This window comes from Dehalococcoidales bacterium, assembly GCA_035529395.1.
Lineage (GTDB): Bacteria > Chloroflexota > Dehalococcoidia > Dehalococcoidales > Fen-1064 > DUES01.
This window is the reverse complement of record DATKWT010000091.1, coordinates 1-57671: the sequence shown is the minus strand read 5'-3', so window position 1 is coordinate 57671 and position 57671 is coordinate 1. Positions and strand designations below refer to the sequence as shown.

The 57671-nt window shown below is 54.7% G+C and carries 62 protein-coding genes, 1 tRNA gene and 1 pseudogene (1 of these 64 running past the window's edge); 34 read left to right on the top strand and 30 right to left on the bottom strand.

The annotated features are described in order from the left end of the window. Nucleotides 1-200 carry the beginning of a 16S rRNA (cytosine(1402)-N(4))-methyltransferase RsmH gene (gene rsmH / locus VMW13_06185; protein ID HUV44401.1) on the bottom strand. 790 nt of this gene lie to the left of the window's left edge, so 200 of the gene's 990 nt are visible here — the first part of the coding sequence; its start codon is at nt 198-200; the stop codon falls past the left edge of the window. 14 nt (nt 201-214) lie between these two features. Next, a complete protein-coding gene (gene mraZ / locus VMW13_06180) occupies nt 215-640 on the bottom strand; it encodes a division/cell wall cluster transcriptional repressor MraZ (GenBank protein ID HUV44400.1) in 426 nt (141 codons plus the stop codon). Nucleotides 641-1309: 669 nt separating this feature from the next. On the opposite strand from mraZ, the gene VMW13_06175 reads away from it, so the two are divergent. From VMW13_06175 to VMW13_06060, 24 genes are all read left to right on the top strand, one after another. Further along, nucleotides 1310-2101, top strand: coding sequence for a carbon monoxide dehydrogenase accessory protein CooC (locus tag VMW13_06175; GenBank protein ID HUV44399.1), 792 nt, complete (start codon nt 1310-1312; stop codon nt 2099-2101). Between the two features lie 76 nt (nt 2102-2177). After that, nucleotides 2178-3941, top strand: a complete 1764-nt coding sequence (locus VMW13_06170) for a formate--tetrahydrofolate ligase (GenBank protein HUV44398.1) — start codon at nt 2178-2180, stop codon at nt 3939-3941. A 34-nt stretch (nt 3942-3975) separates the two neighbouring features. After that, the gene (locus VMW13_06165) at nt 3976-4752 is read left to right on the top strand and encodes an AAA family ATPase (protein ID HUV44397.1); all 777 of its coding nucleotides are present in this window, start codon (nt 3976-3978) and stop codon (nt 4750-4752) included. A gap of 111 nt (nt 4753-4863) precedes the next feature. Next, complete coding sequence (folD, locus tag VMW13_06160; protein HUV44396.1) at nt 4864-5751, top strand: bifunctional methylenetetrahydrofolate dehydrogenase/methenyltetrahydrofolate cyclohydrolase FolD; 888 nt, start codon at nt 4864-4866, stop codon at nt 5749-5751. 18 nt (nt 5752-5769) lie between these two features. Next, entirely contained in the window at nt 5770-5988 is a 219-nt protein-coding gene (locus VMW13_06155) for a hypothetical protein (GenBank protein HUV44395.1), read from the top strand. 14 nt (nt 5989-6002) lie between these two features. Further along, the gene (locus VMW13_06150; protein ID HUV44394.1) at nt 6003-6947 is read left to right on the top strand and encodes an acetyl-CoA decarbonylase/synthase complex subunit delta; all 945 of its coding nucleotides are present in this window, start codon (nt 6003-6005) and stop codon (nt 6945-6947) included. Nucleotides 6948-6993: 46 nt separating this feature from the next. After that, a complete protein-coding gene (gene cooS / locus VMW13_06145; protein ID HUV44393.1) occupies nt 6994-8955 on the top strand; it encodes an anaerobic carbon-monoxide dehydrogenase catalytic subunit in 1962 nt (653 codons plus the stop codon). Nucleotides 8956-8989: 34 nt separating this feature from the next. Then, nucleotides 8990-11197, top strand: coding sequence for an acetyl-CoA decarbonylase/synthase complex subunit alpha/beta (gene acsB, locus VMW13_06140; protein ID HUV44392.1), 2208 nt, complete (start codon nt 8990-8992; stop codon nt 11195-11197). Nucleotides 11198-11213: 16 nt separating this feature from the next. Continuing rightward, on the top strand, nt 11214-12560 hold the full coding sequence (gene acsC, locus VMW13_06135) for an acetyl-CoA decarbonylase/synthase complex subunit gamma (protein ID HUV44391.1): 1347 nt from the start codon (nt 11214-11216) through the stop codon (nt 12558-12560). 9 nt (nt 12561-12569) lie between these two features. Further along, entirely contained in the window at nt 12570-13445 is an 876-nt protein-coding gene (locus tag VMW13_06130; protein HUV44390.1) for a dihydropteroate synthase, read from the top strand. A 137-nt stretch (nt 13446-13582) separates the two neighbouring features. Continuing rightward, nucleotides 13583-14218, top strand: coding sequence for a DUF3786 domain-containing protein (locus tag VMW13_06125; GenBank protein ID HUV44389.1), 636 nt, complete (start codon nt 13583-13585; stop codon nt 14216-14218). 55 nt (nt 14219-14273) lie between these two features. After that, nucleotides 14274-14540, top strand: coding sequence for a TIGR04076 family protein (locus tag VMW13_06120; protein HUV44388.1), 267 nt, complete (start codon nt 14274-14276; stop codon nt 14538-14540). Nucleotides 14541-14676: 136 nt separating this feature from the next. After that, complete coding sequence (locus VMW13_06115) at nt 14677-15357, top strand: cytochrome c biogenesis protein CcdA (GenBank protein ID HUV44387.1); 681 nt, start codon at nt 14677-14679, stop codon at nt 15355-15357. A gap of 94 nt (nt 15358-15451) precedes the next feature. Further along, complete coding sequence (locus VMW13_06110) at nt 15452-15784, top strand: hypothetical protein (protein HUV44386.1); 333 nt, start codon at nt 15452-15454, stop codon at nt 15782-15784. After that, complete coding sequence (locus tag VMW13_06105) at nt 15759-17081, top strand: acetyl-CoA C-acyltransferase (GenBank protein HUV44385.1); 1323 nt, start codon at nt 15759-15761, stop codon at nt 17079-17081. The genes VMW13_06110 and VMW13_06105 overlap by 26 nt, the downstream gene beginning before the upstream one ends. A gap of 75 nt (nt 17082-17156) precedes the next feature. After that, nucleotides 17157-18725 carry an acyl-CoA carboxylase subunit beta gene (locus tag VMW13_06100; GenBank protein ID HUV44384.1) on the top strand — a complete coding sequence of 523 codons (1569 nt, stop codon included), beginning with the start codon at nt 17157-17159 and terminating at the stop codon, nt 18723-18725. 33 nt (nt 18726-18758) lie between these two features. Beyond that, nucleotides 18759-19787 carry a DNA polymerase III subunit delta gene (holA, locus tag VMW13_06095; GenBank protein HUV44383.1) on the top strand — a complete coding sequence of 343 codons (1029 nt, stop codon included), beginning with the start codon at nt 18759-18761 and terminating at the stop codon, nt 19785-19787. Beyond that, the gene (locus tag VMW13_06090; protein ID HUV44382.1) at nt 19774-20490 is read left to right on the top strand and encodes a class I SAM-dependent methyltransferase; all 717 of its coding nucleotides are present in this window, start codon (nt 19774-19776) and stop codon (nt 20488-20490) included. The genes holA and VMW13_06090 overlap by 14 nt, the downstream gene beginning before the upstream one ends. Nucleotides 20491-20553: 63 nt before the next feature. Continuing rightward, on the top strand, nt 20554-20988 hold the full coding sequence (locus tag VMW13_06085) for a Fur family transcriptional regulator (protein ID HUV44381.1): 435 nt from the start codon (nt 20554-20556) through the stop codon (nt 20986-20988). 3 nt (nt 20989-20991) lie between these two features. Continuing rightward, nucleotides 20992-21147, top strand: a complete 156-nt coding sequence (locus tag VMW13_06080) for a hypothetical protein (protein HUV44380.1) — start codon at nt 20992-20994, stop codon at nt 21145-21147. Then, nucleotides 21140-21352 carry a 4Fe-4S binding protein gene (locus VMW13_06075; protein HUV44379.1) on the top strand — a complete coding sequence of 71 codons (213 nt, stop codon included), beginning with the start codon at nt 21140-21142 and terminating at the stop codon, nt 21350-21352. Before VMW13_06080 ends, VMW13_06075 begins: the two co-directional genes overlap by 8 nt. 11 nt (nt 21353-21363) lie before the next feature. Then, on the top strand, nt 21364-21918 hold the full coding sequence (locus VMW13_06070) for an NAD(P)H-dependent oxidoreductase subunit E (protein ID HUV44378.1): 555 nt from the start codon (nt 21364-21366) through the stop codon (nt 21916-21918). After that, complete coding sequence (locus tag VMW13_06065) at nt 21915-23831, top strand: NADH-quinone oxidoreductase subunit NuoF (GenBank protein HUV44377.1); 1917 nt, start codon at nt 21915-21917, stop codon at nt 23829-23831. Before VMW13_06070 ends, VMW13_06065 begins: the two co-directional genes overlap by 4 nt. Before the next feature lie 4 nt (nt 23832-23835). Continuing rightward, nucleotides 23836-24507: a 2Fe-2S iron-sulfur cluster-binding protein gene (locus tag VMW13_06060; protein ID HUV44376.1), complete on the top strand. Its 672-nt coding sequence runs from the start codon at nt 23836-23838 to the stop codon at nt 24505-24507. Between the two features lie 93 nt (nt 24508-24600). On the opposite strand, the gene VMW13_06055 is transcribed toward VMW13_06060, so the two are convergent. The 4 genes and pseudogenes from VMW13_06055 to VMW13_06040 all read right to left on the bottom strand — a co-directional run bounded on the left by VMW13_06055 (nt 24601) and on the right by VMW13_06040 (nt 27472). Further along, entirely contained in the window at nt 24601-24741 is a 141-nt protein-coding gene (locus VMW13_06055) for a DUF5679 domain-containing protein (protein ID HUV44375.1), read from the bottom strand. A gap of 239 nt (nt 24742-24980) precedes the next feature. Further along, nucleotides 24981-25538 (bottom strand): annotated as a pseudogene (locus VMW13_06050) (DsbA family protein). Between the two features lie 69 nt (nt 25539-25607). Continuing rightward, complete coding sequence (locus VMW13_06045) at nt 25608-26600, bottom strand: radical SAM protein (GenBank protein HUV44374.1); 993 nt, start codon at nt 26598-26600, stop codon at nt 25608-25610. A 572-nt stretch (nt 26601-27172) separates the two neighbouring features. After that, a complete protein-coding gene (locus tag VMW13_06040; GenBank protein HUV44373.1) occupies nt 27173-27472 on the bottom strand; it encodes a hypothetical protein in 300 nt (99 codons plus the stop codon). A gap of 311 nt (nt 27473-27783) precedes the next feature. Here VMW13_06040 and VMW13_06035 point away from each other — a divergent pair, with 311 nt between their 5' ends. The 4 genes from VMW13_06035 to fabD all read left to right on the top strand — a co-directional run bounded on the left by VMW13_06035 (nt 27784) and on the right by fabD (nt 30472). Further along, nucleotides 27784-28305 carry a DUF177 domain-containing protein gene (locus VMW13_06035; protein ID HUV44372.1) on the top strand — a complete coding sequence of 174 codons (522 nt, stop codon included), beginning with the start codon at nt 27784-27786 and terminating at the stop codon, nt 28303-28305. Nucleotides 28306-28369: 64 nt separating this feature from the next. Further along, nucleotides 28370-28570: a 50S ribosomal protein L32 gene (rpmF, locus tag VMW13_06030; GenBank protein ID HUV44371.1), complete on the top strand. Its 201-nt coding sequence runs from the start codon at nt 28370-28372 to the stop codon at nt 28568-28570. Nucleotides 28571-28583: 13 nt separating this feature from the next. Beyond that, the gene (locus tag VMW13_06025; GenBank protein HUV44370.1) at nt 28584-29534 is read left to right on the top strand and encodes a DUF561 domain-containing protein; all 951 of its coding nucleotides are present in this window, start codon (nt 28584-28586) and stop codon (nt 29532-29534) included. Between the two features lie 2 nt (nt 29535-29536). After that, nucleotides 29537-30472, top strand: a complete 936-nt coding sequence (fabD, locus tag VMW13_06020; GenBank protein HUV44369.1) for an ACP S-malonyltransferase — start codon at nt 29537-29539, stop codon at nt 30470-30472. Between the two features lie 139 nt (nt 30473-30611). On the opposite strand, the gene VMW13_06015 is transcribed toward fabD, so the two are convergent. Next, nucleotides 30612-31844 carry a reductive dehalogenase gene (locus VMW13_06015; GenBank protein ID HUV44368.1) on the bottom strand — a complete coding sequence of 411 codons (1233 nt, stop codon included), beginning with the start codon at nt 31842-31844 and terminating at the stop codon, nt 30612-30614. Between the two features lie 290 nt (nt 31845-32134). Between VMW13_06015 and fabG the strand changes: the two genes are divergently transcribed. The 4 genes from fabG to VMW13_05995 all read left to right on the top strand — a co-directional run bounded on the left by fabG (nt 32135) and on the right by VMW13_05995 (nt 34422). Next, on the top strand, nt 32135-32887 hold the full coding sequence (gene fabG, locus VMW13_06010) for a 3-oxoacyl-[acyl-carrier-protein] reductase (GenBank protein ID HUV44367.1): 753 nt from the start codon (nt 32135-32137) through the stop codon (nt 32885-32887). A gap of 121 nt (nt 32888-33008) precedes the next feature. Continuing rightward, complete coding sequence (gene nusB / locus VMW13_06005) at nt 33009-33419, top strand: transcription antitermination factor NusB (GenBank protein HUV44366.1); 411 nt, start codon at nt 33009-33011, stop codon at nt 33417-33419. Nucleotides 33420-33443: 24 nt separating this feature from the next. After that, nucleotides 33444-33704 carry an acyl carrier protein gene (gene acpP, locus VMW13_06000; protein HUV44365.1) on the top strand — a complete coding sequence of 87 codons (261 nt, stop codon included), beginning with the start codon at nt 33444-33446 and terminating at the stop codon, nt 33702-33704. Between the two features lie 13 nt (nt 33705-33717). Beyond that, nucleotides 33718-34422: an HAD-IA family hydrolase gene (locus tag VMW13_05995; GenBank protein ID HUV44364.1), complete on the top strand. Its 705-nt coding sequence runs from the start codon at nt 33718-33720 to the stop codon at nt 34420-34422. Between the two features lie 113 nt (nt 34423-34535). On the opposite strand, the gene VMW13_05990 is transcribed toward VMW13_05995, so the two are convergent. The 3 genes from VMW13_05990 to VMW13_05980 form a co-directional block, all read right to left on the bottom strand. Beyond that, entirely contained in the window at nt 34536-35846 is a 1311-nt protein-coding gene (locus tag VMW13_05990) for a CoA transferase (protein HUV44363.1), read from the bottom strand. 284 nt (nt 35847-36130) lie between these two features. Further along, entirely contained in the window at nt 36131-37417 is a 1287-nt protein-coding gene (locus VMW13_05985) for a CoA transferase (protein ID HUV44362.1), read from the bottom strand. A 32-nt stretch (nt 37418-37449) separates the two neighbouring features. Then, entirely contained in the window at nt 37450-38646 is a 1197-nt protein-coding gene (locus VMW13_05980; protein ID HUV44361.1) for a CoA transferase, read from the bottom strand. 193 nt (nt 38647-38839) lie between these two features. Between VMW13_05980 and VMW13_05975 the strand changes: the two genes are divergently transcribed. Beyond that, nucleotides 38840-38915 (top strand) — tRNA-His (locus VMW13_05975). Nucleotides 38916-38986: 71 nt separating this feature from the next. On the opposite strand, the gene VMW13_05970 is transcribed toward VMW13_05975, so the two are convergent. The 18 genes from VMW13_05970 to VMW13_05885 form a co-directional block, all read right to left on the bottom strand. After that, nucleotides 38987-40318 carry an FAD-dependent oxidoreductase gene (locus tag VMW13_05970; GenBank protein HUV44360.1) on the bottom strand — a complete coding sequence of 444 codons (1332 nt, stop codon included), beginning with the start codon at nt 40316-40318 and terminating at the stop codon, nt 38987-38989. Between the two features lie 371 nt (nt 40319-40689). Next, on the bottom strand, nt 40690-42618 hold the full coding sequence (locus tag VMW13_05965; protein HUV44359.1) for an FAD-dependent oxidoreductase: 1929 nt from the start codon (nt 42616-42618) through the stop codon (nt 40690-40692). A gap of 87 nt (nt 42619-42705) precedes the next feature. Beyond that, nucleotides 42706-43740, bottom strand: a complete 1035-nt coding sequence (locus VMW13_05960; protein ID HUV44358.1) for a (Fe-S)-binding protein — start codon at nt 43738-43740, stop codon at nt 42706-42708. A 468-nt stretch (nt 43741-44208) separates the two neighbouring features. Then, complete coding sequence (locus VMW13_05955) at nt 44209-45969, bottom strand: ferrous iron transporter B (protein ID HUV44357.1); 1761 nt, start codon at nt 45967-45969, stop codon at nt 44209-44211. Next, the gene (locus tag VMW13_05950; GenBank protein ID HUV44356.1) at nt 45956-46279 is read right to left on the bottom strand and encodes a FeoA family protein; all 324 of its coding nucleotides are present in this window, start codon (nt 46277-46279) and stop codon (nt 45956-45958) included. The genes VMW13_05955 and VMW13_05950 overlap by 14 nt, the downstream gene beginning before the upstream one ends. 84 nt (nt 46280-46363) lie before the next feature. Further along, complete coding sequence (locus VMW13_05945) at nt 46364-46789, bottom strand: Fur family transcriptional regulator (protein HUV44355.1); 426 nt, start codon at nt 46787-46789, stop codon at nt 46364-46366. A gap of 283 nt (nt 46790-47072) precedes the next feature. Further along, nucleotides 47073-47522: an iron-sulfur cluster assembly scaffold protein gene (locus VMW13_05940; protein HUV44354.1), complete on the bottom strand. Its 450-nt coding sequence runs from the start codon at nt 47520-47522 to the stop codon at nt 47073-47075. 16 nt (nt 47523-47538) lie between these two features. Further along, on the bottom strand, nt 47539-48543 hold the full coding sequence (locus VMW13_05935) for an Mrp/NBP35 family ATP-binding protein (GenBank protein HUV44353.1): 1005 nt from the start codon (nt 48541-48543) through the stop codon (nt 47539-47541). A gap of 29 nt (nt 48544-48572) precedes the next feature. Beyond that, nucleotides 48573-48911, bottom strand: coding sequence for a NifB/NifX family molybdenum-iron cluster-binding protein (locus tag VMW13_05930; protein HUV44352.1), 339 nt, complete (start codon nt 48909-48911; stop codon nt 48573-48575). Nucleotides 48912-49341: 430 nt separating this feature from the next. Continuing rightward, the gene (locus VMW13_05925; protein ID HUV44351.1) at nt 49342-49524 is read right to left on the bottom strand and encodes a zinc ribbon domain-containing protein; all 183 of its coding nucleotides are present in this window, start codon (nt 49522-49524) and stop codon (nt 49342-49344) included. 16 nt (nt 49525-49540) lie between these two features. Next, nucleotides 49541-50401, bottom strand: a complete 861-nt coding sequence (locus VMW13_05920; GenBank protein ID HUV44350.1) for an ATP-binding protein — start codon at nt 50399-50401, stop codon at nt 49541-49543. After that, nucleotides 50373-51263: an ATP-binding protein gene (locus VMW13_05915; GenBank protein HUV44349.1), complete on the bottom strand. Its 891-nt coding sequence runs from the start codon at nt 51261-51263 to the stop codon at nt 50373-50375. Before VMW13_05915 ends, VMW13_05920 begins: the two co-directional genes overlap by 29 nt. Before the next feature lie 236 nt (nt 51264-51499). After that, nucleotides 51500-52096: a NifB/NifX family molybdenum-iron cluster-binding protein gene (locus VMW13_05910; protein HUV44348.1), complete on the bottom strand. Its 597-nt coding sequence runs from the start codon at nt 52094-52096 to the stop codon at nt 51500-51502. Between the two features lie 9 nt (nt 52097-52105). Continuing rightward, on the bottom strand, nt 52106-52402 hold the full coding sequence (locus tag VMW13_05905; protein ID HUV44347.1) for a DUF5320 domain-containing protein: 297 nt from the start codon (nt 52400-52402) through the stop codon (nt 52106-52108). Nucleotides 52403-52454: 52 nt separating this feature from the next. Continuing rightward, nucleotides 52455-52802 carry a hypothetical protein gene (locus tag VMW13_05900; protein ID HUV44346.1) on the bottom strand — a complete coding sequence of 116 codons (348 nt, stop codon included), beginning with the start codon at nt 52800-52802 and terminating at the stop codon, nt 52455-52457. Nucleotides 52803-52871: 69 nt separating this feature from the next. Further along, nucleotides 52872-53069, bottom strand: coding sequence for a hypothetical protein (locus VMW13_05895; protein ID HUV44345.1), 198 nt, complete (start codon nt 53067-53069; stop codon nt 52872-52874). A gap of 14 nt (nt 53070-53083) precedes the next feature. After that, complete coding sequence (locus VMW13_05890) at nt 53084-53554, bottom strand: Fur family transcriptional regulator (GenBank protein ID HUV44344.1); 471 nt, start codon at nt 53552-53554, stop codon at nt 53084-53086. 1 nt (nt 53555) lies between these two features. Then, a complete protein-coding gene (locus tag VMW13_05885) occupies nt 53556-54047 on the bottom strand; it encodes a DUF134 domain-containing protein (GenBank protein ID HUV44343.1) in 492 nt (163 codons plus the stop codon). A gap of 265 nt (nt 54048-54312) precedes the next feature. Here VMW13_05885 and VMW13_05880 point away from each other — a divergent pair, with 265 nt between their 5' ends. Further along, entirely contained in the window at nt 54313-55017 is a 705-nt protein-coding gene (locus tag VMW13_05880; protein HUV44342.1) for a hypothetical protein, read from the top strand. 311 nt (nt 55018-55328) lie between these two features. Here the strand turns inward: VMW13_05880 and VMW13_05875 are convergent, their stop codons facing one another. After that, on the bottom strand, nt 55329-56021 hold the full coding sequence (locus VMW13_05875; protein HUV44341.1) for an ABC transporter ATP-binding protein: 693 nt from the start codon (nt 56019-56021) through the stop codon (nt 55329-55331). Then, complete coding sequence (locus VMW13_05870; protein HUV44340.1) at nt 56014-57177, bottom strand: ABC transporter permease; 1164 nt, start codon at nt 57175-57177, stop codon at nt 56014-56016. Before VMW13_05870 ends, VMW13_05875 begins: the two co-directional genes overlap by 8 nt. Between the last annotated feature and the right edge of the window lie 494 nt (nt 57178-57671).

The window sequence follows — 57671 nt, the reverse complement described above, 5'->3', positions numbered from 1 at the left end:
TCCAGCCTGCCCCGGGCGATACTCACTGCCTCAGGGTCAGCATCGAGACCGAGGAGCTGTCCACCGGGCGAGCTGTGTTCCAGAATCGCGACGGCGTGTCCGCCACCACCAATGGTGCAGTCTACATAGCGCCCTCCGGGCCGGACTGCCAACCCCTGGATAGCTTCCTTCACCAGTACCGGCAGATGAGTCGATGCCATTACTTGCAGACTCCTCAATGTTCCTCCAGACCCTCCATTATCTGCCAGGATTGCTCCAGGCTGAGAGTCCTCTCTGCCTCCCATAGCTCCTTGTTCCAGAGTTCGAAGTGCGTATTGACTCCGATAACAATGAGTTCATCACCGACCTGAGCATACTGCCGCAGGGCAGGTGGCAGGGATATCCTGCCCTGTCCATCCAGAGTAAGGTTGTAGGCAGTGGCGAACATAGCCCGGCCCAGTCTTCTCCGCTTGCTGGCGGACATGGTAGCAGAGGCGATTCTCTCCGCCTCTTTCGCCCACTCTGCCAGTCCGTAACCAGCAATACACGTGTCGAGCCCGGGCTTCAGTACCACTCCCTCTACCAGGTCCTTACGGAACCTGGGTGGAATGGGCACCCTGCCCTTTTCGTCAATCCTGTATTCGAACTCACCAAGAAACATCAAGGTACCTCTATGGTTCAATCAGTGGCAACAGAACTTCTGTTCATACCGCCTGTTGTCCTGGTCAGTATCTACGATTCTTCCCACAATTCACCAATTCACGCCATTTTGCCACACTTTTCTCCATTTGTCAAGACCCTTTTCATAGAAATGTCGGTATTCAGGACATTGTGACACTCCAATACAGTCAATGCTGGCTGCCATAAAAGAAGAAATCTTCCCTTTTTCTGCAGGAATAGGCCGTTGGGTAGTGACCACAACACCTTACTCTGTTGTGTCACCTATCTGCCTGAACGAGAGCTCGAACCTCAACATGGAACGCCTGCCAACCGTTAAGCCATCCGGTGGATGAGCTAGTTCAGATACATTCCGTACACTACAATGCCAGTACAGTGGATTGACATCCTCGTTCAAAGATATTACAATCTATTCGGCCTGATATTGGTGAACCCGGTACCTTATATAAAGACAATAAGCACCCGGTTGCTCCAGGTACGTTTTCCGGTAGCCTGCAGGGTACGTACCAGCGTAGCCGGGTTCCCGTGGAGTTTGACTTGGTCTATCGCGTGGGCTATACTAAATGTGGAAGCTAGCTGATATGAGGCTTCGTCAGGGCTGAGTGCTTCCCCTGTGAAGGACTCAGCTTTGTTGTGCTAGTATACGATATAGATGAAGATTGCTATCAGTGGCAAAGGGGGAGTGGGGAAGACATTGCTAGCTTCCCTGCTTTCCAGAGCATTTACTGCGGCTGGCTACTCGGTGTTGGCGATAGATGCCGACCCTGATGCTAATCTGGCCGCGAACCTTGGCTTTCCACAACCAGAGGAGATAACGCCTGTCTCCAAGCTCGAGGACCTTATTGAAGAAAGGACCGGAGCACGACCCGGCCAGTCAGGCTTCTTCTTTAAGCTGAATCCCAGGGTTGATGATATTCCCGAGACCTATGCCGTCGAGCATGACGGGATAAGACTGATGGTGATGGGGCGGATAAAGCGGGGAGGTACCGGCTGCTACTGCGCCGAGGGCGTTCTGCTGCAAGCCCTGCTCAGCCACCTGCTGCTACAGAGAGACGAGGTGGTTATCGTTGACATGGAAGCCGGGATAGAGCACCTCTCCCGGGGAACCGCAAGAGCGGTCGACAGGCTGATTATCGTGGTTGAACTGGGCAGGCGAAGCATTGAAACAGCTCGCCGCATACGTGGGCTGGCCGAGGACATCGGGGTGAATAATATCGCCGTAGTCGGTAATAAAATCCACAATCAGTCGGACAGGGAGTTTATCACTTCCAGTTTACCCGATATGGCGTTTCTCGGTTTTATTCCTTATGACCAGGCATTGGTAGACGCAGACCTGGCTAACCGTCCCATTCACGAATCAAGCCCGCAGATTTCCGCCCGTATAGGTGAGATTTATCAGGCTTTGATATCTGGTGCTCAAGTATCAGGTACTGCCAGGCAGTAAAAGGGTTGCGAGAAAAAACGAGAGTTCAGGACCGGAGTTCTTTAAGGAAATAGACATATATAATAGGGAGGTTTCAATGGCTTACGACGCGGTAAAAATGGAGGACTGGCAAATAGCCGAAGCGGCCGAACAGAACATGCCCACCCCTGATGAGTGGCGCGACAAGCTTGGCCTGGAAAAGGAGGAGCTCCTCGCCTACGGAAGGATAGCCAAGCTCGACTTCCTCAAGATTATCGACCGTCTCAAGGACAAGCCTGATGGCAAGTACATCGAGGTAACCGCCATCACCCCCACACCGCTCGGAGAAGGCAAGAGCACCACTTCAGTCGGCCTGATGGAGGGCCTGGGCAAACGAGGCGTGAATGTCGGCGGGTGTCTCCGTCAGCCTTCCGGTGGCCCGACGATGAACGTCAAGGGTACTGCTGCCGGCGGTGGCAATTCCCTGCTTATCCCGATGACCGAGTTCTCCATGGGACTCACCGGCGACATCAATGACATCATGAACGCTCACAATCTGGCGATGGTAGCGCTGACCGCCAGAATGCAGCACGAGAGAAACTATAGCGATACCCAACTCGAAAAACTCACCGGGATGCCCCGCCTGAGTGTAGACCCCACCCGTGTGGAGATGGGCTGGATAATGGACTTCTGTGCCCAGAGTCTGCGCAACATTATCATCGGTATTGGCGGCCGAATGGACGGCTTCACCATGCAGTCCAAGTTCGGTATCGCCGTGGGCTCGGAACTCATGGCCATCCTTTCCATCGTGCGTGACCTCGCTGACCTACGCGAGAGACTGGACAATATCACCGTCGCCTTCGACAGGCGAGGCAAGCCGGTCACTACCAAGGACCTGGGAGTCGGTGGTGCAATGACGGCCTGGATGCGGAACACCATCAACCCCACCCTGTGCTCCACTGTCGAATATCAGCCACTGATGGTCCACGCCGGTCCGTTCGCCAACATCGCCGTGGGCCAGTCATCCATCATTGGTGACCGTGTCGGGCTGAAGCTGTTCGACTACCACGTCACCGAGAGCGGTTTTGCCGCCGATATCGGTTTTGAGAAGTTCTGGAACGTCAAGAGCCGCTACAGCGGTCTCAAACCCAATGTCTCGGTACTTACCACCACTATCCGCGCTCTGAAAATGCATGGCGGTGGACCCAGAGTGGTTGCCGGTCTCGCCCTGCCCGAAGAGTATACGAAAGAAAACGTGGAACTTGTTGAAAAGGGCATACCCAATATGCTGCATCACATCAATACCATCAGGACATCGGGCATAAACCCGGTGGTCTGCATCAACTCGTTCTACACCGACACCAAGGACGAGATCGCTGCGGTCAGGAAGGCCGCCGAGGCCGCCGGAGCACGCTGCGCTGTCTCCAGCCACTGGGCGGACGGTGGTGATGGTGCCCTGGAATTTGCCGATGCCGTTATTGACGCTTGCAAGGAAGAAACCAATTTCGACTTCCTCTACCCGATCGATATGAAGCTGCGGGACCGCGTCGAGAAAATTGCCAAGGTCGTCTATGGCGCCGACGGCGTTTCCTGGACTGCGGATGCCGAGGAAAAGGCCAAGAAGATGGAGGGGGACTCGCAGTACGATGACTATGCCACGATGATGGTTAAGACCCACCTCAGCCTGACCCATGACCCGACTCTGAAGGGTGTGCCAAAGGGGTGGACGCTGCCCATCCGCGATATTCTCATTTACTCCGGGGCCAAGTTCCTCTGCCCGTGCGCCGGCACCATCAGCCTGATGCCGGGTACTTCATCCAGCCCCGCCTTCCGGAAGGTAGATGTCGATGTGAATACCGGAAAGGTGTCCGGTCTGTTCTAGTCAATACCTGATAAGCATAGTGTAGGAGAACCATTTGAGCTTTAATATCGCGGTGGCAGGGAAGGGTGGCAGTGGTAAAACTTCGCTGGCAAGTCTCGTTATCCGCTACCTGAAGAATAGCGGCACAGGACCTATCCTGGCCGTGGATGCCGACGCCAATGCCAATCTCGGAGAAAGCCTGGGATTAACCGTCAGGCAGACTGTCGGTAAAATGCTGGACGAGTTTCAGGGGGACAAGATAAACATCCCTCCGGGGATGACGAAAGAACTTTACCTGGATTTCAAGCTGAACGAGATACTGGTGGAGAGTCCCCGGATTGACCTCCTGACCATGGGCCGGGGCGAGGGTCCGGAATGCTACTGCTACCCTAATGTCATCCTTAAGAAGTTCGCCGATACCCTGGCAGACAACTACGCTTACATGGTCATGGACAATGAGGCCGGGATGGAGCACCTGAGCCGCAGGACCACTCAGGACGTTGATGTTCTATTCCTGGTATCGAACCACTCCGTGAAGGGTGTCCGGACTATTGCCCGGATAATAGAGCTGGTGTCCAGCCTCAAGCTGACAGTAAAGAAACTGCTGCCCGTAATCAGCGCCGCTCCCGACGAGCTCGACCCACTGGTGAAGGAGGAACTGGAGCGCCAGGGAATAGAACTTGCTGCGATAATCCCGAAAGACGAAGAGGTTTACCGCTACGACCTGGAGCTCAGACCACTGCTCGAACTACCGGATACTTCGCCAGCGGTGCAGGTGGTCAGAGACCTCATGGAACAGGTCCTTGACCAGACGAAAATATCTACCCGTTAGCAGGAGGTACAGGATACACTCAAGCCAGTTAGAATACGTGCCGGGAACCCGGAAAAAGACCGGGGAACTGGTATTGCGTATGCTATAAATCCTATAATGATGGAGGGGGCAATGACAGCACAGATAATCAGAGGCGCCGATGTCGCCAAGCAGATTCGCGCCGAGTTGAAAGAAGAGATAGCCCAACTCAAAGAGAAACACAATGTGGTACCGGGACTGGTCACTGTTCTGGTGGGTGCAGACCCGGCATCACAGGTCTATGTCGGGCAGAAGGAAAAGACGGCCGGGAACCTGGGCGTCTATTCGGAGAGATATGACCTTCCCGAGGACACCAGTCAAGAGGACCTGATGACCCTGGTTGACCGGCTCAACAAAGACCCCAAAATCAACGGGATCCTGGTACAGCTCCCTCTGCCGAAGCACATCAACGAGAACGAGGTGCTTATCGCAATCGACCCCAAGAAGGACGTTGATGGATTCCACCCGGTTAACATCGGTAAGCTGATGATTGGGGAACCGGACTACCTGCCCTGTACGCCACACGGTATCCAGCAGCTTCTCATCAGGTCCGGCGTGCAGACCGAAGGGGCCGAGGTAGTCGTTGTCGGTAGAAGCAATATCGTCGGCAAGCCAATCGCAAACATGCTCCTTCAGAAGAAAGAGGGCGCCAACGCCACAGTCACGATATGCCACACCCGGACCAAAGACATGGCTTTCCACACCAGGCGAGCCGATATACTGATTGTGGCCGCGGGTAAAGCGAAGGCAATCACCGCAGACATGGTCAAGGAAGGCGTCGTGGTCATCGATGTCGGTGTTAACCAGATCGGTACGACTGCTGAAGGTAAGAGAATCCTCTGCGGAGACGTTGACTTCGATTCCGTCAAGGAAAAGGCCAGCGCCATAACGCCGGTACCCGGTGGTGTCGGCCCGATGACGATAACCATGTTAATGCTGAATACGGTCAGAGCAGCAAAGCTGGCTGCCGGTCTGGCCTAGTAAGGAGGGTACAGGAATATGGAATACCAGGTCGAAAAAGTGAAAGCCCCGGGTAGAGACGCAGTAGAGGTACTGGGTCCCACTTATGAAGATGGCCAGCCCGAGGGTGAAGAAGTCGGTAAATGGCGACAAAAGCTGTCCAGCCGTGAAGAAAAGCTGAAGTACCTGGAGACCGGTGAGCGGTACTGGTACTCAGATGACTGGTTCGGCAGCGAAAAAAGAAAGAATCCGGCCTAGAGAGGGGAACAGAGATGGCTTTTGATATTCCGAAAACATCCTACACCGGTAAGATAAAAGAAGTATCGCTCGGCAAGGGGGACAAGGCCGTAGTGGTCGGCGGCGAGACCGTCTACCCGTTCTACCTGTTCGAAGGTGAGATGCCACGCCAGCCAAGGATAGCTATGGAGGTGCTCGACTGTCCTCCACAGGAGTGGGCTGAGGCTGCGCTGGAACCCTTCGCCGGTGTGACCGACGACCCCGTTGCCTGGGCGAAGAAGTGCATCGATGACTACGGGGCAGAGATGATTGCCCTTTCGCTGGAAAGCACCGACCCCAACGGACTTGACCGCGGGGCTGAGGAAGCCGCCGCAGTGGTGAAGAAGGTGGCTGATGCCATTGATGTTCCTCTCCTCGTCTGGGGGACAGCCAATGTTGACAAGGATACCGAGGTACTCAGGGCAGTGGCCGAGGCCTGCCAGGACAAGAGCCTGATTATCGGGCCGGTACAGGAAGCGAACCACAAGCGTATTGGCGCCGCCGCCATAGCCTATAAACACACCGTGGTGGCCTCCACCCCGATAGACATTAACCTGGCCAAGCAGCTCAATATCCTGCTGGGTAACCTTGGCGTGCCTGATAAGCAGATTGTCATCGACCCCACCGTCAGCAGTATTGGTTACGGTATCGAATACGCCTATTCGGTGATGGAGAGAATGAGGATGGCCGGACTGACACAGCAGGACGACAAGCTCCAGTTCCCCATCGTCTGCAACCTGTCCAAAGAGGTCTGGAAGTCCAAGGAAGTCCACCTCCCGGATAACGAGATGAACATGGGAGACGCCAGGAAGCGCGGTATCCTGCTGGAAGCGATGTCCGCCATGACCCTGCTTCTGGCAGGTGGGGACCTGTTAGTAATGAGACACCCGGAAGCAATCAAGCTGGTCCGGGAAATGGTAGCTGAATTAACGGCTACATAAGTAGCTCACAGCCACCTGGAATATTGGAGAGGAGAGGAGTTGCACAATGTCAGAGGCAGAGAATAAAAGCATCGATCAGGCTACTATCGAGCTGATAAAGAAGGCAACCGCCGACGGAGTCAATACCGCTTTCGATAGAGCTGATGCCATGAAACCCTGTCCCATAGGTTCTGTCGGTAGTTGCTGCAAGAACTGTGCTATGGGACCCTGCCGGGTACCTTTGCCCAAAGGCAAAGAGGAAACACCCGAACAAAAACTGAAAAGAAGAGGCATATGCGGGGCTACCGCTGAGACCATCGCGGCCCGCAATTTCATCCGGATGATAGCCGGAGGAGCATCGGCCCACTCCGACCACGGCCGGGGAACAGCCGAGTTATTCCTGGCAACCGCCAGGGGAGAAGCCCCCGGATACGAGATAAAGGATGAGCAGAAACTGCTGCAGCTAGCTCTGGACTGGGGTATCGATATTGGCGACCGCAGCAATAGTGAAATAGCCGTTGATATCGGTGAAAAAGCCCTGGCCGAGTTCGGCCGGCAGGAGGGTGAGCTGATAACCCTGAGGAAAGCGCCACTGAAACGCCAGGAGCTATGGCGAAGCCAGGGCGTCGCCCCCCGGGGTATTGACAGGGAAATCGTCGAGATAATGCACCGGACCCACATCGGGGTTGACCAGGACTACAGGAACCTGCTCAAGCAGGGTGTCAGGGCAGCCATTGGCGATGGCTGGGGTGGCAGCATGATTGCTACCGAGCTCCAGGACATACTCTTTGGCACCCCGGCCCCTATTCTAGGCAAGGCAAACCTGGGCGTACTCAGAAAAGACGAGGTCAACATTATTATTCACGGCCACGAGCCACTGCTTTCCGAGATAATTGTAGCTGTTGCCCAGGAGCCGGAAATGGTGGAGTTGGCCAAATCGAAAGGTGCCAAGGGCATTAATCTGGCCGGTATGTGCTGTACTGCCAACGAGATACTGATGCGCCACGGAGTAGGCATAGCCGGCAACTTCCTGCAGCAGGAGCTGGCCATAGTAACCGGAGCCGTGGATGCTATGGTAGTGGATGTCCAGTGCATCTTCCAGTCCATAACCACGGTAGCGGAGTGCTACCATACCAAGATTATCACCACCTCACCCAAGGCCAAGATACCTGGAGCCATCCACATCGAGTTTGACGAGCATGATGCCCTGACATCGGCCCGGGAGATAGTCAAAACCGCTATTGAGAACTTCCCCAATCGCAAGGGGAATGTTGGCATTCCTGACAATGAGACTACTCAGATTGCCGGATTCAGCCACGAGACCATCAACTACCTGCTGGGCGGCATGTTCCGGGCCTCCTACCGGCCACTGAATGATAACATCATTAACGGCCGGATAAGGGGTCTCGCCGGCGTCGTTGGCTGCAATAACGCCCGCGTCAAGCACAATGAGGGTCACATTGCCATGGTGAAGGAACTGATAAAGAACGATGTGCTGGTGGTTACCACCGGCTGCAACGCTATTGCCTGCGCCGAGGCAGGACTCCTGGTGCCGGAAGCAGCTGCCGAGTTCGCCGGTGAGGGCCTGAGAGAGGTATGTGAGACGGTTGGTATCCCGCCTGTACTCCACATGGGTTCCTGCGTGGACAACAGCCGTATCCTGATAGCCGCCACCGCTATGGTCAAAGACGGCGGTTTAGGTGATGATATCAGTGACCTGCCGGTAGCCGGAGCAGCACCGGAGTGGATGAGCGAGAAGGCAATATCCATCGGACAGTACTTCGTCGCTTCGGGAGTGTATACCGTATTCGGCGTTAACTGGCCCACTCTGGGAAGCAAAGAAGTGACCGACTTCCTGTTCAAGGAAATGGAAGACATGTACGGTGGGATGTGGGGATTTGAAGAGGACCCAATCAAGGCAGCCCACCTGATGATTGACCACATCGACAAGAAACGTAAAGCCCTGGGCATTGATAAGGCCAGGGAACGCGTACTCTATGACATGGAGATGAGGCGCGAGCTGACCTAAATGCCTGTGTTGAGAGAGATAAGGGAGGTATAGAATGTCCAAGATAATTGCCTCGGCAGCTATCAGGGGTGCTCACAATATTGTCGGCAACGCCGAGAAGAAGTGGCAGGAGGCCATGGACAAGTGGAGCGCCAAAGAACCTGTGGGTTTCCCAAATACAGCCTACTTCTTACCCATAATCTACGGTATGCTTGGTGAAAAAGTAGAGAACCTGGGGGATATGGAGCCGATTCTGAAACGATGTCAGGCCATGCTGCCCCCAATGGTCAAAGAAGTACATCCGCTGCCCTACCTGGCTCCAGCCCTTGACGCAGGGATGTCAACGCTGTTTGCAGAAGAGATGGTAGAAGCTATCCGCTACCTGGAGAATCCCAATTTCTACGTTCAGGGTGAGGATGTCAACGATGACAACATCTGGCTTGGTGCCGCCGATGACGTTATCCTGAGAAAGCGCGGTGTTGAGTTCGTGGATGGCACGGCCCCGGGATTTGCTGCCATACTCGGTGCTGCTCCCACTACAGAAATCGCCGCAAACATTGCCCAGGAACTCCTGGAGAAGAACCTGTATGTCTTCATGGCCGGTGAATACAATGGCGTTAGTTTTTCCGAGCAACTCGTTGAGGCCGGAGTGCAAATTGGCTGGCCAACAAGGCTGGTCTCTTTCGGTCCCGACACGAGCGCTGCCGTATTCGCCATGGGTTTTGCCACCCGTGCTGCCATGTCCTTCGGTGGTATTGAACCCGGGGACTACCGCAAGATACTGATTTACAACAAAGATCGCGTCTTCGCTTTTGCACTGCCACTGGGCTACGTAACCGATGAGTGGTACGCCAATGCCGCTGGTGTCATCAACTGGGGCTTCCCCGTCATCGCGGATACCCCGATACCGGAAGTATTACCCACTGGTATCTGCACCTATGAGCACGTTGTCTCCAACATACCCCACAATGAAATCGTGGCCAAAGCAATTGAGGTACGGGGACTCAAGGTTACCGTCGCTGACGTACCGATTCCCGTAGCCTACGGCCCGGCCTTTGAAGGCGAACGCGTACGTGGCGAGGACATCTACCTGGAGTGCGGTGGTGGTCGTACTGCCATGGTAGAGTGGGTCACTTCCAAGAGAATGGACGAAGTCGAGGACGGTGCGGTTGAAATAATCGGTCCGAACATCACGGACATAGAGGCTGGCTCCAAACTGCCGCTGGCAATAGTAGTGGAGGTTGCCGGCAGAGAGTTCGAAGATGACTACGAGCCTATCCTGGAGCGCCAGGTCCACCACCTGATTAACTACGCCCAGGGTGCGATGCACATCGGACAGCGAGATATCGCCTGGATAAGGGTGGGCAAGGGTGCCGTGGAGAAGGGCTTCAAGCTGGAACACATCGGTGCGCTACTCCACGCCAAGCTCCACCAGGACTTCGGCCGGATATTCGATAAACTCCAGGTAAAGCTCTATACCGAAGAAGACAAGGTGAAGGAGATAGTAGAAAAGGCACGTACGGTCTATTCCGAGCGTGACGCCAGAATTGAAGGCATGACCGACGAGACCACCGAGACCTACTACTCCTGCACGCTGTGCCAGTCCTTCGCCCCCAGCCACGTCTGCGTGGTCAGCCCCGAGAGGACCGGACTCTGTGGTTCATATAACTGGATGGACTGCAAGGCATCCTTCGAGATAAACCCCACCGGCCCGAACCAACCCGTGGAGAAGGGTGAGACAATCGATGCCAAGCTCGGCCAGTGGAAGGGTGTCAATGACTTCGTCTTCCAGGCATCGCGTGGTAAGATTGACCACTACAACTTCTACAGCATTATCAACGACCCGATGACCACCTGCGGTTGCTGCGAGGCCATCGCGGCAGTCCTGCCGATGTGCAACGGCATCATGACCGTCAACCGCGAATACAGCGGTATGACCCCTTGTGGAATGAAATTCACCACGCTGGCCGGGACAATCGGCGGTGGCATCAGCAGCCCGGGATTTGTAGGCCACGGCAAGTACAATATCTGCCAGAGGAAATTCATCATTGGCGACGGTGGCCTGCTGCGTATAGTCTGGATGCCCAAGATGCTGAAGGAAGAGATAGCAGACAGGCTGAATGCCAGGGCTGAGGAGATGGGTGTACCCAACTTGATGGATATGATTGCCGATGAATCCGTGGGTGAGACCGAAGAGGAGATTCTACCCTTCCTCGAGGAGAAGGGACATCCCGCCCTCACCATGGACTCGATACTGGGCTAAGAAAGGAGTCACGACTATGGCACTTACCGGAATACAGATATTCAAACTGCTGCCAAAGACGAACTGCGGCGATTGTGGAGTGCCCACCTGCCTCGCCTTTGCCATGAACCTGGCATCGGGCAAGGCGGAGCTCTCTGCCTGTCCGCACGTCTCCGAAGAGGCAACGGAACAACTCGCTGAGGCCTCGGCACCTCCCATCAGGGCAGTTACCATCGGCACTGGTCCCGAGGCGGTGAAGGTCGGCGGCGAGACGGTTATGTTCCGCCACGAAAAACGCCTCGAGAACCCGACGGCAGTAGCCGTACTCGTCAGCGATGCTATGTCTGATGCGGATGTTGACGGCAGGCTTCAGAGATTCAAGGAACTCCAGTTTGAGAGAGTCGGCCTGCACCTCCGCCCCGAATTGGTGGCGATCAAGAGCGAATCAGGGGACGCCGCAAAGTTCGGAGCCCTGGTCAGCAAGGTGGCCCAGAACAGTGATGCTAACCTTATCCTTATGAGTGAAGACACAACTATTCTTGCTGCCGGTCTGAAGGAGTGCGCCGACCAGAAACCGCTGGTCTATGGTGCGACCAAAGATAACCTCGATGCCATGGCGGAGCTTGTCAAGGAGAACTCCTCCTCGATTGGTGTCAAGGCTGACGGACTCGAAGAGCTTTCCGAGCTCACCCAGAAGCTGATGGATGCCGGTGTTAATGATATTGTTATTGACTCCGGGGCCAGGACCGTTCGCCAGACCTTCGAGGACCAGGTTATCACCCGAAACGCGGCACTTGCCGGCAAGTTCCGTCCTCTGGGATTCCCCACGATTGCCTTCCCCTGTGAGATGACGGATAACCCGATGAAGGAAGGAATGATTTCCGCCATGCTCGTCGCTAAATACGGTGGAATCATCGTTCTCTCTGACCTCTATGGAGAGAGTCTGTTCCCGTTACTCGTCGAACGGCTGAACATCTTCACCGACCCTCAGCGGCCACTGGCAACGGAACAGGGCATCTACGATATCAACAATCCAAACGAGAACTCCCCGGTACTGGTTACCACCAACTTTGCATTAACCTACTTCATCGTCTCCGGCGAGATAGAAGGCAGCAAGGTACCCAGTCACCTCCTGATAATGGACACCGAAGGGCTTTCCGTAATGACCGCCTGGGCGGCAGGCAAGTTCGTGGCTGACCTTATCGGTCCGTTCGTTAAGAAGAGCGGCATCGAAGACAAGGTCAAGCACCGGAAGCTCATAATCCCCGGTTACGCCGCTGCGGAGAGTGGAGGCATTGAAGAGGAGCTACCCGGCTGGGAGATAATGGTTGGCCCCAGGGACGCAGCCCACATTCCAGCCTACCTGAAATCGTGGAAAGCTTAGGAGGGAGCAATGATTCTCATCGGAGAAAACATCAACATAATGTCTAAGACACTCGGCCCGGCTCTCAGGGAGAGAAATGCTGCTCCTATCCAGGAGATGGCCAGAGCCATGAAGGAAGCGGGAGTGGACTACCTCGATATCAACATCGGGCCTGGCCGTAGGGCTGGTGACGAGATGATGGAATGGGCAGTCAAGACAGTACAAGAGGTAGTTGACATGCCCCTGTCACTCGATTGTACCAATCCCGTGGCAATCGAGGCCGGCCTCAAAGTCCACAAGGGGCGTGCGCTAATAAACTCTATATCCCTGGCCAGGATGGAAGAGGAGCTGCCTCTGGCCACCAAGTATAATGCCGACTTCATCGGGCTGCTCTGGGGACGAGAGGGTATGCCGAGAGATGAGGACGAACGCAGCATGATTGCCATGGAGCTTATGATGGCAGCTGCCGAGTTGGGTATTACCAATGATACTATCTGGTTCGACCCTATCGTAACCCCGGCAAGCAACGTGGATACGAACCAGGTCAAGCCCTGCCTGGAGTTCATGAGTATGCTCCACGAGATTGCTCCTGGCGGCAAGTCAGCAGTGGGCCTGTCCAATGTCTCCAATGGTACACCAAACGAACTCCGCCCCTACCTCAACCGCACTTACCTGATGATGCTCATGAAATACAATATACATTCGGCGATAGTGGACGCATTCGACGCGGAGCTGATTAAGATAGCCCGTGGTGAAAGGTCGGAACGTGTCGCCATGATTCACCGCATAATGGATGGTGAAATGCCTGACCTCGCTTCCCTCGACTCTGAAGAGGCGAAGTACGCCAAGTCGGTGCGGGTGGTGACCGGACAGGTCCTTTACTCCCACTCCTGGCTGGACGTGTAGTACCGGCAACACTCCGATAGTATGGGTAATTCGTGGAGGCCGCAATCCCGGGATAACCGACCGGGGACGGCCTCCACAGGTTTACAGCGGGTGCCACCACTGCAGGGCTCCCAAAGAGAAGGAAGACAGTGCTGCCTGTGGACGAGAACCGGTCAGTATATAACCTGAATGTTGCTTTCGGGATTGTGCGTGACCGTCTGACCGCGGCAGACCTCGAAGAGCAGTCCCGCCTCAGCGACTCCCGGTACGAGAGTGCGGACTCCGCTATTACCGTCACTGTCGACTACCTGGGCAAACCTTATGTCATATCATTCCCGGACCTCACCGTCCTGCCGGAAGGGGATGCCGACGAGCTCCCGCTGCGAGAGAAAATCCTGGTGTTGCGCTATCTTGCCCAGGCCAGAGGCACCGCGGCAACAGGTAAGCTCATCACCTACCGTGACCTTCCCGGGGGTGTGGTCTACTTCCCTACCTTCTCCAAGAGGACCACTGACCAGCTCACCAGACGGTTCGGCAGAGAGCCGGACTTACTGGTGGAAGCCAGTAAAGTCGTGGGTGGTACAGAAATTGACCTGGGAGATACCGGCGTGGTCATCAACGGCTTTAATCGCGTCCCGATAGCGCTCGTTCTCTGGCATGGCGACGAGGAACTGGCACCACAGATGAACATGCTGTTTGATACTAACATTACAGACTACCTCGAATCCGAGGACGTAACCGTGCTCTGCGAAGTCCTCACCTGGAAACTGGTGCGGTATTCGCGGAAGTCGTAACCTGCGTGTCAAGGTTTGCCGGTAGCTCTTTTCGTTCGAACCAAGGAGGTATCCAATGGCAGAACTATTCAATGTGACAGGAAAAGTAATCAGCCAGAAGGGAACGTGTGAAGCCGGGATGTGTGTTGGCGACGAGTTCCCGGTGGGAGAACTCACCCCACCGAACGTATGTTCCTTCGCCTATAATGCCATCTTCCCTTTCGCGATGGCGTTACAGACCGGCGGTGCCTTTCCCTGGGAAAAAGACCCGGACAGGACTACGGTTGCCTGCCCCGATGCAGAGAACCCGGTGGTTATTGAACTGAGGCGTGTGCGGGACTAAATAACAGCACACGATGGCGTCCTGGCTGTTCGACCGGTAGCGCGAACTGCGAAGCATCGCCGCCAGCGTGGTCAGATTACACGTCTTTGACTATCTCAAGCGAAATCAGGTAGCATTAGTGCAGGTTACTTTGTAGATGGCGGACAACGTTTCACTTTTATTTGCTTTTGGCGCCGGGCTGTCCTCCTTTCTGTTGCCATGTGTCATACCTCTGGTCCCTGTGTATTTCGCCAGTCTCTATGGTCCGGAAATATTCGATGCCGGCACCAGAAAGCGTTTCCCGATATTCCTGCACTCCGTCTGCTTTGTCCTCGGCTTCACACTGATATTTAGCGGGGTGGGAGCCGGTGCCGGGCTGTTGGGAGTGGTGCTCAGCCCCAGTTCGTCACTGGTACGCTGGACTGCCGGTAGTCTGCTGATACTCTTCGGTATAATCATGCTGGCCGCGCTCAAGGTGCCCTGGCTGAACTTCGAAAAACGGCTGGCCCCTTCAAAGAGTATCGCCACCGGCTACCTGCGTTCCTTCCTGACCGGGGCAGTATTCAGCGTAGCATGGACACCATGTGTCGGACCGGTGCAGGGCACCGTTCTGACCGTCGCCTGGACTTCGCAGTCGGCCTGGGAAGGTGCATACCTGCTGGCCGTCTATTCCCTGGGCCTGGGGCTACCTTTCCTGGTGGTAGGAATCGCCTTTGATTTCGTCGCTCCACTGGTCAAGAAAATCAATCGCTATTCCAGGGTGATATACATGGTCAGTGGCAGCCTGCTGGTAATCATGGGAGTACTGGTGCTGGGCAACTGGCTGGTCTGGTATTAGGCCTGATACCAGGCCTAGCATTAGTCGCCTGTTGGAGTTACAATTATATATCACCAGATGGTGTACCAGTTATCCACCAAGAGGAGGCCAAGATATGAGTGACATTCTCGATGAAGCGCACGGCATTGCCCAGTGCAGGTCCTGTCCCTGGTATCGCTCCTGCGCGACGCCGATGAAGTTGACTGTAGAAGACATTCGCCGCCAACTCGAATCAACCACAGCCGGGATGGGTACCCAACCGTCAGAGGATATCGGTGGTATACAGAATCTCCTCGGCGGAATGGCAACCGCCGCCCAGAACTCGATACTTGAGGGCTGTCCGGTATTCATTCAACGCCTGCGCGCCAGCCCCGAACTTGCCCGACGCATTAAGGAGATGATGCAGAACTGGGCCCAGCAGGATGGGGAACAGCGAGACCAGGGATAACCCGGACTGGTTGAGTCAGGGTAGTAGGACGAATACGAAAGGAATAGTCCACATGGAAGAGATTGCCATCGTCAGTGCGGTACGAACACCAATCGGGCGGTACATGGGTGCCCTGAGAGATGTACCAGCCTATGACCTTGCTGCCCTGGTGCTCAACACCGCCATTGAGAAGGTTAGTATTACTCCCGCGGGCATCGACCAGGTCATTTTGGGACAGTGCTACCAGAACGGAGAGTACGTAAATATCGCCCGGATGTCCCTCCTGTGCGCCGGATGGCCGGTGGAGATTCCCGGCATAACGCTGGACCGGCGGTGTTGCTCCGGTTTGGATGCAATTTGCTTCGGCGGTATGCTCATCCAGACAGGACAGGCAGAAATCGTTGTTGCCGGTGGTGTCGAACATATGAGCAGTGCCGAGTTCTATATCCCCGGCTCGATAAAGTGGGGTGTCGGCGGAACGGGAGATATGCCCCGGGGACACGGTAGTCTCGCCACGTGGGGAATGCCCCTCTACGACCGTATACAGCGCGGCAGGGTAATGTCGCAACCAATAGACAGGTTCGGTGTGCTCCAGTCTATGATGGTCTGGGGAGATAAGGCCGCCGAGGAGGAAGCCATATCCCGCGAGGAATGTGACCTCTGGGCACTCAGGGCACACCAGAAAGCAATTGCCGCCATAGACTCGGGTATATTCGCCGAAGAGATTGCCCCGGTAGCGGTACCCCAGCCACGAGGAGAGCCAGTTATTGTCGATACTGACGAAACTCCCCGGCGTGATACCTCGGTGGAACGTCTGGCCAAACTCCGCTCCGTACTTGGCGGTGTTTCCACAGCGGGTAACTCGTCTTCGGAGAACGATGGTGCCGCCGCCGTGGTTCTGGTCTCAGGCAACCGGGCTAAGGAGTTGAATATAGAACCACTGGCCTACCTCAGGTCATTCGCTGTTGCCGGTACCGACCCGATACGTGCATGGCTGTCAGTACCCAAGGCAGTTGATAAAGCGCTGGAAAAGGCAGGTCTGGAAATAGGGCAGATAGAACTAATTGAGGTACAGGAGGCATTTGCCGGGCAGTTGCTGGCGGACCTCAAGGAAATGGGCCTGTCCGAAGCGGAGTGCGAGAGCAAGGTGAATGTTAACGGTTCCGGGATTAGCCTCGGGCACCCGGTTGGGGCTACGGGGGCTATAAGGTTGACCACGCTACTGCACGAGATGAAGCGACGTAATGTAAGATATGGTCTGGAGACAATTTGCGGAGGGGGCGGACTGGGTATCGCCGCCGTCTTCGAGAGGAAGTAAGACTCCTACTCCAGGAGCCGCCCGCGGCCCGTATATTATCGTATCACGAGTGACAATGGAGAAAGTGAGCACCTTATGACTGAAGACAAAAATCAGAAAGAAAAACAGCTAGCGGAGCTGGAACAGCGTCAGAGTAAGCTCAAGGAAATGGGAGGCGAAGACCGCGTTGCCGCTCAGGCGAAACGGGGCAAGCTCACCGCGCGGGAACGGATTGATATGCTTCTTGACAAGGGAACGTTCCGTGAGACCGGCATGTTCGCCAGGAGCCGTGGTGGTTCATACGGCGACGTACCCGCCGATGCTGTGGTAACCGGCTACGGTAAAGTCGACGGCCGCGGAGTGTACATCTATGCGCAGGACTTCACCAGCATGGGTGGCACGATGTCCGAGATGCAGGGACGCAAGATATGTGACCTGATGGACAGTGCCATGAAGACCGGCTACCCGGTGATAGCCCTCAACGATTCCGGTGGTGCTCGAATCCAGGACGGTGTCGATTCACTCTCTGCCTACGGTCAGCTTTTCCGCAGGAACACCATGGCCTCCGGCGTAGTTCCCCAGATATGCGCTATCCTCGGACCGACTGCTGGTGGCGGCGTCTATTCACCGGCACTGATGGACTTCATCTTCATGGTCAAAGGCATCAGCTATGCCTTTATTACCGGACCGAGGGTGGTCAAGGCGGCAATCGGTCAGGACATCGGTGAAGAGGAGCTCGGCGGTGCTATTGTCGCCCAGCAGAAATCCGGGGTTGTCTGCCGTTCGGAAGACAGTGAGGCCGACTGCTTCCAGAATATCAGGGAACTCCTCAGCTACCTCCCATCCAGTAACCGGGAACCGCCACCGTGGGTCGATTGGGGCGACAGTCCGGAACGTACCGACGATAAACTATTCGACATTGTTCCCGCCAATCTGCGGCGTCCCTACGACATGCACAAGCTGATTAAGAGTATCTTCGACCAGCGCCAGGACGGAAGGCCGAATTTCTTTGAGCTATTCCCCTTGTTCGCCACCAACATCATCACCTGCTTTTCCCGGCTCAATGGCTGCTCCGTGGGAATTATCGCCAACCAGCCGATGTCCAAGGCGGGAGCGCTCGATATCGACGCCTGCGACAAGGCGTCCCGCTTCATCCGTTTCTGCGACGCCTTCAACATCCCGGTTGTCAACCTGGTGGATGTGCCCGGATACATGCCCGGTACCGACCAGGAGTGGGGCGGCATCATCAGGCATGGGGCCAAGATGCTCTTTGCCTATTCTGAGGCCACCGTGCCCAAGCTGACCCTCACTATCCGAAAGGCATACGGCGGGTCCTACCTCGGGATGTGCGGTAAAGACCTCGGTACCGACGCTGTTTTCTGCTGGCCATCGACAGTGCTGGCTGTCATGGAGGCGGAAGGAGCCGCACCGATAATCTATCGCCGAGAGTTGCAAGCGGCCGAAAACCCCGACGAATTGCTCCAGACCAAGATACGGGAATACCGGGAGGAGTTCGCCAACCCCTACCGCGCCGCCGAGCACCTGCATATCGACGATGTTATTAACCCTGCCGAGACCCGTCCGACACTGATTGCTGCCCTGGAGATGGCTCTGGACAAAGTGGAAGAAGGACCCGCCAGGAAACACGGCATCATTCCCACCTAGACACTATTCCCGTACAAACCGGAAAGGTGAACCTTGCTGTATATACTCTCAGGACCGGATAGCTACTCCCGTACCCGGGCACTTGATAACATCAAGGGCGGTATCGGTGACCCGGAAACACTGGCAACGAATACCACCACACTCGAAGGCCAGCAGCTCACAGTCGACCAGTTGAGGCCGGTCTGTGAGGCAGCGCCGTTTCTGGCGGAAAAACGCCTGGTCGTCATCACGGGTCTGCTGCAACGTTTCGAGCCCAATCGAAGGCCCCGGCGCCAGGTCAGGGGTCGGCGCACGACCACCTCGTCAGAAGATTACAAGCTGCTGGGACAATACATCCCGACGATACCCGAAAGCACAATCGTGGTGCTTCTGGATGACGATATCAAGGCCAGTAATCCCCTGCTCAAAATACTCTCCGGCAAGGCACAGGCGCAGTCCTTTCCCCTACTGCGGCCAGCCGAACTGAGACCATGGGTGCAGGAACGTGTCAGGAAGAAAGACGGTAGCATATCTCCCCAGGCACTTAATCTGCTGGTGAGACTGGTGGGGAGCGACCTCTGGATTATGTCCAGTGAAGTTGAGAAGCTGCTCCTCTACAGCGCCGGGCGACGAATAGAGGAAGAGGACATCAACCTGGTGGTCGGCTACACCCAACAGGTCAACATTTTCGCCATGGTGGACGCTATCGTCGAGTTCCGCACGCAGACCGCGGAAAAGCTGCTCCAGCAGTTCCTTCAGCAGGGCTCCAGCCCATCCCATCTCCTGGCGATGCTTGCCCGCCAGATGCGACTCATTGTCAGAGCGAAGGATGTGGATAACCCGCGCATATCCGGCAGCGAGCTTCGCAACCGACTCGGTATCCCCAACGAGTACGCCGCACGCAAGACCCTGGAGCAAGCCAACCGATACTCCCTGCCGCGAATCAGGTACGTCTATCGCCAGTTACTGGAGACAGACCTGGCCATCAAGACGAGTAAATACGAACCCGAGCTGGCCCTCAGCATCCTCGTTACCGAACTGTGCCAGCAACGCCCGGTACAAACAGGCCATGCCTTACACTGAAGAGCCACCCCGACCGACAGAACACGGTAAGGGAACCGGGGTTCCCGGTATACCGGCATCCCCCTTCAATGAGTCCGTTGCGGACTATGACGCATGGTACGATGAAGCAGGCAGGCTCGTTTTTGAAACTGAATTACGGTCTTTACAGCAGGTACTGCCCTCACTTTCCGGGCCGTGGCTCGAAGTAGGTGTGGGGACGGGCAGATTCGCTCAAGCACTGGGGATAGGAACCGGGGTCGACATTGCAGTTAAAATGATTGAAGTCGCATCCCAACGGGACACAGCCGTGCTCCTGGCCCGCGGAGAGCAACTGCCGTTTGGTGACCGGTGTTTCGGTGCGGTGTTCCTGATAACCACCATGTGCTTTATAGAACAACCCTTGTCCGTCCTGCGCGAGGTGCACCGCGTTCTCGTACCCGGTGGAAAACTGGTACTGGCCGTAATGCCCGCTCACAGTGCCTGGACACAATTATACAAAGAGATGAAGCACCAGGGGCACCCACTTTATACCCATGCTATTTTTCGGAGCTATGATGAGTTGATAAACCTCATCGAGCGGGGTGACTTCTCCGTGCAGAATACTGTCTCAACCCTCTTTGAAGGGCCGGACGAAGTAACCCGTGCGGAATCGCCACAGACTGGTTTCCGCATCGGAGCCGGGTTCGTCGTCATCGTGGCCGGCAAACACCCAGGGCAGGACTGATACTGGGCCATACCGGAGGTCTATTGACACGCTAGCCGAGTCGCAGTACAATATCAGTTGAGAATGAGAAACATTCGCAATCTGGACAAGGCAATAGCAGGATACCCTCTCACCGCGCAGAGACGACTGCTCCTGGAGTTGATACGCAACGCCAGCGGGCATATTGACGCCAAGGAACTGTACCGTCGTGCCAGCAGCGCCGATACGTCTATCAGCCTGGCCACGGTGTACCGGAGCCTGCGCCTGTTCCAGGAGTTGGGCCTGGTTGATGAACAAAGACTGGGCTGGTCGAGCCACCACTATGAGATACGCAGTCATGCCGAACACCAGCATTTCGTTTGCCATGAATGTGGCAGAGTGATAGAGTTCCGGACCCCCCTTATCGGTAAGCTGGTCAGGAGCATACAGCAGGAGCAGGGATTCAACGTTACCAGGACCGAGTTCTATCTCGAAGGGCAGTGCCGGCAATGTTTTAAGGATAAGAGAGAGGATATCTGAACTGTGGTCCAGGACAGGATTAAGCAGCTTGAAGAGGAGATAGCCGACCTCAAGGCGAGGTGGCCGGCACACTCGGTGAAACCCTCTATGCTGCAACAACTGGAGGAACTGGAAGAAGCCCTGGAGAAAGCGAAGCAGGAGAAGGCCGCGAGTGCCTGAAAAGATGGCCCTGGTGGACTTCCCGAAGTGCCACCCGGAGTACTGCGAGGATGGAATCTGCCTCGCCGCCGAAGCGTGCCCCCGTAAGCTAATCAAACAGGAGCATTTTGGAGAGATACCGATGACCAATCCATCCCTCTGTCAGGCGTGTGGCGATTGCGTCCGTGCCTGTCCCATGCAGGCTATCCGGATAGTAACGATGTAAGCACCTTAGACATGACAGGAAAGATAGTAAAGAAAGCAACAAGCAGCGTGTCATACGACGGCACCACAGATGAACAGGCCTGGCACCGCCAGGAGACCCTGCGTGCCCTGAAGGGTTTCAGCCGTAAGAGACGTAACCTGATTCCCATTCTGCAGAAGGTCCAGGGAAGGCTCGGATACCTTCCTCTTGAGGCTATGAAAGAAATCGCCGGATTTCTCGGCATACCGGAGATAGACGTATACGGAGTGGTGACATTCTACAACCAGTTCCGCCTCAACCCGCCGGGAAAGCACGCTATCCGGGTGTGCCTCGGTACAGCCTGTCACATGAAGGGTGGCTACATCACGCTGGATGCCTGGAAACGGCGACTGGAGATAAACGAAGGCGAGACTACGACAGACCGCGAGTTTGACCTTGATACCGTGGCCTGCGTAGGCTGCTGCACCATGGCACCGGTGACCGTAGTTGACGATATTCCTGAAGCCAAAGTGGAGCCTACAAAAGTAGATGGGATACTGCTCAAGTTCAAGCTTGAGAGAGAATCCGAGGAACAGAAAGACCAGTGAAGGAAATCATATCATCCGCTATCGCCTCTTCTTTCCAGGAGATAAAGGCACGTGCCGAATCCCGCTGGACAGAGTTGTTTAACTCCGACAAACCCGTAATACTGGTCGGTACGGCTACCTGTGGTCGTGCTGCCGGTGCCCTGGAAATTCTCCATACACTCAGGGCAGAGTTGAAAAGACAGGGGCTGGACTGCCCCGTTATCGAGGTCGGCTGCATGGGCCACTGTTACGCCGAGCCACTGGTGGTGATTCACAAGCCAGGGTACCCGGCAATCTGCTACGGCTACGTCAACCCCGTTATTGCCGAGAGGCTGGTCAAAGAATTCATTGTGGGCGATAACGTCTGCCTGGAATTCGTTCTCGGCGCGATGGAAGAGAACGACTTCATTCCCAGTTTCGCCGATTTCCCCCGCGCCAGCTATGAGAAGAAGGTGGTCCTGAGGAACTGTGGACACATTGACCCCACCGATATTGACCACTATCTTGCCAACGGCGGCTACTCAGCACTGGACAAGGCACTCAAGATGTCTCCCGAGGATATCATCGACGAAGTGAAATTATCGGGGCTGAGGGGCAGGGGTGGGGGTGGTTTCGCCACTGGAATGAAATGGGAGATATGCCGTCAGGCACCGGGAAAGCCACGGTACGTAGTCTGTAACGCCGATGAGGGCGACCCGGGTGCTTTCATGGACCGGTCAATCCTTGAGAGCGACCCTCACTCCGTGATTGAAGGAATGGTCATCACCGCCCACGCTATCGGAGCGCAACACGGCTATATCTACGTCCGCGCCGAGTATCCGCTGGCGGTGGAGCGGGTGCGGATTGCCCTCCGCCAGGCTCGCAAAGCTGGCTTCCTCGGCAGGCACATTCTAGGGAGCGATTTTAACTTCGATATCCGCCTGTTTCAGGGTTCCGGTGCCTTTGTCTGCGGTGAGGAGACGGCGCTTATTGCCTCACTGGAAGGGAAAGCAGGAATACCCCACCACCGTCCGCCCTACCCGGCGACCAGCGGCCTCAACGGAAAGCCCACCATTATCAACAATGTCAAGACCCTGGCCGCGGTACCGCCCATTATTGAGAACGGGGCAGAATGGTTTACCGGCATCGGCACGGAGAAGAGCAAGGGTACCGCCGTCTTCGCCCTGGCCGGCAAGGTGGTCAACACCGGACTCGTGGAGGTCCCTATGGGCACCACACTGCGGCAGGTCATCTTCGACGCCGGCAGCGGCATCCCCGGCGGAAAGCAGTTCAAGGCAGTCCAGATTGGCGGGCCTTCCGGTGGCTGTCTGCCGGAATCGGCGCTGGACCTGCCTATCGACTTCGATTCGTTGACCGAAGCAGGTGCCATGATGGGCTCCGGGGGGATGGTAGTCCTCGATGAGGACGACTGCATGGTGGAAATTGCACGCTATTTCCTCGAATTCACCCAGCGTGAGTCCTGCGGCAAGTGCACCTTTTGCCGTCTCGGGACCAGGCAAATGCTGGCTATACTCGACGACATCACACGGGGACAGGGCAAGGAGGAAGATATTGACACATTGGTGATGCTGGCTGAGGCCATAAGAGCCGGCTCTCTCTGCGGTCTAGGGAAGACGGCACCCAATCCGGTGCTGACCACGCTACGTTATTTCGAGGACGAGTACCGGGCCCACATTAGAGAGGGGCGCTGCCCGGCGCTGATGTGTCGCGACCTTATAGCCTACTACATCCTGCCGGATAAGTGCGAGCGTTCCTGCGACGCCTGCGTGGGCACCTGTACCGTGGAAGCAATAACCCCCAACAAGAAGAGGATTAAGGTCATCGACCAGGACAAGTGCGTGAAATGTGATACCTGCCGGACCGCCTGCCCACCGCAGTACGATGCCATAGTGAAATTATCGCCGCCCAGCGAAGTACCTGCCGCGGCAAAGTAGACACATGAAGACAATATCTCTGACAATTGACGGCCGGAAGATAACCGCCAACGAGGGTGAAATCCTTCTCTGGGTTGCCCTCGATAACGGGTTCTATATCCCCAACCTGTGCGCCATGAGGGACAATCACGAGCCGATGGCTGCCTGTCGGTTGTGCTTTGTTGAGGTAGCGGACAGGGACAGACCGGTCACAGCGTGCACTGAGACGGTAACTGAAGGCATGACAGTCAATACCAGGGGAGATAACGCCCTCAGTCTGGCCCGGCAGGGCTTTGAGCTTCTCATGGCGTCTCACGCCCTGGACTGCGCTCACTGCCCCAGGAACGGTTCCTGCGAACTGCAGAAGATAGCCCGGCACCTCCATGTGAAACTGAAGTCAAAGCACCTCAGAAAGCTGGAACGCGACCTTCCCATCGACACAAGCCACCCGTTGTTCGTCTATGACGCCAACAAATGCGTGCTGTGCGGACGGTGTGTCCGGGTGTGCCGGGAGCACTCCGGTACCAGTGTACTCGGCTTTGCCCACCGGGGCTTCGATCGGCGGGTCACCACCTTTGCCGATGAACCGATGGACACTTCAGGATGCGACTACTGTGCCGAGTGCATAGTAGTCTGCCCGACCGGTGCTCTGGTACCCAGGGAAGAGCAACCACCGAAGGCCGGGGTAACGGTCTAATAAGCAGTTCTTCCGGTCAATATCAAGGGAGCGGATACCGTTATTTACAGTTACCCGCTCCCTAATATTTATCCTGAAACTCCCGGAGTAGCTCTAGCTCTTGCCTATTCGGAACATCTTGGTTCCGCAAGTGGGGCATACACCTTGAGTTGCTGGCTTGCCATTCTTCATGGTGATGGGCTTGGCGTCTTTCATTTCACGCTTGGCACGACATTTCACACAGTATGCTTCCATCAACCCGACCTCCTTTCCTTACTAGGTCTGCATGATAAACTATTTATCCCTTGTCTGTCAATACCTTCAGACGGCTTTTCTACCACAAATATCAGAATTTACGCTTAATTTGGGCACGATTCGTGCTGGCTTGCCCGATTGAGGAGGAGAACACTGCTTCGATAACAGTCTTTGAGAGCCTGAACTACTCCAGAACGCCCGGAACAGTGTACTTCTCCCGGGTGGAGCAGTCCGGAGACTCAGACTCGCTGCCTCGCCAGGCAGAGGTCTATCGCCCGACGGTACATCTCAATGGGGACCGCCCCAACGAGTGGAAACCGGCCGCCGATTATCGCCAGGGGAACCCCCCAACCCTCGTACTCACTCCGGCCTTCTTCGTATTCGGCCAGGACCTCGTTCTCTTGTGAGCCGCTACTGTAATCTGCCCGGAACCGCTCAACATCAAGTCCGACATCTGCGGCCAGGCTGGTCAGGACTTCCCCATCACTGATATCACGGCAGTCCCGGAAGAATGCTTTGAAGACAGCACCGTGGAAATGCCCAAACGCCTCTTTGCCCTGGAGTAAGGCGCACTTGCCCGCTATCTGGGCCGGCATGCTGGAGGAAGGATAGGGCAGATTCTCATCCCACTGCCGGAAGACCTCTTCTTCGTTGTTGGCGCGCTCACGGGCCTCGGTACTGTGTGGCGAAATCGGCCTCCCCGGTATATTCTCAATCAGCAGAGGGAAGCTCTTCAAGGTGATGTTGATACTATCACCGTACCGCTCTTTGACTCTCTGCAGCCGAACTGCCGCGACATAGCACCAGGGTCAGATGTAGTCTGAATAGACAGTTATCCCGACGGGTGCATTCATTACAATACAGCCTTAATTTAGCTCCAGGTTCAGGTTTCCCATGAACGGGTTTCGCCTGGGCTCCCCCTCCGCCTGCCAGTAGGCCAGCGCCCGGTCAATCTCCGCGAGTACCTTTTCCTTCTCCTCAGGGAGCTTACCATCAATCTCCCCCAGGTAGAAATTCCAGGCGAAATCGCTGGTAATCAACTCGGAGGTCACATCAAGGGCCTCCACAAACGTCCGTATCTCCTTCAGAACACCTTCGATAGACTGGACGTGGTATTCTTCGCGCCGGGCTTTCTCGTGTATCGGTGTCCCCGGAGCAGGATGAAAGGTGCGTAGCCTGATGAACCGGGGGTTGACCTCATTCAGCACCCGGGCCGAGTTCAGGGCATGCTGCTCCCAGCGCTCCCTACCTCCCAACCCCGGCATGACGTACTCCGAGACCTCAAAACCAGCCTCGACCGCCTTCTTGCCGGCCTGTATCTGCTCAGCAGCGGTGACGCCCTTCTGAATATAGGCCAGGAGGTCGTCATCACCGGTCTCCAGGCCAATATGAAGTCGGGAAAGCCCTGCATCTCGCAACCGCTTCAGCTCTTCGGGCTTCTTCCGGTAAACGGTCTTTGCCCGGGCGTAGGTACACACCTTTTCCAGCGTGGGAAACGTCCCGCAGAGAAACTCCAGTATCTCGGCAAGAGGCTCGGTCTTCATTATCATGCTGTCCGAGTCCTGGAGGAATGCGTTCCTGACACCGTCATCCTGGAGCCAGAGGATACCGTTGAGTTGGGCAACCTGGCCAACGGTATAACCACCGCGTTCCGACCACCGGTACGTGTCCTCTACCAGCCTCCGGACAGCCAGGATTCCCTCCTTAACCTCTTCGATGTGACGTATCCGGAACTTCTGATCCTTGAAGACAGAGCAAAACTCGCACCGGTTCCAGGGACAGTTCTCCGTGACCCTTACCAGCAGCGAGTACGCCTCCGATGGAGGCCTGATTGGACCGACCGTATACGGCATACTCATTTGTGGTTACCTGAAACTACCATGTTCCTCCGGTTCTGTATCCATAATACATCAAGGATTAACCTCAGACAATGACAAGCCTGCGACCAATGCCCCACTCACCTTCTCTCCACCAACATCATCAATATCTCTCGGTAATATTAAATCACTGCCTTAACCCATTTCTCAGCAGGAGGTTGCAAAGTTATCGCCTGAAAAACGTAAGGAAATAGCAAGGAAATCGTCGCTAACCAGGTGGGGGAAGTAATCTAGCTGTTCAGGATTCGGGATGTGGGGTTATGGTTACTATGGTAATGATAGCTACACGCTCACCATTTTTGTCTATCTCATCGGGATCATAATGCCAGAATATTCTATAAGCCCCTGGAGTTCTTTGTTGAATATAAGCCTCAAAAACCTTTTTCCCATAACGCGTTGTCAGTGACTCAAACTCATGGGTTTGTAGAGACTTAGCTCGAAGGTTTGTTTCTAGATATCCCAGTGTTTTTCTGACTTGCTTGAGGACACCTTTTAGCGAAGGGTCATTCTCTATTCTGTCAAGTTGCTCATCAGCAGTAGGGGTAAAACGTAGTTTACGGTGCATTTTTTATGTATTTTGCGAATGAACCCCGATTTATTACTTGTCCGTTAGCTGACTCAACCATACCCCTGTCAACCGTAGCTAGAGCACTCTTATCTTCAAATATCCATGCCTCAGATGCAGGTATAGTTACTTGTGGGTCTAAAACAATTTGCCCAAAGCTATTGGCATATATGTGGTAAATGATACCTTCTCTTACCAATCCTTGAGGTAAAATCACTCGCCTTTTAGCATCTGGCTTCACGTTCTTGGCTATCCCCGTGAAATCTGCATTCTTTATTATAGTCACCACATACCTACCCACCTGACTTACATACACATTCTATCACGGTGGGATTATTTGTCAAGTGGGTTTTTCCCACTACCTGTATTAATATTCAGAGCGAATGAGCATGAGGCGCTTCACGAGGTTGACCAATGCTTTCTCCAGGAAGATAGTGAACCTGGCACGTCGTAACCCATTCCCTTCCCGGTTGACGCAGACAAGCCCCACGGCCTATAATTAAGTCTGGTCACACAACTACTGCCGGATACCATGAGGCAGGTCCGCAGACCCACCAGAGGAAGTATCCCACACGTTCCCGGGAGGAGCGGCCAGGACAGATGCAGATAAACGTTTCCCAGCAGCTCAAGGAAGCCATCGGGTCAACACGAAGCTACGATGTAGACGAAACGGTTGATATTGCCAACCAGGAGAGTCATGTCGAGGGTAGATTCAATCTGGTCCGCACCGACCGGGGAATCCTGGCTCGTGGTACCCTGCGTACAGAGATTGCAGTCACCTGCAGCCGCTGCCTGCGCTCGTGCCCCCTGGCACTAACCCTGGATGTTGAGGAAGAGTACTATCCCACAACGGATGTGCTCACCGGAGCACCACTGTCCCTGCCGGACCGGTCCGGGTACTTTACCATCGATGAACACCATATCCTTGATCTTGCCGAGGCAATACGCCAGTATGCAGTACTGGCTATCCCGATGAAGCCGTTGTGCCAGGAGAATTGCACCGGTCTATGCCCCACGTGCGGTCACAACCTCAACCTGGGACCGTGTGACTGTCCACAGCAGGAAATCGACCCCCGATGGAGCGGACTGTGCAAACTGGCCGTGGCCGATAACAACGCCTGAAAATGCCTAACGATGCCTGACTATGCCCGAGGGGCATAGTCAGGGGAAAGAAAGCGAGTAGACTATGGGAGCCCTGCCAAAGAGAAAGATTACCAAGGCACGTAGGGGAAGAAGGCGCAGCCATGACCATCTGTCCGCCCCAGCCCTGGTAACCTGCCCACAGTGCCACAGCCCGAAACTGCCACACCATGTCTGTCACACGTGCGGCAGCTATGCAGGACGGGAAGTCGTCGAAATCAAGAGCCCGAAACCAAAGACCAGCTAGGGAAGGCCAGGCCGTGCTCAAGACCGTAATCTGTGACCTTATCGGCATAGAGCATCCCATCATCCAGGGAGGGATGGCTCACCTCGGTACTGCCGAGCTTGTCTCGGCGGTCTCCAATGCCGGAGGGCTGGGCATTATCGGTGCCGGCTACTACCAGCCTGACTGGGTCAGGCAGCAGATACACCTCACCCGGGAACTCACCGACAGGCCCTTTGGCATCAACCTCCCGCTGACATCGCCGTATACTGACGAGGTTATCGCCATAATCCTCCAAGAGAAGGTATCCGTGGTCACCACCGGCGTCGGTGACCCCACGGCATTTGTGCCCGCTCTCAGAGAGCTAGGGATGAAGGTAATGCCGGTCGTGGCCGGCGTCAGGCCGGCACAGCGACTAGAGGAAGCCGGTGTCGACGCCATTGTCGCCGAGGGCATGGAATCGGGAGGGCACATCGGGGAAACGACGACCATGGCACTGGTGCCCCAGGTGGTCGATAGTGTCAGCATACCGGTGATTGCCGCCGGAGGTATTGCCGATGGGCGTGGTCTGGCGGCAGCCCTGGCCCTCGGTGCCCAGGGTGTACAAATCGGGACGCGATTCGCCTGTAGCGAGGAATCCATTGCCCACCCCGGCTACAAGCAGAAGGTCCTCGAGGCTCACGACCGGTCAACGGTCATCACCGGCCGCACTACCAGCCTGCCTCTCCGTAGTCTGAAGAACAGTCTCACCGAGCAGTTTCTGGCACTGGAAGAGTCCGGGGTCTCGTCCGAGGAACTGAGTATGTTCGGCGAGGGCAGAATGCACCTCGGTCTGATTGACGGCGATGTCGACGATGGCTCGCTGCTGGCCGGGCAGATTGCCGGCATGATACATGAAATCAAGCCGGTCAGGATAATCATAGAAGAGATGGTGGCTGAAGCCGAGGCAGTGATAGCGCGCCTCAGAAGCCTGCAGACAGGTGGCTAATAATGGTCGATACAAAGAGAGTGGCTTATGTCTTTCCGGGGCAAGGTTCCCAGTCCGTCGGCATGGGACGTGACCTTTACGAGAGCTACCCCGTAGCGAGAACGGTTTTTGAACAGGCCGACGAAAGGCTGGGGTTCTCTCTCTCCGGGCTTTGCTTCGAAGGACCGGAGGACGAGCTCCGCAAGACAGTCAACGCGCAACCGGCGCTGGTCACGGTGAGCTTTGCCTGCCTGAAGGCGGCCCAGGAAACAGGCAAGGGTCTGCCGCCACCAACCTTCGTGGCCGGCCATAGCCTCGGGGAGTACACCGCGCTGGCTGCGGCAGCCGTGCTTGACTTCGCCGATACCGTTTACCTCGCCCGCGAGAGGGGCCGTTTGATGTACCAGGCCGGGTTGGAACGACCCGGCACGATGGCAGCAATCATCGGACTGGACGAGCCGGTACTGACCGGCATCTGCCAGGAAACAGACACCCGGTTAGCCAATATCAACTGCCCCGGACAACTGGTAATCAGCGGGGCCACTGACAATATTGACAGAGCGGTAGAGCTGGCCAAAGAGAAGGGTGCATCCCGCGCTATCCCCCTTCAGGTGAGTGGTGCTTTCCATACCCCGCTGATGCAGCCCGCCGTAGACGGAATGGCCGAGATTATTCCCACCCTGACCTTCCGTGAGCCCGCTGTACCCATAATCGCCAATACTTCCGCCCGACCGATGACCACTGCGGAGGCAGTCAAGTCAGAACTCCTGGAACAGCTATGCAACAGCGTTCAGTGGCAGGGTTCCATCGAGTACATGATTGAGAACGGTGTCACCAGCGTCATCGAAATCGGGCCCGGCAGGGTTCTTACCGGCCTGATGAGGCGCATAGACCGAAGCGTGGAGACGCTGAATATCGGGGACGCCGAAGCCGTCCAGGCCCTCGCAGAGCAGTCCTGACGCCTTCCCTGGTATCTAGTTGCACAAATCCGCACAACATTCAGATTCTGCGTCACTGAGGCTAGTGGCACGTCACCCTGAGTGTAGAGAAGGGTCTCACCCCACGGAACATACTACATGGTGTTTCTGCAACTGAGTACTAGTGCCGCCGGGGCTGCCACTCCTCCCAGAAGTCCGCTACCCGGGCCGGTCTGCCGTAACCGAGCAATTTGTCCATCCGGACACAGAGAGAATCCGTCCACCTCAGGTAGTCGGTAAGACGCAGGACCGCCCGGTGGAACAGGGTATCCGGCTTATTGTAGGGGCAGCAGGCAACGCAGATGGTGCATGACTTATCCGTACGCCCCCAGTGCATACGGCATTTGACAGGGTCAATCGACCACTTCATTTCACCAGTCACGTTGGACACGTTGTTTGGCTCGGAGGTCCTCTCCCCGGTGGAAATGGCCTGTGATGGACACATCTCGGCACACTTCATACAGGCTTTACAGAATTCGGTGACCCCGAAATCAACCGGCGTATCGACAATCAGCGGCAGGTCAGTAAACACCTTGCTCAACCTCAGGCGAGGCCCGAACTGTGGTGTAATCAGTATCCCGTTCCGTCCGATGTCACCCAGCCCTGCCTGCATTGCCAGTGGTACCGAAAGGGCAACATCATTGATGCTACAGTCAATGGTCTTGAACCCCAGCCCCCGAATGAAGGCGGACAGGTGGGCATTGGCAATGGCCATCCTGCTGTAACCCATTGCCGTAGTGGTTTCGGCAACATAGGTCGGGAAGTACTTCATGAGGTCGTAATCCATCTCGAATCCCATGACTATGGCGTACTGAAACTCACCGGGTATTTCCTGCGGCCGGGATCCGTCTGCGTCCACTTCAGACTCACGCGCACCCTCAAATGTGTTCCCTCCGTAGGTGTGTGAATACACGAACCGCCGGTCCAGCCGGCAGACACCCACCAGGTCGGCTCCAAAGTACCGGGCCACTTTCTTCACATTACGCGTCAGTACCTCCGAGTCACTGACATCAATCTTCATCCTCTCACGAGGTTTCTCCGGCATGGGTTGACGACGCGAGTATGCACCTGCCATCGCCGCCGTTATTGCCATTGTCACCGGGCTGGGGTTGGGCTTGTACATATTGAACACCGCTAGCTGTGTGATGCGTGAGCTCGCCCGTTTCAGTGCGTGGTCAAGCAAAGTATAGCCCGGTCTCTCCCTGGCTTCGCCACCGAATGACCAGTCCTCCAGCAACTCTTTCATCTCCGGGTCCCAGGCCGGCCTGTTGAACATCTGATACTTCTGGTCAAACCTCTCGACCGTACCGGCAATATACTTCTTCTCCCACTGGTCAAGGGTCAGTCTCTTCATATCGTCACTCCAACTCTACGCGTTCTTACAACTCATCCACAGGTCTCACAATGGTACCGCCTGAACTCGGAGACTGTCAATGCTCACTGAGCACATATAGGACCGGCCGAAATAATCTCACACTCCACCCCGGATTGCTTCGCTTCGCTCGCAGTGGCAGTCAGTATTGAAACCGGTTATCAACCAACGGGTGAATCCGAAGTCGCAATGTACTATACTAATAGTACGCAACGTCTCGGGCAACCCTCATAGCCGCCCCGAGCCAGGAAATAGAGTTCAAGGAGTAACAAATGGACCTTTCCGATAGGGTAGCTATAGTCACCGGCAGCGGCCGCGGCATCGGGGCAGCTATCGCCCTGAAACTGGCTGAAGTCGGTGCCACCGTCGTCATTAACGACGTCGGTGATATGGAACCGGCTGAAGCCGTGGCCGAAGAAATCAGGAAAATGGGACAGCAAAGCCTGGTTGTTCCCGCCGATATCAGCGATTCAAGTGAAGTCACCCGTATGGTAGAGACTGTCACCAGTAACTACGGAAAAGTCGATATCCTGATAAACAACGCCGGTATAACCAGGGACCAGCTCATAATGCGGATGTCGGATGACGACTGGGACCAAGTGCTCGGAGTGAATCTGAAGAGCGTATTCCTCTGCACCCGGGCGGTACTGAGACCCATGATGAAGCAGCGCTGGGGCAGAATCGTCAGTATCGCCAGCATTGTCGGTCTCATCGGCAACGCCGGACAGGCCAATTACGCCTCGGCGAAGGCAGGCATCATCGGCTTCACCCGCACCGTCGCCAAGGAAGTAGCCTCCCGCGGGATTACGGCCAACGCGGTAGCTCCCGGCTTCATAGACACTACGATGACCCAGCACTTACCCGAAGAGCGCAGGCAGGCCATGGCCGACCAGATACTGCTCGGCTACCTGGGCACTCCCCGAGATGTCGCCGAGGCGGTTGCGTTCCTCGCCTCAGAAGAAGCACACTATATCACAGGGCAGGTGCTCACGGTTGACGGGGGGATTTCCCTGGGGAAGATGTAGATAGAGGGGGCAGGGTTTGAATCCTGCCCCCTTTCTATTGGGTAGAGATATCAGAATTGACCTCGCACTGCGCTTCTGCTAAAGTCAGTTAGTAAGACAGACAGACGAGGGGACTACCGATATGCCGGGAGCACGGCGTAGAGCAAGAATGGCCGCCTTCCAGGCCCTGTGCGAAATCAGCTCCGCCGGGCATGATGCGGAAAAGGCCCTGGCCCATCTCCTGGCTGAAAGCGACCTCTCGGAGATGAACAAGGACTTTGCCCGGGAACTCGTCAATGGCATCACACGAAACCAGGAGAAAATTGACGAGCACATACGGCGTTTTGCCTCTGCCTGGCCACTGGAGCAACTCTCGGTAGTTGACAGAAGCATACTGAGACTGGCAATATATGAGATGCTACTGGAGAGTAAGGTCCCGGTCAAGGTAGCCATTAATGAGGCAGTTGAACTCGCCAAGACATTTGGCAGTGACAGTTCCTCAAGGTTCGTGAATGGGGTCCTGGGTGCAGTGAGCACTCTCGTCAGCAGATGACTAATTTCCGGAAGGAGGTAGAAAGTGGCAACTATACTAGAGCGCGTACGGAAGATAGTCGCGGAGCAACTCGGCGTTGGTGAGAGCGATGCGCTGCCTTCGTCCAGTTTCGTCGATGACCTGGGCGCCGATTCTCTGGACCTGGTAGAGCTGGTAATGTCTCTTGAGGAGGAGTTCAGCTCTCCGGACAAGAAGGTCGAGATACCTGACGAAGACGCCGAGAAGATTCTCACCGTTCAGAACGCCGTAGACTACGTTACTGACTTGGGTATTAAAGACGAATAGTCGAGGAGCCGTTGTGATAAAAGCGGTGTTCTTCGACTGGTTCGGTACACTGGCACAATACCATCCGCCCCGCGAGCAACTACTAAGCCAAGTTCTTGAGGAGCTTGGCTTAAACGTGTCACCTGATGATATCCGGCCCGCCCTGGTGGTCGCAGACAGGGAGTTCTACGAAGAGAACGCTGCTGTGTCATGGCAGGACATGACTGGCGAGGAACGGACGAACATGTTCATCCGCCAGCAGCAAAGGATGCTGGAGAGGGCCGGTGTCCAGGTCTCAGGAGATATGCCCTATAAAATCTTAGCCCGGACGCGCGAATTGTACGCCGGGCTGAAATTCGTCCTCTTCGATGACGTGCTGGACACCATGAAAGTCCTGAAGAAACGCGACCTCACCCTCGGTCTGCTGACCAACCTCAACCGGGATATAAACTCACTATGCCGTGAGCTGGGCATGGAGCCCTATCTTGATTTCACGGTAACTTCCGCTGAAGTGGGAGCAGAAAAGCCCCATCCCCCTGTGTTCCTTGCCGCCCTGGAGCACGCCTCCGTGACCGCTGAACAGGCACTGCATGTCGGTGACCAGTACAGTGTTGACGTCGTCGGTGCCAGGAACCTGGGTATCAACCCGGTACTCCTCGACCGTAACGATGCCTACCCGGAAGTGAACGACTGCCCTCGAATCCGCGCGCTAGCCGAAGTGACCGCCTTCCTCAACTAGCCACACCCACCCCGCCACGAATCATCCGGGTGCATTCCAGCCACACAATCACTGCTATTATTAGCCGCTTTTCCCGACTATGCTGCCCCAGGCAGGAACGACCCCGGTAACTTTCAGGCTATGGTCCCTTCTTCTTTGAGTCGCGCGATATCCTCCCAGCTATAGCCCAGTTCCAGGAGAATCTCCTCTGTATGCTGGCTGAACTCCGGAGACGGGAGTCGGTATGTGGCCGGGGTCTCACTGAGATTTACGGGATTGGCGATTACCTTCATCGGTCCGTATGTAGGGTGGTCAACGGGCAGGAACATGTTGTTTGCCTCTGCCTGGACATCATTGACAACATCCACGGTGTTTTGTATGGGAGCGTACGGCAACCCGACTAGGTGAGGTGTCCATTCATCGAGAGTCCTGGTGATAAAGGCGTCCCGCAGGATAGAGTATAGCTCACCTTTGTTCTCGGTCCTGGCCTCACTTGATATAAACCTCGGGTCTTCCTCAAGGTCAGGACGCTCGATTACGCGGCAGAACTCCGCCCAGAACCGGTCCGACTGCAGCGCATTGAAACCGATTACCTTGCCGTCTTTCGTGGTGTAACGATTCGCCAGGGGATTGGGTGAGTTCTCCCGGTAGAACTCGCCGAGACGTACTATTGCTTCCTGGGCCTCACCAATGAGCTCGTTCCGGCGCTTCATCAACTCTTCATCCAGCACCTCGGGGGGATTGAGCCTGTACTCCACGATATCCTGCCCGGTAGCCAGAGCAGCCGAAACGTCGAAGGTCAACTGGTAGATGCCGGTATGCAATAAGGAGGTGTCAATCTCCTGGCCTATCCCGGTCTTGTCACGGTGGTAGAGGGCCATCACAATGCCAAAGGCAAGCCCGAGACCGGCAACAACATCACCAAACGCCGGGCGTGGGGCCGGTCCCGAGAGTCCGGGGACGGTCAGAGTGCTGGTGACCCCCGACCTCCCCCAGTAGACGGTGGTATCATAGGCCGGGGTCTCACGGTTGGGCCCTTTTTTGCCATGCCCGGTCAGGCAAGCGTAGATAAGCTTCGGGTTGATACGGCGCAGGGCATCATAGCTCACCCCGTGTTTCTCCTTCTCTGGGAGACGCAGGTTGGTTACGAAAACGTCCGTCTCCTTGACCAGCTTGTATATTATGTCCCTGCCCGACTCATGGGAAATGTCCACCGCCAGACTGCGCTTGTTACGGTTGAAGGCTTCCCAGTTGTAGTTGATTTCAGAGGGCACACCGGCACCGCCACCATATCCCGCCTGAAGCACCCTCCATGAATCGCCCCTGGTGGCGTGCTCCACGTGAATCACATCCGCACCGAAGTCACCCAGATGCCGGGCACACATGGGCACAGCGGCCACCTGGGAAACGTCCAGAACCTTGATACCTTCCAGTACAGCCTTCATCTGGATTTCTCCAATCTTCTTTTTAATGCATTGGTTATTCTACACTATGGTTCCGCACCCACGTGAATTATATACCATCTCCAGTACCTGGTTGCACAAATCCGCGCAACATTCAGATTCTGCGCCACTGAGGCGAGTGGCGTGCCACTGAAGCCAACGGCGTGTTGCTCAAGAATGACATGCCAACGGCGTGTCACCCTGAACTTACCTGCTGGCTTTGCCAGCAGGCCGAAGCCGAAGGGTCTCACCCCGCGGAACATACTAGGTATTTCTGCAACCAGGTACTAAAACATGCCCCCCTGTTGCTCCGGCAGGGCTTCGGTGCCGATTATACCGAGCTCTTCCAGCTCCGAAATCCCCTCCTCAGACATGCCGAGTATTTCCCCGAAAACATAGCGGTTGTGCTCACCGAGGCACGGAGCGGGCATCCTTATACTCCCCGGTGTCTTTGAGAACCGGGCGTACATGCCGATATAGGGATGCGTGCCCGCTTCGGGGTGGGTGACTGTTTCAAAGATGCCCCGTTCGTTTAGATGCGGCTCCTCGGTCAGTTCCCTGGCGTTGAGCACCGGCCCAGCGGGGACGTCTGCCCGCTGCAGGATGCGCATTACATCGTAGTGGTCATGCTGCACAGTCCAGACCTCTATCAGCCTGTCCAGCTCATCCTGGTGGCGGTACCTGCCCGGCAGGTTTGAGAACCGGGTATCCTCTGTCCAGGGCGGCTGCTCCAGCGCCTGACAGAACCGCTCCCAGACTGCGTCTGAAGAGACGGCAATCACCACCCAGTTATCTTCACCCCGGCAGCGATAGCAGCCGTGGGGCGCCATCGAGGGATGGCGGTTTCCCATTCGCTCACGTACCCGTCCGTTCATCGTGTAGTCCATCACGGAATCCGCGTTGAACGAGATAAGACCTTCTACCTGTGAGAGGTCAATATGCATTCCCCGGCCCGTACGCCGGCGGTAGTGCAGGGCTGACAGTACAGCAAAAGCGGCGTTCATCCCGGACAGTGGGTCGCCGTAGGACAGCCCGCTCTGCAACATCGGCTCTTCACCAGGATAACCGGTGAGATACGCCATACCGCTCATGCAGTCTATCGTCTGCCCGAAGGCAATATGGTCCCTGTCCGGGCCGGTCCTGCCCAGGGCCGGCAATGACATCATAATGAGCCGGGGGTTGATTTCAGTGAGTACCGGGTAATCAATATCCAGGCTATCCATGACCCTGGGGCTATAGTTCTCCAGGACAACGTCACTGACTTCAACCAGCTTCATGAACACCTCTTTGCCCCGCCCGGTACGAAGGTCGAGTGTGATTCCATACTTGTTCCGGTTCTGCAGGTTGAAGCCGGCCGAACGATTGTACGGCTTTTCAACGGATGCCAACTCCGGCATCCGCTCAATAAGTATTGGTGTAACCCTGGCAGGCCCTCGCCACGGGTCGATGTGTCCCAGCGATTCTATCTTGATTACCTCAGCCCCCATGTCGGCCAGCAACCGGCTGCCCATGGGTCCGGCAAACCACATGGAGAGGTCAAGTACCCGCAGTCCTTCCAGCGGCAGTCCAGGCATTTTCTCTATCCCTCCGCGAGGCGTGGAATTGCTCAAATAACGCCCGTCTCTCGCAGCCTCACCAGGTCTTTTTTATTATAACCGAGACGATGGCAGTAGATTTCCTCGTTATGCTCACCCAGCAGCGGCGCCGGCTTTAATTCATAGGGCAAATCACCCAATCCAAACTGGGCACCGGGATACCTGACCTTTCCGGTAACGGGATGCTCAACATCTACGAAATAGCCTCTCTCGTTGAGATGCTCAGAGTTGAGTAACCGGTCGGCCCCAGCCGGGATTCCAAAAGGAATCCTTCGCTTCTGCGCTTCGCGCAGCAGTTCCTCCTGGTCATGCTCGAGTAGCCAGGGAATTAACGTAGCAATAAGCTCGTCCACATTCTCGGTGCGGTGGATTCTGGTAAGGAACCTCTCGTCGCTGGCTAGCTCCGGTTTCCCCATCCACTCACAGAGGGATTGCCACTGGCTGTTCGTAACGGCGATAGCCCCGATATAGCCGTCCCGACAGGGTAGTATCGAACCGGGTGGGGGCAGTACCATATTGCCGATTCTGCTGGTAACCCTCTCGTGGTAGTGATATATTTGCGTAATATTCATCTGGATGTAGAGCACGGCATCCATCAGGGATATGTCCACGTGTTGTCCGACTCCGGTCAACTCCCGACCGTGGAAAGCGGTCATTGTACCGACACATCCGAAGAGACCGCTGACAAACTGCGCCTGGTTCCCGCCGGGTTTAAGTGGCTCGCGGTCCGGGTGGCCGATGATGCTCATCCAGCCACCCATAGCATCAGCGACAATCTCGGTGGCCTTGTAGTCTCGGTAGGGACCGGTCTGCCCGAAGTTGGAAATGGAGGTCATAACCAGACCGGGGTTTATCCTCTCCAGACTCTCATAGTCCAGACCCAGAGACGCCATCACCCTGGGGCTGAAGTTCTCCACGAGGATGTCAGCGTCTACCACCAGTTCCCGGAATATTCTAATCCCGGTCTCAGACTTCAGGTTCAGAGTGACACCGCGTTTGTTGGTGTTCAGGTAGAGAAACAGGCCACTCTTTTCCGGATGAGGGTCATCCTTGTAGAAGGGGCCAATCCTTCTGGCGCCGTCACCGGTACCGTGCCTTTCCACCTTGACCACCTCGGCGCCATAGTCGGCGAGCAGCTTGGTGCAGTAGGGCCCGGCAATGTAGTGAGTTACATCCAGTACCCTGACGCCGGACAGAGCCTGCTCCACAGTCTCTCCCTTCTCCGTTCCGTGGGAATATGTCAGAAACCGTCCCGCACATGGGGACGGTCTTCCCTGGGGTGGGGTTACCCACGAGTATACCAATCGGTACTGGCTAAATCAAATTACGCGCATTGAAAGCGTATACTACGTTCAGGTATAATGGCTATGTCTGTTTCAGACATAAAGTATTTTTTCCGTGGTGGGTGTCGCCTAGCGGTTAAGGCGCCAGGTTGTGGCCCTGGAGATCGGGGGTTCGAATCCCCTCACTCACCCCATACAAACTACCGCTATCGTGTCCGCCAGGTGCGGACATTTTACTTTTCAGCCGGTACGTTGGCTGTCGTTGCTAACCGGCAACCTTCTCAAGAAGTGCGTCCAGCGCCATGGTCACTGCCTCATATCCAGCACCTACCGTCGGTGAATAGCAGGTGTCGATTAGAGACAATCGTTGCAGCGGAACCTTCTCGGCTATAGCCACAGCCAGCCTGTCAATCTTGCCCGCAACCATTTCCTCCGAGGTAATCTGTGCTCCAATCAGGGTACGGGACTTGCGGTCGGCAATAAGCTTGATATTGACAGGTCTACCACCAAAAGTCCGGCGTCGCGTCGAACTGGTTGTCATGCTGGTGACAACATCAAACCCCTGCTCCCGGGCATAGTCCTCAGTGAGTCCAACCGTTCCGACTTCGCATCCATAGATTTCGGTGATGAATGTCATCACTGTCCCCTGATAGGCAATAACGTTCCCCAGGACCAGGTTTCTGCCGGCTATTCTCCCTGTTTTCGCTGCGTTAGTTGCCGTCTGGTAGCGTCGTTTGGTACCGGTTAGTGTGTCCCGGTTCTCCATGCAATCACCGATAGCATAGATATCCGGGTCGCTTGTCTGCAGGTACTCGTTAACAGCAACAGCCCCGGTGTCTCCTATCTCAATACCCGCCCTCCGCGCCAGACTGCTATTAGGCTCAGCGCCGACAGCAAGAAAGATAATGTCTACCTCAAGCTCTCTATCCGCCAGGTAGAGGAGCTTTTTCTCTCCCCTGGTGGCTACCCTCAGGTTCCCGGCACCCAGGATAAGTTCTACACCGTTTTCCCTGATTCTCTCTTCGACTACACCGACCATTTCTTCGTCCAGGTAAGTACGAAGGATACGATCAGACCTGCCCACCAGATAGACATGGTGGTAGCCCCTGGCTTGCAGAATGGCAGCCGTCTCCAGGGCAATTTGCCCTGTACCGATGACGACCGCACTGGTATACCCGGGGATTGCTTCCTCAAAGACCCTGGCAGGTCTTAGACCGGTGCTGAGTGTAAATTCATTGTGGCCATCAAGCCCGGGAATGGGCGGAATTACCGGAGTTGCCCCCGTGTCCAGAACCACCTTATCGTAATGGTAGATTTCCCCCCTTGCTATAATACGTTTTTCGTCTCTGAGGATTTCAGTAACCTCGGTATCGAGGTGGACTCCGATATCCCTCTCTTTATAGAACCTGTCCCTGAAAGCAAAGCTGCTCTCCCAGGATGGCAGAGTCCCTTTCAGGACAAAGGGGATTTCGCAGGGTAGATTGCCTATCTCGCCACGGTTGGTGAAGATGTCTATCCGGGCTTCCTTATCAAGACTCCGAATAACATTGGCGGCATTGTTTGCACCACCACCACCACCAACGATGCATACTTTCATTTCATTACCCCCGCTTTCTGACATCATTAATCTCTGCCTGTCTCAGGGCCGGCATTACCGGAATGTATGCTCTCAATTCTCTCTATAATATTACTCGTCCTTTGCCTGAGTGAAGCAATAGTAGCATACAGCTCCTCCGTTGATACCGGGACCAATTCTATGATTGCCATTCGCGGGCATACGTCACGACAAAGACCGCATTCATTACATCTGCTCCGGTCAATCCGGGCCTGGCCCGATTGAAGTGAAATGGCCTGTTGGGGGCAATTCTCAACACACAGCCCGCAGCCGATACAGAGAGCTTCCTTCACTCGTAAATTCATCTCAACTGTCCTTTCATGCAGAACATCCAGAGCCATCCCAGGGTTGTGCTACAGCATCCGTCCCACCATAGCTCCATCGAGAACCGAGGTAATCATCTTGCGTGGCGATATACAGTGACCAACCGCGTGCAGCTCCTGCACTTTGCCCTTTAGAGCACGATAGAGCCTGTCGTCGGCCCTGCCAGCGGTGGCAATTACCATCGTATCGACACCCTCGATTCTTCTCTCCTCCCTGGTGAAAGCATTGAAGACAACTACTGCGTTTTCTGTTATCTCTTTCACTCCAGTGCTGGGGGTTATCTTAACCCCCCTGGCCAGCAGTCTGGGCAATACAACCATTAGCGTCGCCGGGTCGAGCAACGCACCGGGATAGAGCCCATCAGTCAGTAGCTCTACCGTCTTCCCCTGCTCCGCCAGGAAATCAGCCGCACTCAACGCCTGGATATGCTGTTCTCCGGCAATAACGACCACGTTTTGCCCCGCCTCTACCTTCTCCTGAAGCAACTCGCGCACCTCGACAACATTGGCTCCCTCAACACCTGGTATTGTTGTTAGATAGGGCAGGGAACCCGTTGCCACCACCACGGCATCCGGACTTATTGACTCAACCATTTCCGAAGTTACCTCGGTTTCAAGGTTGACGTCCACTCCCAGAAGCTTCATCTGGTGCGTATAGTAACGAGGTACCTCGAGGAAATCATCCCTCATCGGGGCTTTGACCGCTATATTCAGTTGCCCACCCAATTCGCTTCCCTTTTCGTACAGGGATACCTGGTGACCCCTCAACGCAGCCACCCGGGCTGTCTCCAGACCGGCGGCACCCCCACCGATGACCATTACCTTTTTCTTGACGGGTGCCTCCGTTATGGCAAACTCACTCTCCCGACCCACCTCAGGATTATAGGCACAGGTTATGGGAAGACCCTGGACCCACCTGCCGAGACAACCTTCGTTACAGCCGGTACACTTACGTATTTCATCAAGCCTGCCCTCCTGGACCTTCTTTGGCATTTCCGGGTCGCAGATAGTAGCCCGATTCATGATTATCAGGTCTGCCTGATTGTCCGCCAGGATTTTCTCCGCCTGCACCGGATCATTTATTCTACCCACCGTCATCACCGGTAGATTCACCGCCTCCTTAATGGCAGCAGCAAGGTAAACAAAACATCCCAGAGGAAAATACATGGGAGGAATATGTGCTTCCGGATTAAAGAAAGTGCCGGCACAGATACTGATGTAGTCCAGCTTCCCGGTGGCCTCTAATCTCTGGGCATTCAGTTTGGCCAGTTCCAGGTCAATGCCACCCTCGAGAAACTCGTCCCCGGTCAACCTGATACCAACAACGAAGTCCTTCCCGACAGCATCTCTGACGGCATCGATGGTCTCGATAGGAAAACGGAGTCGATTCTCCAGGCTGCCACCGTATTCGTCGGTTCTCTGATTAAAGACAGGCGATATAAACTGGGAGAACAGGAAACCGACGGCAAGACTTATTTCCACGCCGTCAAGACCGGCTTCACATGCCCTCCTGGCGGCATCAGCAAATCCCTGGACTGCCTCCTTTATCTCCTCGATTTCCATCTGGCGAGGCACTTCCCCCGTACCCCTGTAGGGAGTCGTGGCTGGTATTGGCGATGAAGATGAAAGCGTTCCCCCATATGTATCTGAACTCCCAAACTTCCCGGGGAGCACCAGCTGCACCATCAGCTTCGTACCCTCCTGGTGAATGGCGTCGGCTAGATTCCTATAGGTGGGGATCGCAGCATCACTCTGAAGCGCCATAGGTACAGTGAACTGGGTCACGATGAGCCCCAACCCACCCTTCGCCTTGGATAAATAGTAATGGAACGCCCTATCGGTGATAGGGCCGACCACTGAGTGGAAATTGGTGGCGTGGGAAGATGAGACTATTCTATTGCGTACTGTCATCGGCCCCAGCTTGATGGGTGAAAAAAGATGCTTGAATTCTTGAGACATATTTAACCTCCGGAAGGTCTTCCCGACATCAGGTTCCGGTTATCATGGTAGCGGAGGACGCCGGATACTCCTGATATCCTTCTACACTCAGGCCGGGGTCGATTCGGGGAACGGCTTCTCACCCAGGGCCATACGGCATAGTTCAGAGATAGGTATCTTGGGTAGACTATGCTGTGATGTAGGCTGCTGTAACACTAAATCACACATAGGGCAGGAGGTTATCATGGCATCAGCACCACAATCGATAGCATCCCTGATATTTTTCTCCTGGATATCAATCGCCAGCTTGTTATTGGCAGCCATAATCGGTCCGGCGCAACAAAGCGCATCCAATCGCTCGTATTGCCTTGTCGGCCTCTCTACACCAATTAACTCCAAGACCTCGTCAAGGAAGGCATCCTGCTCCGGCACGTACCGGGTGGCGCAATTGGCCTGGTAGGCAACCTTCTTACCGAGCCTGGTGATGCTACCCTGGTGCTCTCTCAGGTAGTTGCGCAGGTACTCGAAGAGGTGCATGTATTTGAAGGGAGCGATGATGCCGCGCTCCCTGGCCCGGACGTGTACCAGGGCAAAGCCCTCATTGTGAAAGTAGACGATATCCTTGCCCAAACTAGCCAGCTTGTCGATGACGCTCCGGGCATACCGCTCAACAAAGCTCTCGCCACCAAAGTGCACACAGCCGACGAGAGACATATACTCACCGCCCCTGACCACAGTCATACCCTTGAATATCTGGCTGTCGAGGGTACCATCGGGTATCAACCGTAAACCGAAGGAATCGAGTGACAGGACAGGTCTATCAGAGTCGCCCGGTATCAGTTCGCCGGTCTCTCCCTTTCCCTCAAGTCCCTGGGCAATTCTATCCAGATTTGGTTTCATTGAAACTACTAGAGGACAGGTACCTATCTTTTCCTGCATCTTGAAGATAAGGTTTGAAGGGTCGGCCCCGGTTGGGCAGTAATCATTACAGGCGATACAGGTGATACACGTGTGCAGTATCTCGGCGTCTTTGCCCTCCATGAGCAGCTTGATTTCAGATACGGCTTTATCTTTGTCATAATCGGTATAACGGCACTTCACCAGGCAATCACCACACAGGTCACATTTTGATTCGTCCCACATTGTAAACCTCCTGATACATACCTTCTATTCTACGGGGAAAACCAAGGTAGGCTAGCATTTAGCCGTGATGAATGTCAAACGGTTGTTGTGCGGTGTCCAGGACATAAGTGACACTCCAGTACAACCGACGCTGGTTGCCACCGGAGAGTACCTGTACGGTTAACTATGGGACTGGCGGCCTCCTCGTGGGGCAATGCCTCACTCCCCTTACGCCTTTCTCCTCTGGAGAAAGGGGCGATATCTATATGTGTGGGAAGCTGGCTTTGCCAGCTTCCCACACAAGAAGAAAAGTTCCCCTCCATGCAGGGAGTTGTGTCAGCCTTCTATTGGAACGAGAGCACCAGGGCTTTATTCGGGGTGGTTTCCTTTTCCTGATTAAGGTAGAAACTTGTGGGGGATTGGACATCCCCGCTCTCCGTGGACCTTATATCAGATACTGATGTCACCAACCCTTGCAGCAGGTTGTGGCTACTGCAGAATCAGGTTTAGTGCCCCTCCCACCAGTAATGCGGTGGCAATCATTATTGCCACCGATTTGAGCATATTGACAACCCCGAGCTCTCTCAGAAGAACTACAAATGTAGCCACGCAGGGGAAGAACATGGCCAGGACAACGCTACCAACGACCAGCTGGTTGGCACTCATTCCCAGGGGAGCGAGCATGCCCAGGGCTACATCTTTACGCAGGAAACCGATAACCAGGGCCGTTACAGCCTCCTTGGGTAGTCCCAGGAGACCGGTTACCACAGGTGATGCAAAATCAGCGATAGCATCAAATATCCCCAAAGTATAGAGTATATTTATTACCAGCACAGCACCCAGGATTATGGGGATAGCCTCTTTCAGGAAACCGTTGACCCTCATCCACAGCTTCTGCAATACGGTCCGCCACGGTGGCATACGATAGGGTGGTATCTCTATCAGCAACTCGGGGCTGAATCCTCTGGCGAAGCGGTTTATTATTACTCCCAGAATAATCCAGACTACGAACAGTGTCCCGAAGACAATGGCCACATACTGCGCCCCCTGCTCCCCCACCAGGCCGAATATCATTGCTTGCAGGGCAGCACAGGGTATGGCAATAGATATCAATGTTGCCGCAATGAATCTCTCCCTCTTGCTCTCCAGGATGCGGGTGGCCAGAACAGCCGGTACATTGCAGCCCAGACCCAGCATACTCGGAATGATTGCATAGCCGTGCAAGCCCAGACGGTGCATCAGGGTATCCATCAGAACTGCCAGCCGCGGCAGGTAACCTGTATCCTCGAACATGCCCAGCACCAGATAGAAAGATATTATGTAAGGCAACACCATGCCAAAGGGGACAAAGAGCCCGGTGGTCAACAAGCCAAATGATTCAACAAAGTTGACTTCGCCACCAACAATCTTACCAATCAGGATATCATGGAAAAATCCCGAACCGCCGAGGATGTCACTTAACCTCAATACCACCGGCGCCCACAGAGTGTCGAACAGGGGCTCAAGCACATAACCGATGAGGTTTTCCCCGATGAAGCGGACTACCAGAAAGGCAACGGCAAGAACAACTAAGGCTATGATGCCACCGGCTAATGGCTGCACGCTGGCATCCCCGAGGTGCTCCCGCCAGGTATGATGTCGATGAGTAATGCGCTGGACCTGGCTGATAATACCGCCAATAGTAGCCCAGCGCTCATCATAGCTGCGGGCAGGAGTATCAGGTGAAGTTGCGCTGACAATACTGGTAACGAGTTCCTTTATCCCCTGACCGCTTACCGCCACGGTGGGAATAACCGGCACCCCCAGGCGTTCCCTCAGCTTATCCAGCTCAATATGTATTCCTCGATGTTCGGTCTCATCCCAGATATTGAGCGCCACTACTAGCGGTATGTCCCGTTCCAATAATTGCTGAGTCAGATAAAGATTTCTCTCCAGATTGGTAGCGTCAACCACATTTATGATTAAGTCTCCGGTGTTGAGCATCTCGGAGGCTATTTCTTCAGCCTCGCTGGTTGGTTCCAGCGTATAGGTACCGGGTACATCAATAACCTCGACCCTGTCTTCCCCCAGGTTCATGAACCCCTGGCTGTAGCCTACCGTGGTGCCCGGATAATTAGAAGCAATCACCCGGGTGCCAGTCAGACGGGAGAAAATGACACTCTTGCCCACATTGGGGTTACCCATCAGCAGCACTCTCTTGATGCCAGTGCTCTTGCTGCTGTTGCTGGTCACCACGCTATGGCCTTTCATTCCGGGATTCTATCGGTTCCACCACTATCCTGCTGGCCATGCCGAAGCCAATAGCTACCTGGGTATTACCGAACTGTACCGTTACCGGTCCCCGCATGAATGAAGAATTAACCTTGGTAACTCTCAGCCCAGGTCTGAGTCCCAGAGCACCAAGACGCTTAATCACACCATGTCCGGACAGTACCTGGACCACTATGCCGCTCTGCCCGGTCTGCATTCGCGCTAGAGTTAGTTGCCCTTCACCCCACCCAAATCCACGTTTGAACCTGCCCTGAAATCCATGTCTGAACCTGCCCCCGAATCTGAACATGTACCGCATCCATTTCTCTGGTTACACCCAGCCTTTATAGTTCCGAGTAAAAATACACTGTGTCACAAAGAGCTTGCCCGTACGCTATTCCCTCTCTTGACGACACTTCGGGCAATAGCCCGTCATTCTGATTTCGCTACTGGTAATATTAAATTCTCTGGCTTCTCTGACATTCTTCTTTATCAGGCTGGCTAACGGGTACCGGAATTCAACGACCCTGCCACACCCGAGACAGACCAGGTGGTGGTGCTGGGCAGTCCGCTTCTCATAATGGTGATGCCCCTCATCAAGATGAAGCTCCTCTATCAAACCATATTTCTTAAGAGTTTGCAGGGTACGATAAACGGTGGACAGGCTGAGGCGGGGGTTTTTCTCTCGGGCCCGACGATAGATTTCATCAGCATCCAGGTGCCCTTGCCCATGTTGTATTATCTGCATCACCAGAAGCCGCTGGTTAGTAGCTCTCAGTCCCGGTACGTTCAGTTCTCTACGAATGCTCTTTGTAGTCATTTAAGTATCGCTAATGCGTCTCATTCCCAACTACTATTATAAACAACCCGTATAGCTATGTCAATTCCTGCTATAAATCGGGGTATAATACCACGTCACACGCTTCAGATAGCACTGAACACCCACGGATAGCAGATACAGAAAGTTTAATCAAGCGCGGGTTCTGAGTTGGATGTTGTCCAGCGGGAGTAGACAGGGTGATGATAGAAAAAAGACCCTCCATGCCAGTCCGATGAGTTCCCGGTATACTGACCTGGAGAGTCCGGATTATACTATTGCTCAGCTAGTGTTGCCGGTAGCCCTTCTTCCACGGCTCTCTTTTCATGGCGAGGTAGTCCCTTATCGCTTCCTTCAGCGTATCTGAGGCAAGAAGGGCACAGTGCTCGCCGTCCTCAGGTAACCCACCCAGAGCATCCAGGATATCCCGCTGGCTAATCCTCTGGGCCTCGCCCGCAGTCCTGCCTTTCGCCATCTCGGTAACCATGCTGCTGGCAGCAATGGTTGTGCTACAACCATCGGTCATGAAACTGGCATCACGGATTATGTCATCTTTTACTTTGAGCCACATTTCCATGGTATCGCCACAGGGACCGGTTACTTTCGCATAACCGTCGGCGTCACCAGGATTACCGGTGTTTCTCGGGTGCATGCTGTGGTCGATAACTGTCTCGGAGTAAATCTTCCTCATCTCCTGCTTGAGCAGTTCTTCGAGCTTTTCCCGTGATACAGCCACAGCACAACCTCCTGACTTATGCTTTATCGCCTGATGTCGCCTCGGAAAGAGACTTACCCAGGTTATCTACTAACTCGGCACTATATCGCTCAACATTCCCCTCGTCACATAGCTTTGCCAGTTCCGGGTCTATGGGCAACTGTCCCAGGAACGGTGCATTGGATACCCGGGCCATCTCCTCCCCCTGGCTGCTACCGAACAGCTCAATCTTCTTATCTATCTCAGGGACATATAGATAGGCCATGTTCTCGACTACTCCCAGGATTGGCTTCTCCATTTTCTGCGCCATGTTTACGGCTTTTCTGACAACCATTGCGGTCAGGTCCTGAGGCGTGAAAACAATAACTACACCGGAAATAGGTAGTGTCTGCATCACTGTAAGAGGAGCGTCGGCCGTTCCCGGTGGAAGGTCGATAATCAGGTAATCAAGCTTGCCCCAGAGCACTTCTTCCCAGAACTGGGTAATCGCCTTGCCGATAAGTGGACCACGCCAGATAACAGCGTCGTCCTCGCTGGGCAGAAGAAGGTTGATGGACATGACTTCAATCTCTGATTTTGACAGGACCGGTAACATGCCACTTTCGTTACCGCCAGGCCGGGTATTGATGCCGAACATCCTGGGTATACTGGGGCCGGTGATATCAGCATCCAGGATACCTACTTCATAGCCCAGTCGTCTCAGTGAGATGGCAGTAAGGCTGGCCATCAACGACTTGCCTACACCACCCTTCCCACTCATTATCGCAATAACATGACCAATCTCATTTAACTCAGCCGGCGTGGCCTCAACAAATTCTACTTCTACTTCGCCAGCTTCGGGCAGCTTCTTCACGACCTCCACAACCTGGTCCTTAACCCAGTCCTGAGCACCCGTAATCAGCCCCGTCGAAGCCAGAACAATCCTGACTTTGCCGTCAGTGATAGCTACCTCACGCACCAGATTCAGCCTGATAATACTGCGTTTGATAGCGGGTACAAGCACTCCCTCCAGGCTTTCTCTTACTTGCTCCTCAGTTACCATCTATACTCCTCTATTCCCATTTTCATCCTTTAGTGGTCACATATGTTATCTTCGGTAGCCAATTCTTCATGCAGATAGCTCAGCACCGCCTTCTCCGGGTCACCTTCCTGGGCACCGATAACGACCTGGATGCGGTTCTGCTGGAAAAGGTCCTGGGCGCGCGAACCCATACCACCAGCAATTACTACCGAGACCCCCTGGTCGGCCAGCCACTGCGGAAGAAGACCCGGCTGATGGCCCGGTGACGGCACAAGCTCATTCTTGAGTATCTCCTTTTTTTCGACGTCAACATCGAGCATGGCAAAATGCTCACAGTGACCGAAGTGTGGTGATAATATACCATTGTTTACCGGTACTGCGTACCTCATAGGCACCTCCAAATTCTTCCAATCAATATTAACTCGTGTTCCGGTTTTCCGGTTTAACCTGTATTTTCACTGCCACCCGTTTCCCCTCGCGGGATTCCCGGGGTCAAGGTTAAGCAGGACCATTCCTTCAACCTCTGCGGCACACATCTCCGGTGGAGCAAGGAGACGCCTCACAGCGCTCGCTCCGTCCGCAGCAGGTGGTACCCGGGCCTGACACATCCGTCTTTATCATATATGATGCCGAGATAAGCCGTTCCACGTTGGCACTGCCACACTCAGAACAATGAGCTACCTGCCCGGAAATACGAAGCAGCACCTCTGATACTCTACCACAATCCCGGCATTCAAAGTCATAGAGCGGCACGACTTTATTCCTCCTTTCAGACTTCCCTTATCCCGGGTGAGACAACCTGCCTCACTGGCTGATGCTTCAGGTGGAACCGCCTGGAGCGCAGGCACCAACCGAAGAACCCGTGGCAAATACCGAGAAGACACGCCGTGAGTCCTCGGCCCCACACCTGGGACACTGTGTATCCTTGCCACTGTCGGCCATGCTCCGGCGGAGCTCGAACTTCTGGCCGCACTTCATGCATTCATACTCGTATATTGGCATGGCACACTATCCCCTTCTACCCTTCCAGTTTGTTCTTGACGCACCGCCACAGCGATTCTATCTCGTGCGTGACATTGTCCCGGGTATATTCCACCACAGGAATACCCCGTACGATTGACTCCGTAACTGCATTATCAAATGAAACCCTGCCGGCTATTTCCAGCCCCTGTTCAAGACAGTAGCTTTCAATTCGGTGGGTGTTATCTTCATTCAGGTCGTACTTGTTGATACACACCATTACCGGAACACCGAAGTGAAGGCAGACACCGATTACTCGCTCCAGGTCATGTATCCCCGAAAGTGTTGGCTCGGTTACTAATAGAGCCAGGCCAGCTCCGGACAGGGATGAGATTACCGGACAGCCAATACCGGGCGGCCCATCACTAACAATGTAATCTATCCCGTCCTTTTCGGCAAGTTTCCTGCCCTGTTGCCTTACATGAGCCACCAGCTTCCCTGAGTTTTCCTGGGCAATTCCCAGCCTGGCATGCACCAGAGGACCATACCCGGTATCGGAGATAAACCACTGTCCGGACAGGTTATCCTCCATGGTTATGGCTTCCACCGGGCATATGTGAGAGCAGAAACCACAGCCTTCACAGGAAACGGGGTTAACCTTGAAATCCCTGATAGCATCGAAACGACACAGCTCCTGGCACAAGCCGCACTCGTTACACTTCTCTCTATCGATAAAGGCAACCTGTCCGCTCCAGAACTCGTGCTTATCCCGTGCGGTCGGGTTCAGGATGAGGTGAAGGTCAGCAGCATCTACATCGCAGTCGACGAGAACCTTGCTCTTAGACAGAGAGGCAAAGGAACCGACGATGCTGGTCTTGCCCGTTCCCCCTTTACCGCTCAGGACTACCAGTTCTTTCACTTACAATATCTCCAATCTGATTATACAGCCCGACGAAATCCTTCTTCCACTCCGGCATCCCTTCAACCAGAGTTACCCCTCTGGAATAAAGACGTGCGATATCCGTATCCAAAGGGATAGTAAGCATGACCGGAATATTCTCCCGCTGGCAGTATTGCTCAACGTTATTATCCCCTACCCCGGCACGATTTAGTACGACCCCACACGGTACGCCAAGTTCTCTCACCGTCTCTACCGCCAGAATGAGGTCATTAAGTCCGAATGGAGTAGGTTCCGTTACCAGGATGCAGAAATCGCTGTCCCCAACTGCTTCCACCACCGGGCAGGATGTGCCCGGGGGAACATCAAGAATAACCGAACCATCACGATTGGCACGTTGTTTTACCTTTTTAATCACAGGCGGGGCCATAGCCTCGCCTACGTTGAGTTTACCGTGGGCAAACTCAACGCCATCCGAATACCCCCATTCGACAACGCCAATTTCTCTGTACTCCTCGGTGATGGCATTTTCCGGGCAGAGGTAGCTACAGGCACCGCAACCGTGACAGAGTTCGGGAAAGACCATCACGTACTGACCGAGTACCGCAATGGCATTGAATGCACAGACCTCGGCACATTTGCCACAGTGTGTGCACTTTTCCTCATCTACCCTGGGTATCGGAATACTGACAGGTTCGCTGCCGTCAAATCGTGGCTTTAGAAAGACATGGGCATTAGGCTCCTCCACATCACAATCCAGGATCTGTACTCCCCCTCTGTCTTCCAAGGAGAGGGCAAGACTGGTAGCCACCAATGTCTTGCCCGTTCCCCCTTTGCCACTGGCCACCGCTATTATCATGCTCTCACCATCTTGGTCCCACATCTGGGGCAACTCATATTGTAACAGGGTCCACCCACCTGATGTGATACTCTGGCACCACAACCCGGACAGACACACTCACCATCAGGACCGGCTCCGGCACGTGTTCCCCCCATTCTCCCGGCACCCCTGCTTCTTCCGGGCATACCTCTCCCCGCACCCGGACCACCACCCTGAGGGGGTCCGGTTCCGTCTCCTCTGGGCATAATCGCACCTCCCGTTTGTTTAAATGAGTTTGCTTATTTCTCTTTCTTTTCCATGTCCTCAATCTTACGCTGCATCTCAGCCAGCTGTTGTGCCAGTGCTTGCGACTGTTCCCTGAGTGTCTTGAGGTTTTGCTCCGGTGTCTGGGGCGGCGGTGTCTGGTTGACTGGTGATGGCATTCCGGCTCCCATACCCATACCACGGCCCATGCCCATGCCCATGCCTCTGCCCATACCGGAACCTCCGCCAGATTGTATGCCAGGAACAGCATTCATTCCGGCGTGGTCAGGCACGTTAGCCTGTGAGCTAGCCTGGAACTTACCGGCCACGTAATCCTGAATAGCATCCTTTATCTTGCCGGATGCGCCGGTAATCACCTGAATCCCGGCGGCCGAGAGCACCTGATGAGCGTTTGGACCGCAATTACCGGTGAGCACAGCCTGTACACCCTTGCTGGAAATCACCTGGGCAGTGGCGATTCCTGCCCCACCTGAAGCCATAGCACTGGTATTATCGACGGCTTCAAACTCCATCGTTTCAGAGTCAGCAATAATGAAATGCTGACAGCGCCCGAAGCGAGGGTCTACCTCGGCTTCGAGAGTGGGTTCTGTTGCTGAAATCGCAATCTTCATAACCTCTCCTTACTTCTTCTCGATTGCTATCTCTTGTATTCTGACCTCTATTTGCTCCAGCTGCTCCTTCATGACCTGAGCTTGCTGTTGCAGAAAACCAAGCTCCTGCTCACGGCCTACACCAGGAGCAAAGGGTGCATTACCGGGAGCAACTGGCCAGGCCCCGTAGTAGGGATTACCATACGCCGTCCGCGGAACACCATACCCGCGTTGATAAGCCCCTCTTCCCCAGGGACTGCAAAAACCCCGTCCACCGCCTGTCATTGGCCCCATTCCCCTCGGGCCGGTACCGTTAAATCCTGGCATTGTTCGCCTCCTTTTTCCAACTGTTTTAGTCTATATTGTGATAAGTGGTGTCCTATTCCTTTTCTTTTTCCAGGTCACGCATCCTGGTCTCAATCCCGTCGAGTTGTTCCGTTATTCCTTTTGCCTGGTCCTGTAGATAGCTGAGTTCCTCTTCTCTGGTCATCTGAGGCGAAAAGGGAACATTGCCCGGTGCAGATGGCGCCCCAATGTATTGGGGCCCCATGTATTGGGGCTGTGGGTAGTCCCAGGCCGGTGGCATACCGACACCGCCCATGAAGTAGGCACTCCTCGGCAGTCCACCTCTACCCCTGCCAACGTACGGCCAGGAGGGAGAGCTTCCTCTAAAGCCAAACCCCCTGCCTCTTCCGAAGCCGAACCCCCTACCAAATCCATTAGGCATTTTCCAACCTCCTGTTCTCTGAGCGCTTCAAACCTTTTTCGAAACAATGTCCTGTTTACTTTTCGGCATTCATACCTCATATGTAGATTTACCACCGGGGTACCAGTTGCGGGCAAACCAGCGCCGACCAAATCCGCGGCCCCTGCCACGACCCCAGCCACAACCGCGGTAACCCCGCCAGGGCCATACCAGGAGTGATGGAATATAGTGACGGTAAGCATATGGATAGGTATAAGCCCATCCGGCAGGTCCCATTTCAAACGGCATTTCGCTCACCTCCTCTATTTATTGCCCTGTTCAGTATCAATCATTCTATCCGATAGGCGACTTCTACATTCGGGACAGTAGCCCTCGAGACGTACTTCGGCGTCAGTAACCTCGAATCCTTCTTGCCGGCTTATCCTGGATTTCAATCGCTCCGTCGATGGGCAGTTGAACTCAAGCACCCGACCGCAGCCCAGGCATACCAGGTGATGATGCTTCGCGCGGGGCACACTTTCATAACGCCGCCGCATGTCACTGAACTGATGCTCTTCAATTAGCCCTAATTTCCGGAATAATTGCAGGGTACGGTACACGGTAGACAAACTGATGACAGGCAAGTCTTTCCGGGCCAGGCGGTAGATATCATCCGCATCAAGGTGTCCACCGGCCTGTTGAATAATTCTCAGGATTATCCTGCGCTGTTCTGTGCTGCGAGCATTCGGTTTCCCACCTGTGTTGCTCTCGGCCGGTACCAACTGCGTTTCCACTCTACACCTCCTGCCAGTTGCGCCCGCCTCTATGGCGTCTTCCTCGGCCAGACCTGCCTCTTCCCGGGCCCGGAAGCTGAGTGCTCAGGATATTTTGTGTGTTGCAGGCAGGGCAGAACCGTGGGGGCGTATTTACCATAACTTCAAACGGAACATCCCACTCATGGCCACGATTGCACCTGAAATGCTGCAGGGCCAATTGAAAATTACCGCCATCAATTCTAATCGCCTTACCATGGAGTAAAGCATCAGCCATCTTCTGCCGGGCTGAAGTCAGGATACGAGCAAAGGTGGTACGCGAGACACTCATCCTTTGAGCGCAACCCTCTTGTGCTAAACGCTCAAGGTCCTTCAGGCGAATTGCTTCTACTTCCTCAACCGACAACTGTACCTCTTCCAGTGCGGTCAGCGGTACCCCGGCCGGTTTGAAGTAGGGCACATCAGGTATGTTGTTAACTCGACGCCAGAGCGGTGGCCTGCCCATTCTTACCATTATCCGCTGGTTCTCCTTGTTGACTTATGGTCATATGCCCATAACAATACTAACTCTGATTTGCCTGCATGTCAAGTCGCCGTATTGACAGACCCCCGGTGAAGGACTAAACTTTCGTACCTCATAGGCAACTGGCCTGAAAACAAGATATTGGTTTGGGAGGCCAATGAAGTAAATGAAGTAATAGAAGGGTACTGAAAGCACTGGATAATGCGGCAGTTCGTGCCGTTCAACGTGAGTAAAGAGAAGACATCGAAGGACTGCGATGATACACAGACTGACCATGCTATATAGGACCATGAAGACTATTTCCCGAATTGAAGGATTCCCAGCCTTATTCAGAAGAGGGCTCGCATTCCTGGCAGACTATATCTTCGTCTATAAGACGTACTACCTTAGCGAGCTTTCACTCGAGAGCGAAGGGCTAGATGCGAGTGACTTTGTGCCTGACATTCCGGATTTGACTTACCATTTTGTGACATCAAATGAGCAGGCCGATGAACTGGCTACTCAATTTGAGGACTTCCGCTCCTATCATATCAATGACCGCCAGAGATTGGACAAGGGAGCGATAGCTTTGTGCCTTTTCATTAGGAGAGAGCTTGCACATATAACCTGGATGGCTACCACTGAGTCAGCCAAGAAAACCTTTAATGATATACCCTACCGAGTCAACTTCGACAAGAAAGAAGCATGTGCTGGCGGTGAACGGACAATCCCAAAATACAGGAGAATGGGACTGAGCACTAATTCTGCCTACAAAAAATGTCAATTTCTCATGGAGAGGGGAATTACTTTAATACGAGCTGCAAGGGACACGAATAACCTGACGGCTCAAAGAGCGTTTGAAAATAGAGGTTACATTCGCTACGCCAAAGGCCGCCATCTGAGAATCCTGTGGTGGAAATCCTGGAAGGAAATGCCACTTAAGCCAGACGAAGAGACACCACCTCCCCCTCCAAAGTTGTAACTACGTTCCGCATGGGCAGGGGTCCTCTCAATTTGGGGTATTGACAACCCCTGCTACAGGGTCAGACTCTAGTTCCAAGATGTGACATGACTTCAATCTGACCGCCCTCTGACTGCAAGTCTAGAAGGTGCAGAGATGAAGTAAGGGGTACTAGAATCGCTGAGCAGTATTCGTAGTCGCAACGTTTGCTCCCGTTGAAGTACACCCCACCCAAAGACGAATCTTACCTGATTGGCGGTTCGCACACTGACAGTGGTTGGGGTGCTGCCCTTCCGGCACCGTATGATGAGGCTTAGTTCAAACTGGCGGCACTACCGCGAGTCTGGATCGTGGTCCAGCCTGCCATCAATCATCCACAGACGCCTGGAGGCTGCCTGGGCAACGCTGGCATCATGGGTTACCAGAATAATGGCCACCTGGTACTCCGTGTTAAGTTCACTGAGAAGTTGAGAAATTTCTTCCGTGGTCCTGGAGTCCAGATTCCCCGTCGGTTCGTCAGCGAGGATGACCGATGGATTGTTGGCCAGCGCCCTGGCTATTGCCACTCGCTGATTCTCACCTGCGCTGAGCTCTCGTGGCTTATGGTGTATCCTCTCGATGAGGCCCAGTTGCCTGAGGAGCTGCCGGGCTCTTTCTGTCCGCTCATCACGCGGTATTCCGGCAATCTCCATCGGGAAAGCCACGTTTTCCAGGGCTGTGAAGGTTGGCATCAGGTTAAACGTCTGGAAGATAAATCCCATTCTCTTCAGTCTCAGGTCGTCAATTTCACGCTCGTTTAACCCTGAGATATCCTGCCCCTCGAAAACTATACTGCCGCTACTCGGTTGGTCAAGACAGCCAAGCAGGTTAAGGAGTGTCGTCTTACCCGAACCGGACGGCCCCATAATGCCCACGAATTCACCCTTCGCTATCTGCAGGCTGAGGCTGTCCAGGGCCATGATTTCCTGGCTACCGACACGAAACGCCCTGGAAAGGTCCCTGGTTTCAACAATAATATCACTCATATCGCAACGCCTGTACTATGTTCGTTTTTGATATGCGCCACGCCGGGTAGAGGCCGGCAAGCATCCCGACCAGAAGGGCTATCGCCAGGCCGATTCCAAATATACGCGCATTAACCACGGGGGCAAAATAGGTTAGTCCCATGAACTCGGACAGAACGTAGGTAATACCCTGTGACAGCAGATAGCCTCCAAGGCAGCCAATACCACCGGCAATCAAGCTGGTCGCCAGTGATTCCATGACTATCATCCGAAAGATGAAGCCCCGGTGGGCGCCGATAGCCCTCATGGTGCCGATTTCCCTCACTCGCTCACCGACTGCCATCAGCATGGTCGATAGAATAAAGAGGATGCCAATCAGGAGAGCAACGGCTGACATGCCCATGTGGGCTGCTCTTACAATCCCCACCAAGTCAACCAGCTTATCAATCACTGATGTCATGGTCTGGGCTGAAACACCGGGCCACTTCTCGCTGATTCCTTCAGCGGTTTCTTCCGCCCTGGCAACATCGTCCACTTTCACCGGGACATAGGTCAACTGGCCTTCTTTGTCATAAGCCTTCTGCAAGGGTTCCAGAGGAGTGAAGATCATGCCGTCATCCATACCGCCACTGGGTTCGAGGATACCGACAACCTCGAATGGAATGCCCCGGATTTCCATGGTACCGCCCAGCTCAAGACCGGCCACATCCGCTATTCCGGAACCGGCTACCAGTACATTCTGGTCGTCACCCGTTATCAGCCGCCCGGAGCTGAGCCGCAGATAGGGTGCTACATCGCTGAAATACGCCGGAGTAACGCCATTCAAGATGGGAATAGCCCCAATTTTATCCATCGGCATCGTCATAGGTACCGCCGTCAGGACAGGGTACACGGCCCTGACGTTCTCATATTGCTCTATCTCACGCAAAGTTTCCTCTGAGAAGCTGCCAACAAACGCGGCGACATCCGGATAGGGATATGCTTCGGCTTCCTTGGGGACAATAATAATGTCGGTGCCTTGCTGTGCCATGGAGTTTTCAAAGGACGCCATGAAGCCTTCACTGATGCTGAGTATACCCACGGTGAAGGATATGGCTATGGCCACGCCCATAACGGTGAGTATCGTCCGCACACGACGGCGGGTAAGGTTCCTTATCGCCAGAAGCAGTAACAACATCCGTACTTCATGTTACTTTCGGGGCTGCCCTGTTGTCAATCACCCTGTACTCTTCCAGTACATTAGTGACAAACAGCCTCAATGGCAATAAACCAGACAAAGAAAATATAGGAGAAACAATTCGAGACTAACCAGGCGTGATTTGTTTTTAGAGTTATGTCTACTTGGAAGGCAGTTATTACTAACGAGAGGTGATACTCAATTGCAGAAATACCAGCTAGTGTAGTGCTTCCTATATATAGTTATTTAGCCAATGACACTGGCTCTAACAGGATGATGAAAAACCTTTTCGACCATCCCCCTGTCCCCCTTCCTGGCCAGGAAGGGGGGAAAGATTATATCTGGGGGGACACCCCCAGACCCCTGCCAGAGGGGGTGCCCCTCAGAAGGGGCCTGCCCTCTGGACTCCCATTTTTCAGCATCCTGCTAAGAAGGGGCGGTGCCCCTCCTAGCGACCACGCTTCCAGGTCCATCTCTCAAGTGCCAGCGCCAGA

Excerpts from the sequence above, each read along its gene's own strand:
- mraZ (HUV44400.1), bottom strand. The coding sequence starts at position 640 with ATGTTTCTTGGTGAGTTCGAATACAGGATTGACGAAAAGGGCAGGGTG.
- VMW13_06175 (HUV44399.1), top strand. The coding sequence starts at position 1,310 with ATGAAGATTGCTATCAGTGGCAAAGGGGGAGTGGGGAAGACATTGCTA.
- VMW13_06170 (HUV44398.1), top strand. The coding sequence starts at position 2,178 with ATGGCTTACGACGCGGTAAAAATGGAGGACTGGCAAATAGCCGAAGCG.
- folD (HUV44396.1), top strand. The coding sequence starts at position 4,864 with ATGACAGCACAGATAATCAGAGGCGCCGATGTCGCCAAGCAGATTCGC.
- VMW13_06155 (HUV44395.1), top strand. The coding sequence starts at position 5,770 with ATGGAATACCAGGTCGAAAAAGTGAAAGCCCCGGGTAGAGACGCAGTA.
- VMW13_06150 (HUV44394.1), top strand. The coding sequence starts at position 6,003 with ATGGCTTTTGATATTCCGAAAACATCCTACACCGGTAAGATAAAAGAA.
- cooS (HUV44393.1), top strand. The coding sequence starts at position 6,994 with ATGTCAGAGGCAGAGAATAAAAGCATCGATCAGGCTACTATCGAGCTG.
- acsB (HUV44392.1), top strand. The coding sequence starts at position 8,990 with ATGTCCAAGATAATTGCCTCGGCAGCTATCAGGGGTGCTCACAATATT.
- acsC (HUV44391.1), top strand. The coding sequence starts at position 11,214 with ATGGCACTTACCGGAATACAGATATTCAAACTGCTGCCAAAGACGAAC.
- VMW13_06130 (HUV44390.1), top strand. The coding sequence starts at position 12,570 with ATGATTCTCATCGGAGAAAACATCAACATAATGTCTAAGACACTCGGC.
- VMW13_06120 (HUV44388.1), top strand. The coding sequence starts at position 14,274 with ATGGCAGAACTATTCAATGTGACAGGAAAAGTAATCAGCCAGAAGGGA.
- VMW13_06115 (HUV44387.1), top strand. The coding sequence starts at position 14,677 with ATGGCGGACAACGTTTCACTTTTATTTGCTTTTGGCGCCGGGCTGTCC.
- VMW13_06110 (HUV44386.1), top strand. The coding sequence starts at position 15,452 with ATGAGTGACATTCTCGATGAAGCGCACGGCATTGCCCAGTGCAGGTCC.
- VMW13_06105 (HUV44385.1), top strand. The coding sequence starts at position 15,759 with ATGGGGAACAGCGAGACCAGGGATAACCCGGACTGGTTGAGTCAGGGT.
- VMW13_06100 (HUV44384.1), top strand. The coding sequence starts at position 17,157 with ATGACTGAAGACAAAAATCAGAAAGAAAAACAGCTAGCGGAGCTGGAA.
- VMW13_06090 (HUV44382.1), top strand. The coding sequence starts at position 19,774 with ATGCCTTACACTGAAGAGCCACCCCGACCGACAGAACACGGTAAGGGA.
- VMW13_06085 (HUV44381.1), top strand. The coding sequence starts at position 20,554 with ATGAGAAACATTCGCAATCTGGACAAGGCAATAGCAGGATACCCTCTC.
- VMW13_06070 (HUV44378.1), top strand. The coding sequence starts at position 21,364 with ATGACAGGAAAGATAGTAAAGAAAGCAACAAGCAGCGTGTCATACGAC.
- VMW13_06060 (HUV44376.1), top strand. The coding sequence starts at position 23,836 with ATGAAGACAATATCTCTGACAATTGACGGCCGGAAGATAACCGCCAAC.
- VMW13_06055 (HUV44375.1), bottom strand. The coding sequence starts at position 24,741 with ATGGAAGCATACTGTGTGAAATGTCGTGCCAAGCGTGAAATGAAAGAC.
- VMW13_06045 (HUV44374.1), bottom strand. The coding sequence starts at position 26,600 with ATGAGTATGCCGTATACGGTCGGTCCAATCAGGCCTCCATCGGAGGCG.
- VMW13_06035 (HUV44372.1), top strand. The coding sequence starts at position 27,784 with ATGCAGATAAACGTTTCCCAGCAGCTCAAGGAAGCCATCGGGTCAACA.
- rpmF (HUV44371.1), top strand. The coding sequence starts at position 28,370 with ATGGGAGCCCTGCCAAAGAGAAAGATTACCAAGGCACGTAGGGGAAGA.
- fabD (HUV44369.1), top strand. The coding sequence starts at position 29,537 with ATGGTCGATACAAAGAGAGTGGCTTATGTCTTTCCGGGGCAAGGTTCC.
- VMW13_06015 (HUV44368.1), bottom strand. The coding sequence starts at position 31,844 with ATGAAGAGACTGACCCTTGACCAGTGGGAGAAGAAGTATATTGCCGGT.
- fabG (HUV44367.1), top strand. The coding sequence starts at position 32,135 with ATGGACCTTTCCGATAGGGTAGCTATAGTCACCGGCAGCGGCCGCGGC.
- nusB (HUV44366.1), top strand. The coding sequence starts at position 33,009 with ATGCCGGGAGCACGGCGTAGAGCAAGAATGGCCGCCTTCCAGGCCCTG.
- VMW13_05990 (HUV44363.1), bottom strand. The coding sequence starts at position 35,846 with ATGAAGGCTGTACTGGAAGGTATCAAGGTTCTGGACGTTTCCCAGGTG.
- VMW13_05985 (HUV44362.1), bottom strand. The coding sequence starts at position 37,417 with ATGCCTGGACTGCCGCTGGAAGGACTGCGGGTACTTGACCTCTCCATG.
- VMW13_05970 (HUV44360.1), bottom strand. The coding sequence starts at position 40,318 with ATGAAAGTATGCATCGTTGGTGGTGGTGGTGGTGCAAACAATGCCGCC.
- VMW13_05965 (HUV44359.1), bottom strand. The coding sequence starts at position 42,618 with ATGTCTCAAGAATTCAAGCATCTTTTTTCACCCATCAAGCTGGGGCCG.
- VMW13_05960 (HUV44358.1), bottom strand. The coding sequence starts at position 43,740 with ATGTGGGACGAATCAAAATGTGACCTGTGTGGTGATTGCCTGGTGAAG.
- VMW13_05955 (HUV44357.1), bottom strand. The coding sequence starts at position 45,969 with ATGAAAGGCCATAGCGTGGTGACCAGCAACAGCAGCAAGAGCACTGGC.
- VMW13_05950 (HUV44356.1), bottom strand. The coding sequence starts at position 46,279 with ATGTTCAGATTCGGGGGCAGGTTCAGACATGGATTTCAGGGCAGGTTC.
- VMW13_05945 (HUV44355.1), bottom strand. The coding sequence starts at position 46,789 with ATGACTACAAAGAGCATTCGTAGAGAACTGAACGTACCGGGACTGAGA.
- VMW13_05935 (HUV44353.1), bottom strand. The coding sequence starts at position 48,543 with ATGGTAACTGAGGAGCAAGTAAGAGAAAGCCTGGAGGGAGTGCTTGTA.
- VMW13_05930 (HUV44352.1), bottom strand. The coding sequence starts at position 48,911 with ATGAGGTACGCAGTACCGGTAAACAATGGTATATTATCACCACACTTC.
- VMW13_05925 (HUV44351.1), bottom strand. The coding sequence starts at position 49,524 with ATGCCAATATACGAGTATGAATGCATGAAGTGCGGCCAGAAGTTCGAG.
- VMW13_05915 (HUV44349.1), bottom strand. The coding sequence starts at position 51,263 with ATGTGGGACCAAGATGGTGAGAGCATGATAATAGCGGTGGCCAGTGGC.
- VMW13_05910 (HUV44348.1), bottom strand. The coding sequence starts at position 52,096 with ATGAAGATTGCGATTTCAGCAACAGAACCCACTCTCGAAGCCGAGGTA.
- VMW13_05905 (HUV44347.1), bottom strand. The coding sequence starts at position 52,402 with ATGCCAGGATTTAACGGTACCGGCCCGAGGGGAATGGGGCCAATGACA.
- VMW13_05900 (HUV44346.1), bottom strand. The coding sequence starts at position 52,802 with ATGCCTAATGGATTTGGTAGGGGGTTCGGCTTCGGAAGAGGCAGGGGG.
- VMW13_05895 (HUV44345.1), bottom strand. The coding sequence starts at position 53,069 with ATGCCGTTTGAAATGGGACCTGCCGGATGGGCTTATACCTATCCATAT.
- VMW13_05885 (HUV44343.1), bottom strand. The coding sequence starts at position 54,047 with ATGGTAAGAATGGGCAGGCCACCGCTCTGGCGTCGAGTTAACAACATA.
- VMW13_05880 (HUV44342.1), top strand. The coding sequence starts at position 54,313 with ATGATACACAGACTGACCATGCTATATAGGACCATGAAGACTATTTCC.
- VMW13_05875 (HUV44341.1), bottom strand. The coding sequence starts at position 56,021 with ATGAGTGATATTATTGTTGAAACCAGGGACCTTTCCAGGGCGTTTCGT.
- VMW13_05870 (HUV44340.1), bottom strand. The coding sequence starts at position 57,177 with ATGTTGTTACTGCTTCTGGCGATAAGGAACCTTACCCGCCGTCGTGTG.